46 protein-coding genes and 2 pseudogenes are annotated in these 51902 nt (G+C 56.5%); 29 read left to right on the forward strand and 19 right to left on the reverse strand.

Annotation, left to right across the window (positions count from 1 at the left end):
* Positions 1-148: 148 nt before the first annotated feature.
* Positions 149-2512 (reverse strand): glycoside hydrolase family 31 protein, encoded by a 2364-nt coding sequence (locus ABLU88_RS27665; protein WP_348838748.1) that lies wholly within the window; start codon positions 2510-2512, stop codon positions 149-151.
* 15 nt (positions 2513-2527) lie between these two features.
* Positions 2528-3829 carry an MFS transporter gene (locus ABLU88_RS27670; protein WP_004849139.1) on the reverse strand — a complete coding sequence of 434 codons (1302 nt, stop codon included), beginning with the start codon at positions 3827-3829 and terminating at the stop codon, positions 2528-2530.
* A gap of 298 nt (positions 3830-4127) precedes the next feature.
* Between ABLU88_RS27670 and ABLU88_RS27675 the strand changes: the two genes are divergently transcribed.
* Positions 4128-5201, forward strand: a complete 1074-nt coding sequence (locus ABLU88_RS27675; protein WP_046877856.1) for a LacI family DNA-binding transcriptional regulator — start codon at positions 4128-4130, stop codon at positions 5199-5201.
* Here ABLU88_RS27675 and ABLU88_RS27680 read toward each other — a convergent pair.
* The 6 genes from ABLU88_RS27680 to moeA form a co-directional block, all read right to left on the reverse strand.
* Positions 5198-6463: a DUF1479 domain-containing protein gene (locus ABLU88_RS27680; protein WP_048261119.1), complete on the reverse strand. Its 1266-nt coding sequence runs from the start codon at positions 6461-6463 to the stop codon at positions 5198-5200. The genes ABLU88_RS27675 and ABLU88_RS27680 overlap by 4 nt on opposite strands.
* A 137-nt stretch (positions 6464-6600) precedes the next feature.
* The gene (locus ABLU88_RS27685; protein ID WP_348838753.1) at positions 6601-7416 is read right to left on the reverse strand and encodes a Cof-type HAD-IIB family hydrolase; all 816 of its coding nucleotides are present in this window, start codon (positions 7414-7416) and stop codon (positions 6601-6603) included.
* Positions 7417-7625: 209 nt separating this feature from the next.
* Positions 7626-10058, reverse strand: a complete 2433-nt coding sequence (locus ABLU88_RS27690) for a formate C-acetyltransferase/glycerol dehydratase family glycyl radical enzyme (RefSeq protein ID WP_064379215.1) — start codon at positions 10056-10058, stop codon at positions 7626-7628.
* Positions 10059-10062: 4 nt separating this feature from the next.
* Complete coding sequence (locus ABLU88_RS27695) at positions 10063-10962, reverse strand: glycyl-radical enzyme activating protein (RefSeq protein WP_038424255.1); 900 nt, start codon at positions 10960-10962, stop codon at positions 10063-10065.
* 152 nt (positions 10963-11114) lie between these two features.
* Positions 11115-11870 (reverse strand): molybdopterin-synthase adenylyltransferase MoeB, encoded by a 756-nt coding sequence (gene moeB, locus ABLU88_RS27700; RefSeq protein WP_134896875.1) that lies wholly within the window; start codon positions 11868-11870, stop codon positions 11115-11117.
* The gene (gene moeA / locus ABLU88_RS27705; RefSeq protein WP_348838756.1) at positions 11870-13105 is read right to left on the reverse strand and encodes a molybdopterin molybdotransferase MoeA; all 1236 of its coding nucleotides are present in this window, start codon (positions 13103-13105) and stop codon (positions 11870-11872) included. The genes moeB and moeA overlap by 1 nt, the downstream gene beginning before the upstream one ends.
* A 177-nt stretch (positions 13106-13282) precedes the next feature.
* Between moeA and iaaA the strand changes: the two genes are divergently transcribed.
* From iaaA to gsiD, 5 genes are read left to right on the forward strand one after another with little or no spacing between them, the layout of a single operon-like run.
* Positions 13283-14224 (forward strand): beta-aspartyl-peptidase, encoded by a 942-nt coding sequence (iaaA, locus tag ABLU88_RS27710; RefSeq protein WP_048261110.1) that lies wholly within the window; start codon positions 13283-13285, stop codon positions 14222-14224.
* A 12-nt stretch (positions 14225-14236) separates the two neighbouring features.
* A complete protein-coding gene (gsiA, locus tag ABLU88_RS27715; RefSeq protein WP_048261108.1) occupies positions 14237-16090 on the forward strand; it encodes a glutathione ABC transporter ATP-binding protein GsiA in 1854 nt (617 codons plus the stop codon).
* Positions 16091-16127: 37 nt separating this feature from the next.
* Entirely contained in the window at positions 16128-17666 is a 1539-nt protein-coding gene (gsiB, locus tag ABLU88_RS27720; RefSeq protein WP_348838759.1) for a glutathione ABC transporter substrate-binding protein GsiB, read from the forward strand.
* A 52-nt stretch (positions 17667-17718) separates the two neighbouring features.
* Entirely contained in the window at positions 17719-18639 is a 921-nt protein-coding gene (gene gsiC / locus ABLU88_RS27725; protein ID WP_009653824.1) for a glutathione ABC transporter permease GsiC, read from the forward strand.
* A 1-nt stretch (position 18640) separates the two neighbouring features.
* Positions 18641-19552 (forward strand): glutathione ABC transporter permease GsiD, encoded by a 912-nt coding sequence (gene gsiD / locus ABLU88_RS27730; protein WP_009653837.1) that lies wholly within the window; start codon positions 18641-18643, stop codon positions 19550-19552.
* A 125-nt stretch (positions 19553-19677) separates the two neighbouring features.
* On the opposite strand, the gene rimO is transcribed toward gsiD, so the two are convergent.
* The gene (rimO, locus tag ABLU88_RS27735; protein ID WP_009653812.1) at positions 19678-21003 is read right to left on the reverse strand and encodes a 30S ribosomal protein S12 methylthiotransferase RimO; all 1326 of its coding nucleotides are present in this window, start codon (positions 21001-21003) and stop codon (positions 19678-19680) included.
* A 296-nt stretch (positions 21004-21299) separates the two neighbouring features.
* Here rimO and ABLU88_RS27740 point away from each other — a divergent pair, with 296 nt between their 5' ends.
* The gene (locus ABLU88_RS27740) at positions 21300-21779 is read left to right on the forward strand and encodes a hypothetical protein (protein ID WP_161506334.1); all 480 of its coding nucleotides are present in this window, start codon (positions 21300-21302) and stop codon (positions 21777-21779) included.
* A 33-nt stretch (positions 21780-21812) separates the two neighbouring features.
* Here ABLU88_RS27740 and ABLU88_RS27745 read toward each other — a convergent pair whose 3' ends face one another.
* Positions 21813-23054 carry an oligosaccharide MFS transporter gene (locus tag ABLU88_RS27745; protein ID WP_348838786.1) on the reverse strand — a complete coding sequence of 414 codons (1242 nt, stop codon included), beginning with the start codon at positions 23052-23054 and terminating at the stop codon, positions 21813-21815.
* A gap of 380 nt (positions 23055-23434) precedes the next feature.
* On the opposite strand from ABLU88_RS27745, the gene bssR reads away from it, so the two are divergent.
* Positions 23435-23818 carry a biofilm formation regulator BssR gene (gene bssR, locus ABLU88_RS27750; protein ID WP_004849210.1) on the forward strand — a complete coding sequence of 128 codons (384 nt, stop codon included), beginning with the start codon at positions 23435-23437 and terminating at the stop codon, positions 23816-23818.
* A gap of 103 nt (positions 23819-23921) precedes the next feature.
* On the forward strand, positions 23922-25037 hold the full coding sequence (locus ABLU88_RS27755; protein WP_025108076.1) for a PQQ-dependent sugar dehydrogenase: 1116 nt from the start codon (positions 23922-23924) through the stop codon (positions 25035-25037).
* 2 nt (positions 25038-25039) lie between these two features.
* Here ABLU88_RS27755 and ABLU88_RS27760 read toward each other — a convergent pair whose 3' ends face one another.
* A complete protein-coding gene (locus ABLU88_RS27760; RefSeq protein WP_025108075.1) occupies positions 25040-25666 on the reverse strand; it encodes a glutathione S-transferase family protein in 627 nt (208 codons plus the stop codon).
* 257 nt (positions 25667-25923) lie between these two features.
* Here ABLU88_RS27760 and dacC point away from each other — a divergent pair, with 257 nt between their 5' ends.
* Complete coding sequence (gene dacC, locus ABLU88_RS27765) at positions 25924-27126, forward strand: serine-type D-Ala-D-Ala carboxypeptidase (RefSeq protein ID WP_032721350.1); 1203 nt, start codon at positions 25924-25926, stop codon at positions 27124-27126.
* 28 nt (positions 27127-27154) lie between these two features.
* Here the strand turns inward: dacC and deoR are convergent, their stop codons facing one another.
* The gene (deoR, locus tag ABLU88_RS27770) at positions 27155-27913 is read right to left on the reverse strand and encodes a DNA-binding transcriptional repressor DeoR (protein WP_004849345.1); all 759 of its coding nucleotides are present in this window, start codon (positions 27911-27913) and stop codon (positions 27155-27157) included.
* Between the two features lie 125 nt (positions 27914-28038).
* Positions 28039-28632 carry an undecaprenyl-diphosphate phosphatase gene (ybjG, locus tag ABLU88_RS27775; RefSeq protein ID WP_103815376.1) on the reverse strand — a complete coding sequence of 198 codons (594 nt, stop codon included), beginning with the start codon at positions 28630-28632 and terminating at the stop codon, positions 28039-28041.
* Between the two features lie 318 nt (positions 28633-28950).
* On the opposite strand from ybjG, the gene ABLU88_RS27780 reads away from it, so the two are divergent.
* Complete coding sequence (locus ABLU88_RS27780; protein WP_032748874.1) at positions 28951-30186, forward strand: MFS transporter; 1236 nt, start codon at positions 28951-28953, stop codon at positions 30184-30186.
* Between the two features lie 47 nt (positions 30187-30233).
* Here the strand turns inward: ABLU88_RS27780 and ABLU88_RS27785 are convergent, their stop codons facing one another.
* Positions 30234-31049: a Cof-type HAD-IIB family hydrolase gene (locus ABLU88_RS27785; protein WP_348838765.1), complete on the reverse strand. Its 816-nt coding sequence runs from the start codon at positions 31047-31049 to the stop codon at positions 30234-30236.
* Complete coding sequence (locus ABLU88_RS27790) at positions 31049-32251, reverse strand: MFS transporter (RefSeq protein ID WP_014228591.1); 1203 nt, start codon at positions 32249-32251, stop codon at positions 31049-31051. The genes ABLU88_RS27785 and ABLU88_RS27790 overlap by 1 nt, the downstream gene beginning before the upstream one ends.
* A 182-nt stretch (positions 32252-32433) precedes the next feature.
* Between ABLU88_RS27790 and ABLU88_RS27795 the strand changes: the two genes are divergently transcribed.
* A complete protein-coding gene (locus ABLU88_RS27795; protein ID WP_014228592.1) occupies positions 32434-32976 on the forward strand; it encodes a TetR family transcriptional regulator in 543 nt (180 codons plus the stop codon).
* A gap of 144 nt (positions 32977-33120) precedes the next feature.
* On the opposite strand, the gene ABLU88_RS27800 is transcribed toward ABLU88_RS27795, so the two are convergent.
* Positions 33121-33396 carry a hypothetical protein gene (locus ABLU88_RS27800; protein ID WP_223226697.1) on the reverse strand — a complete coding sequence of 92 codons (276 nt, stop codon included), beginning with the start codon at positions 33394-33396 and terminating at the stop codon, positions 33121-33123.
* Positions 33397-33417: 21 nt separating this feature from the next.
* On the opposite strand from ABLU88_RS27800, the pseudogene ABLU88_RS27805 reads away from it, so the two are divergent.
* Positions 33418-33708: pseudogene (locus tag ABLU88_RS27805) on the forward strand (replication endonuclease); the annotation flags it as partial.
* Positions 33709-34149: 441 nt separating this feature from the next.
* Entirely contained in the window at positions 34150-35733 is a 1584-nt protein-coding gene (locus ABLU88_RS27810) for a DUF262 domain-containing protein (protein ID WP_014228595.1), read from the forward strand.
* A gap of 354 nt (positions 35734-36087) precedes the next feature.
* Here the strand turns inward: ABLU88_RS27810 and ABLU88_RS27815 are convergent, their stop codons facing one another.
* Complete coding sequence (locus ABLU88_RS27815) at positions 36088-36783, reverse strand: DUF6216 family protein (protein ID WP_348838771.1); 696 nt, start codon at positions 36781-36783, stop codon at positions 36088-36090.
* Between the two features lie 100 nt (positions 36784-36883).
* Here ABLU88_RS27815 and ABLU88_RS27820 point away from each other — a divergent pair.
* Positions 36884-37035: pseudogene (locus tag ABLU88_RS27820) on the forward strand (phage baseplate assembly protein V); the annotation flags it as partial.
* Positions 37036-37181: 146 nt separating this feature from the next.
* Entirely contained in the window at positions 37182-37400 is a 219-nt protein-coding gene (locus ABLU88_RS27825; protein WP_348838774.1) for an ogr/Delta-like zinc finger family protein, read from the forward strand.
* Between the two features lie 222 nt (positions 37401-37622).
* On the opposite strand, the gene ABLU88_RS27830 is transcribed toward ABLU88_RS27825, so the two are convergent.
* Entirely contained in the window at positions 37623-39308 is a 1686-nt protein-coding gene (locus ABLU88_RS27830) for an aspartate:alanine antiporter (RefSeq protein ID WP_004849356.1), read from the reverse strand.
* 267 nt (positions 39309-39575) lie between these two features.
* Between ABLU88_RS27830 and ybjM the strand changes: the two genes are divergently transcribed.
* Complete coding sequence (gene ybjM, locus ABLU88_RS27835) at positions 39576-39959, forward strand: inner membrane protein YbjM (protein ID WP_004849358.1); 384 nt, start codon at positions 39576-39578, stop codon at positions 39957-39959.
* Positions 39960-39965: 6 nt separating this feature from the next.
* Here ybjM and ABLU88_RS27840 read toward each other — a convergent pair whose 3' ends face one another.
* Positions 39966-40229, reverse strand: coding sequence for a GrxA family glutaredoxin (locus ABLU88_RS27840; protein WP_004100567.1), 264 nt, complete (start codon positions 40227-40229; stop codon positions 39966-39968).
* A 204-nt stretch (positions 40230-40433) separates the two neighbouring features.
* Between ABLU88_RS27840 and ABLU88_RS27845 the strand changes: the two genes are divergently transcribed.
* The 12 genes from ABLU88_RS27845 to ABLU88_RS27900 all read left to right on the forward strand — a co-directional run bounded on the left by ABLU88_RS27845 (position 40434) and on the right by ABLU88_RS27900 (position 51491).
* Positions 40434-40724, forward strand: coding sequence for a YbjC family protein (locus ABLU88_RS27845; protein WP_122117710.1), 291 nt, complete (start codon positions 40434-40436; stop codon positions 40722-40724).
* Entirely contained in the window at positions 40708-41430 is a 723-nt protein-coding gene (nfsA, locus tag ABLU88_RS27850) for a nitroreductase NfsA (RefSeq protein ID WP_348838779.1), read from the forward strand. The genes ABLU88_RS27845 and nfsA overlap by 17 nt, the downstream gene beginning before the upstream one ends.
* Before the next feature lie 103 nt (positions 41431-41533).
* A complete protein-coding gene (gene rimK, locus ABLU88_RS27855; RefSeq protein WP_009653278.1) occupies positions 41534-42436 on the forward strand; it encodes a 30S ribosomal protein S6--L-glutamate ligase in 903 nt (300 codons plus the stop codon).
* Positions 42437-42525: 89 nt separating this feature from the next.
* Positions 42526-43005: a YbjN domain-containing protein gene (locus ABLU88_RS27860; protein WP_004849367.1), complete on the forward strand. Its 480-nt coding sequence runs from the start codon at positions 42526-42528 to the stop codon at positions 43003-43005.
* Positions 43006-43353: 348 nt separating this feature from the next.
* Positions 43354-44466 carry a spermidine/putrescine ABC transporter substrate-binding protein PotF gene (gene potF / locus ABLU88_RS27865; protein WP_004849369.1) on the forward strand — a complete coding sequence of 371 codons (1113 nt, stop codon included), beginning with the start codon at positions 43354-43356 and terminating at the stop codon, positions 44464-44466.
* A gap of 102 nt (positions 44467-44568) precedes the next feature.
* Positions 44569-45702, forward strand: coding sequence for a putrescine ABC transporter ATP-binding subunit PotG (gene potG / locus ABLU88_RS27870; protein ID WP_004134592.1), 1134 nt, complete (start codon positions 44569-44571; stop codon positions 45700-45702).
* A gap of 10 nt (positions 45703-45712) precedes the next feature.
* The gene (gene potH / locus ABLU88_RS27875) at positions 45713-46666 is read left to right on the forward strand and encodes a putrescine ABC transporter permease PotH (RefSeq protein WP_014228601.1); all 954 of its coding nucleotides are present in this window, start codon (positions 45713-45715) and stop codon (positions 46664-46666) included.
* Positions 46663-47508, forward strand: coding sequence for a putrescine ABC transporter permease PotI (gene potI / locus ABLU88_RS27880; protein WP_004130847.1), 846 nt, complete (start codon positions 46663-46665; stop codon positions 47506-47508). Before potH ends, potI begins: the two co-directional genes overlap by 4 nt.
* Positions 47509-47565: 57 nt before the next feature.
* Positions 47566-48054 (forward strand): YbjO family protein, encoded by a 489-nt coding sequence (locus tag ABLU88_RS27885; RefSeq protein ID WP_004100588.1) that lies wholly within the window; start codon positions 47566-47568, stop codon positions 48052-48054.
* Between the two features lie 42 nt (positions 48055-48096).
* Positions 48097-49227 carry a 23S rRNA (uracil(747)-C(5))-methyltransferase RlmC gene (gene rlmC, locus ABLU88_RS27890; protein ID WP_201162624.1) on the forward strand — a complete coding sequence of 377 codons (1131 nt, stop codon included), beginning with the start codon at positions 48097-48099 and terminating at the stop codon, positions 49225-49227.
* A 78-nt stretch (positions 49228-49305) separates the two neighbouring features.
* Positions 49306-50022 (forward strand): response regulator transcription factor, encoded by a 717-nt coding sequence (locus ABLU88_RS27895; protein WP_004849381.1) that lies wholly within the window; start codon positions 49306-49308, stop codon positions 50020-50022.
* Positions 50019-51491, forward strand: a complete 1473-nt coding sequence (locus ABLU88_RS27900) for an ATP-binding protein (protein ID WP_049079567.1) — start codon at positions 50019-50021, stop codon at positions 51489-51491. The genes ABLU88_RS27895 and ABLU88_RS27900 overlap by 4 nt, the downstream gene beginning before the upstream one ends.
* The last annotated feature ends 411 nt before the right edge of the window (positions 51492-51902 follow it).

Genomic DNA, 51902 nt, shown 5'->3' on the forward strand with positions numbered 1-51902 from the left:
CCCGGAGGCGATGCTGCGCATCTGTCCGGGCTACCGGCCCGCAGACGGCGATGAACCTGTAGCCCGGGCAAGGCGCGTCAAGCGCCGCCCCCGGGAGCAGAGCGCAGCGTGGCTGAATTCCCCGGTGGCAGCGCGAAAAAGGTGAGGGCTACATCCGCCACTCGCTCCTTTCTTCACCGTTCACCAGCAGCCTGCGTTTTTCCCCCGCCGGCAACGACACCTTCAGCGCTTTCCACGCCGGACGATAATCGCCGCGCGCGTTCACCTTCAGGTTGATGCTGGCGCTATCGCAAACCATTTCCCATTCTACCCACAGCGCATGACCATTCTGGTAGCTCCAGCTTTCGCCATCATCTTCAAACAGCAGGCCGCGACGGGTCCCCACGCCCTTCAGCGGGAAGAGTTTCAGCTCGCGGCAATCGTCTTTTTGCGCATCGACGTGGCGGATACGCTCGCTCAGCGGCAGGCCTGCTCCGGCGCGAACCAGCAGCGGCAGTTTTTCCAGCGGCGCATCAAGGACGATCCACTGGCCTCCCGCGAACCACTGGTGGCTATCAAAGTCGTACCAGCCGTCCTGATTGGCCGGCAGCCAGACGCGGCGCTGACGCGCGCCGGGTTCGACGACGCTGGCGACCAGCAGATCGCGACCCAGCAGGAAGTCGTCGCATTCGGCAAACGTCTGCGGATCGTGTTCGTGATCGAGGAAGGTCGGACGCAGCATCGGTTCATCGTCGGCGTGAGCCTGCCACAGCAGCGTATAGAGATACGGCAGCAGACGATAGCGCAGCTCAATGGCTGAACGGATAGCCGGCGTGACTTCCGGGTACATCCAGGCTTCGTTGACCGTCTGGTCGTCATTCCACGAGTGAATGGTAAAGCGCGGATGCATAACGCCGTTTTGTACCCAGCGTACGAACAGCTCCGGGTCCGGTTTATCGCCAGAGAAGCCGCCAACATCGTGGCCGACATTGAACAGCCCGGAGAGGCTCATTCCCAGCCCCATGCGGGTGTTATAGCGCAGCGTATCCCAGTTGGTACGGTTATCGCCGCTCCAGGTCTGGACGTAGCGCTGCATCCCGGCGCAGCCGGAGCGAGAGATCAGGTACGGTCGTTTGTGCGGCGCAAAGCGCTGCTGAGCCTCCAGCGACGCGCGCATCATCAGCAGCGGCATGACCGGGCGAATATGTTTAATGGCAATTTCCTCGCCAAACCCGTAACAGCGGGCTTCGCCGTCCCAGACTTCATACTCGTTATTATCGTTCCACGTGGAGTCGATACCCATCTCCAGCAGCTGGGTTGTCACGCCTTCCTGCCACCAGGCGACGGTCTGCGGGTTGGTAAAGTCAAGGTGCGACCCTTCGTCATCCCAGAAGCTGGAGCGCTCGGGAGCATCCGCCTGCGAATCGCGGATAAAAAGCCCGCGCTCCGCGACCTCGTTATAGCGCGGATGGTCCTGCAGCAGGCAGGGCTTAATATTGGCGGCGAGCTTCAGTCCGGCATCGTGGAAGGCCTGGCTCATCACCTTCGGCTGCGGCACCTTATCGTTGTTCCAGTTAAAGACGTAGCGCTTGCCGTCAATCGAGGTATAGCCGGAAGAGAGCTGGAACGAATCGCACGGAATGGCGTGTTCATCACACAGGCGGATGAAGTTCATCAGCTGGTTTTGCGCATCCGGCGCGTCGGTGTAGTGCATCGTCGAACCGCTGTAGCCGAGACTCCATTTCGGTCCGAAGAGCGTTTTGCCGGTCAGGCGTACGAATGCTTTGGTGATATCCAGTACCCGTTTGCCGGAAAAAAGATAGTAATCGATGTCGCCGGCTTCCGCCTGCCAGCGGCGATAGGAGGTATGGTAATTATCGATTTCGTTGCCGAGATCCAGCCAGCAGCTGCTCAGGTTGTCGTAAAACAGACCGTAGCTGACATCGCTACGCTGCGCGATGGTAAACGGAATATGTTTGTACAGCGGGTCGGTGCTCGCCGCGTTATAGCCCATGGCGTCGAGGTTACGCATCTCATAGCGCTTCCCGTTACGCTGCAGATCGCCGGCTTTTTCGCCCAGACCGTAGAAGCGTTCGTCTTTGCGTCGGCTCAGGTAGTGGGCAACGCCGTCGCCGTGCGCATTCGCCAGGTAGGCGCTGGTGGGGCGGTCGTTAACCAGCGGCTGCCACTCGCCGGCCTCATCGCGATAGCTCCATTCCAGCCACAGCGGCTGGTGGACGGTGACGCGCAGCTGGTCGGTGGCGATGCTCAGGGTATCGCTATGCTCCGTGAGCTGCCAGGCGGGGAGGCTAAAGCCGCTCAAATCTTCGCGCGGGCGCCCTTCCCACGGCACGTCCTGCTGGGGAGCGATACTCCAGGTGCGATCCAGCGCCAGCTGGCCGTGCCGCTTTAGCAGCACGCGGAACATATTCTCTTCCAGCACGTACAGACACAGGGTGTGCTGGCCGTCTACGATCAGCTCAACGTGGTGGTCCAGCCGTTGGTGCAAAGTCCAGTTTTTCAAAGTCTTCATTTTTTACATCCACTCTCAGGCGCGTTTTGCGCGACGTTCAGCAATAAATGCCACCAGGAATACCGCGCCAATCAGGTCAAAGAATCCCATGGCGATAAATAGCGGGTTGAAGCCGATTTTGTCGGCGGTGACGCCAATCAACAGCGAGAACAGAAAGCTGGCGATCCAGGCGGCGGAGCCGCGCATCCCGTTCACGGTCGCCATCTGTCCTTTATCGAACGACTCCACCACCAGCGCGCTGAGCATGCAGGAGATGATCTGGTGGCCGAAGCCGCCTATCGAAATCAGCACGATGGTGATATAGGGATCGCGGGTGATCGCCACGGTGGCGAGCGAAATCATCAGGAAGGCGCCGGTGACGGAGCTGGCGACCACCGAGTTCACTCGCGAACAGCCGAACCAGCGGGTATACAGTTTGGTCAGATAGCCGCTGGCGACGCTGCCGAGGTCGGCCGCCAGAAACGGCAGCCAGGCAAACATGGCGATTTGTTTTAAATCCATGCCGTGCTCTTTCGCCAGGTAGAGCGGTACCCAGAAGCTCAGCACCGCCCAGGCGGGCTCAGCCATAAAGGCCGGAATGGCGATACCGTAGAAGCGCTTGTTTTTCGATACGGTTTTCAGCGCGGTAAAGAAGGGCAGTTTGACCGGTGGCGCTTCATTGTCCTGCTGGATCAGCGCCAGCTCAGCTTTACCGAGGTTAGGGTGTTTTTCCGGGTTATGATAGAACGCCCACCACAGCACGACCCACAGCAGCGCCAGCGCGCCGGTGAACATGAATGCCCCCTGCCAGCCGAACGAAGCGTGTGCGAAGTAGATAATCGGCGGCGCCAGCATGGCGCCCACGGAGAAGCCGACGCCCGCCCAGCCTGCCGCGATCGGCCGCTCGGATTTTGGAAACCACTCACCCAGCGTTTTGGCGTTGGCTGGCGTCGCCGCCGCCTCAGCGCCGCCCATGAAAAAGCGCAGAATCGCCAGGTGCAGCCAGCTCCCCGCCCCGGCATGGGCGATGCAGGCGATGGCCCACAGGGTGGCGCAGATCATAAAGCCGAGCTTGAGGCCAATAACGTCGATAAGCCAGCCGCAGAGCGGCTGGAAAATGGTGTACGCCAGCTGAAAAGCGCCGACTATCCATGAGTACTGTTCAGTGGTAATACCCAGGGAGGTTTTTAGTTCCGGGGCGATAATCCCCAACGAATTACGCGTGATGTAGTTAACGGTGACGCCGAGTAAAAACAGCACCAGCATCCACCAGCGCAGGTTCTTCACTATGCGGCGCGATTTACTGACCGCCATATCATTATTGAGGCCTTGGCTCATAGAACTCTCCACGAGACATGTAGTAGGGAAAATTGACCAACCCGCTTGCTGAGTTGTCGCTAAAATTTTCTATTTCGTTGTTTGTTAAGGTTGATGTCTCGACACTATTGGTTGACTAATCTCAAAGGTGTTGGACCAATTCAGGCTAAGGGAGAATGCGAGCGGGCAATAGCGACAATTCTGCAAATATTTTCATGGAACGATCCAGATCGCAGTATGACATCGCCAAATCGCTTAAAAATATTCACATTCTCAATATGAAAATTTTTTCATGAGCTAAGTAGAGCGCGATCACAAAATGGACAAAAAGCTGAAAGTGAGCGAAATCGCGGCGCGTACCGGGCTGTCGGTGAGCACGGTATCGCGGGTGCTGGCGGGGAAAGCGAATACCAGCGCCAGGGCTCGCCAGAGGGTACTGGATTGCGCCCGCGAGCTGGGCGTGATGGAGGGTATCGCCGCCGGGCGAATGCTGCTCAATAATCTGGTGGTCTTTGCCCCTCAGCGCGCTTTCGATGAACGCACGGATATTTACTACTATCGGGTGATTCAAAGCATCAATAGCGCCCTTATGCCGCATGAGGTACACCTGCGCTATTGCGCGCTGGAAGAGAACGACAGCGATGCCAATTTGTTTTTGCAGCGCATGCATGAAGCATCGACCCAGGCCGCGATTTTACTGGGTATCGACGATCCGCATATTCACGATCTGGCGGCCGATCTGGCGAAGCCCTGCGTGATGATTAACTGCCACGACGCGGGAATGCGTTTACCCTCCGTCGCGCCGGATCATCGGCTGATCGGCCAGTTCGCCGCCCGGTATCTATTTGAGATGGGGCATCAGGCGATCATGAACGTGATGTGCCTGCGCCGCTATACCATGGAGCTGCGTCTGCTGGGCATTAAGCAGGCGTGGCGGGCGCGGAATCTCCGTTTCGTTGACGGCAGGGATTTACTCGCTGTGGCCAACTTCAGCGCCAGGGATACCGAGGAAAAAGTCGGGGAGTGGCTGGATCAGCGCGGCGATGGCCCGCTGCCGACGGCATTTCTGGTGGGCGGTGATTTTATGGCGGCAGGCACGATCGCCGCATTACAAAAACGCGGTTTGCGCGTCCCGCAGGATGTTTCCGTCATGAGCATCGACGGCTTTAACCTGGCGGCGATCCAGGATGTACCGCTAACCGCCGTCCACGTCCCACGCGATGAATTAGGGGCCGAAGCGGTACATTTATTACAGCAGAGACTGATCCGTCCCGATGCGCCGCACGGCGCGTTACTCCTGCATGGGACGCTGGCAGTACGCGATTCGGTACGGCGGATACGCGCCGGTAACCGCCGTACCGCCGTTGAAGCGAAGGGGCTATATGATGATTAATTCGCCATCCCCAACGCGCGCTTACCGTGGATATTTAAGTCATCCAGCGTAAAGCGGCCTACCCAGTCGCTTTCATAATCCTCGCGGGGGAAATCTCCCGGCGAAGCGCCGCGCGCCAGCGCCGCTTTGACCTTCTGCGCGTAGGCGAGGTTTTTCTCGCACATTGGCGCGGCGGGAATATACATCACGTTGCCCCAGCCCTGCTGATTTTCCACCGGCGCGACCGAGTGGATCACGTCGCAGTGCCACCATACCGAATCGCCCGCATTCAGCGCCGGAATAGAGCTTAAGGCTTTGATCAGCAGCGGGTGCCATTTTTCCGAAATCGGCAGCACCTTGCCCGGCGCGACGCCGCACAGCTCATCTTCCGGGACATCATCGAGCAGCGGACGCAGCAGCACGTAAGCCATCGCTTCCGGGATCGGCACCACGTGCAGCAGGCCCTGATCGGGGATCATATCGGAGAGCGCGGTCCACCCCTGGAAGGTGCGGAACACCGAGCATTTGGTGGTGTTGTCGACCGTATACTCTTCGACTTCGGTGCGGTGCGCCGCGTCCCACGGGTCGTAAGCATCAATGTTGCCGTTAAACACGTCGGCAAACACTTTCTGATAGGCCGGCAGCAGCCAGCGCTCCAGGGCGCCGGAATCGGTATGCGCCCCCAGTCCTTTCGAGGTGGTTCCCGGCGGGCGGCGGCGAATGCGGTCCGGGTAAATGACGCTGACGTCCGGGTCGAACCACTGCTTGCCGTCGCGGTTAAAGGTCCACAGACGGTTGAGGAACGACTGCACGGCGGCCATTTCATCGCTCTGTCGCGCCTGCATCTGCGCCTGGGACCAGTAAATCGGATAGATTTCCGGGCGCGAAGCTTCCAGCGACCCGAAAAAGGTATCGCCGGGACCTTTATAAACGTCATCGAAATGGTTGCGGTCGAGATACTCGAGCATTGCGTTGTCCCACGCCAGCGCCTGTTCGCGAGAAAAATGGCCCTTGATAACGGCGCAGCCGCGACGCTTGATGAGCTCGCGCTGGGCTTCCGTGACCTGGCCCCGGGCAATATCGGCGAACGGGATCGTTGGCCAGACGTCCTGACCGCTGGCCTTAAGGGCGTCAATCTCTTCCAGACGCGCGGCGATACGCGCCGTCAGCCGATCGAACACCGCCTGCACGTCGCCAATTTGCGCCCGCAGCTCCTGTTTAATCCGGCGGATGGCCGCTTTGGGGTCGGCGGGTAAAGTTTCACAGGTATGGGTAACAGCCATAATGACCTCTCATCTTTCATTCGAAAGTAATATATCTTACATATGATAATTTAAGTTAAAATTAAGTTAATGCAAGTTTAAAATTATGCGGAGGTGCACAAAACGGGAAGCCGGGGCGGTAAACCCCGGGTGTGGCGTTACTCGTTGAACGGGGCGGTGTGGTCGAGGACGGCCTGAATGACGTTCAGCGCGCCGTCGTGGTTGTTATCATCGGTGGCAAAACGCGACACCGCCTTGATGCTTTCGGCGGCGTTGGCCATCGCGAAAGAGTATTTCACCAGCTTGAGCATTTCCGTATCGTTAGCGCTGTCGCCAATGGCTACGCAGGCCTGCGGCGAGATGTTCCAGCGCTTCAGCAGGCGGCTGATGCCGTTAGCTTTATGCAGGCCGGGGATAATCAAATCGACGAAGCCGAAGCCGCTGGTGACCGGCTTCATGATGCCGTCCAGCGAGACGTGCAGTTTGTCGATAAGCTGCGGGATTTCGCTATCCGGCAGGTTAAGGGAAAACTTAAACAGCGTGTCGTCGATGTCATGATAGCTGCTAATGCGCTGCAGGCGATGGTAGTGCTTTGACATCAGGGTGACGAACGCCTCGGGCGCGCGCTCGCTGACGTAAGCGCTCTCGAGGCCGCAGGCGACGAAGTTGAGCTGCGGGTCTTTCAGCAGTTCGCCGATGACGACCTGGGATTCATGACGGGTGAGTTCGCCGTGGAACAGCTGTTGACCGCGTTCGTAAACCAGCGCGCCGTTCTCGGCAACAAAGGAGATTTGGTCGCGGATTTCCGGGAAAAAAGAGATCAGCTGGTAGTACTGGTTGCCGCTGGCGACCACGAACTCAATACCCTGCTGCTGGAGTTGCGCGAACTGCGCAAGAAAACGCGAGCGGTCATACCGCTTGGCGTCATTGAGAAAAGTTCCGTCCATATCGGTGACGATAACTTTAACGGTCATAACACATGCTCCTGGCTTAACTTCGACCAGTAACATTCTAATTACAATGTGATGGGGAGCACAAATTTATTTCGAATGAAAGTTTGCGTTCACCTCTGTGCAGCAGAAAACCCCGGATTGCGGCGTAAACGCCTTACCCGGGCTACCGGCCCGCAAACGGCTTCGAACCTGTAGCCCGGCTAAGCGTAGCGCAAGCCGGGGGATGTGACTTACAGCGTATGCTCGGTACGGGCGATAATATCGTCCTGAGCATCCGGCGACAGGGCGGTAAAGAACGCCGAGTAACCGGCCACCCGGACCACTAAATCACGATACTGGTCTGGGTGTTTCTTCGCTTCCAGCAGCGTCTCGCGCGACACGATGTTGTACTGAATATGCCAGCCTTTGTGCACCTCGAAGAAGGTGCGCAGCAGCACCATCAGTTTCTGCTTATCCGACGCGTTCTCCAGCGTGGCCGGGTTCAGCTTCTGGTTAAGCAGTACGCCGCCGAGGATTGAGCCGGTCGGCAGTTTACCCACCGAGCTGATTACCGCTGTCGGCCCGAGATGGTCGGTACCGGAGGCCGGGCTGGCCCCTTCCGCCAGCGGCGAGTGCGCTTTACGGCCATCCGGCGTCGCCATGGTCTGCGCGCCAAACGGCACGTTGGCGGAAATGGACGAGGTGCCGGCGTAGTAGTTGCCGCCGATCGGGCCGCGACCGTAGCGCGGGTTATGATACAGCTTCAGCTCGTCGATATAGGTCTGGTAGGCGCGAGCCAGCAGCATATCCACGCTGTCTTCATCGTTACCGTATTTCGGCGCGCCGTTGATTAAGCGCTGGCGCAACTGCTCGTGGGTCAGGCCTTCGAAGTCTTCAGCCAGCGCCTTTGCCAGCTCCTGCTGACCAATAACGCCCTGATCGAACACCAGCTTCTTCACCGCCGCCAGGCTGTTGCCGAGGTTAGCGATGCCGACCTGCAGACCGGAAACCCAGTCATACTTCGCGCCGCCCTGCTTGATGCTCTTCGCGCGCTCGATGCAGTCATCGACCAGCGCCGAGCAGAGAATATCGTGCACGTTCTCTTCCAGCATGGTGTCGACCACGTACTCAATCTCGATAGATTTGCGCGTGTAGTAGCGGATCTGCGTATCCCAGTCGGCCAGAACCTGTTCAAAGTTGTCGAAGTTGCCTTTTGACAGCGCATGTTCCTGCGGCAGGAAAACCTGGCCGCTGGTGGCGTCGCGGCCGCCTTCCAGGGTTGCCAGCATGACGCGGGCGAAGTTGATAAAGCTCATCCCGGTGCAGCGATAGCCCCATTTACCGCCGACGGCGGTTTCGATGCAGCCGATAGCGGCATAGTCGTACGCGTCCTGCGGCTCAATCCCCAGCTTGATAAATTCCGGGATGACGATTTCATCGTTGTTGAACGCCGGCATGCCGAAGCCGCAGCGGATCACCTGCACGCAGGCGTCGAGGAAGTCGTTGCTCATGCCCGCGTGATAGCGCACGCTGAGGTTAGGCTGAGTCGAACGCAGCCGACCGCAGGATTCCAGGATGGCGTAGGAGAGCGGGTTCACCGCGTCCTGCGCGTTGCCGTCAACCAGATTCTGGCCGCCGATGGTGACGTTCTGGTACAGCGGGCTACCGGCGGAAGCCTTAGAGTGCGAGCCGGAGCGAATTTTGTTCACTTCCAGCAGCTTCAGCCAGCAGCAGTGCAGCAGCTCGATGGCGTGTTCGCGATCCAATGATTGCGCCAGCTCAACGTCGCGGCGATAGTAAGGGTAGAGATACTGGTCCATACGGCCGAAAGAGACCGAGTGACCGTTGGATTCGATCTGCAGAATCAGCTGGATGAAATAGCACAGCTGCAGCGCCTGCCAGAAGGTTTTCGGCGGCTCGTGGGCGATAATATCGCAGTTTTCGGCTATCGCCAGCAGCTCGTCGCGGCGGGATTCGCGGCTCTCCGTCGCGGCCATATTGCGCGCCAGCCCGGCATAGCGCTTACAGTGGTCGCTGACCGCTTCCAGCACGATATCAATGGCTTTAAGGAACTGCTCGCCGTGCAGATCTTCCAGCACTGTCAGGTTAATGCGCGAACGGCGCTCGGCGACTTTCGCCCGCATGCCGTCGAGGCCTTTTTCCAGCAGCAGCGGATAGTTAACCGCAAGGTGAGCGTCGCCGGAGGTCATATTGCCTTCGGCTTTGATAATGCCGGTCGCCAGCAGCGCTTTTTGCTCGTCGGTAAACATGCCGTAGCAGCGATCCTGTACGGTTTGACCGCGCCACCACGGGCACACTTCGTGGAGCACGCGTTTGTTCTCTTCGCTAACGGCAAACCCGGCGCCGGGGCGATCGGCGAGGTCGTCGATCTCTTTTTCGATCCAGCTAACGGTGTATTCCGGGAAGATAGGCGCCGCGCGAACTTCGCTGGCCTGGTTGCCGACGATCAGTTCATCGTGCTTAATCCAGATCGTGCGTTCCGCCAGGTGATGAGCCAGCGCCAGCGCGCGGCGTACCGGGATCGGCTTATCCAGGTGCTGCTGATAGGCTTCGGTATAGTGCAGGGCGCGCTCGGTACAAACCGGCGGCTTAACGATATGCACCAGCGCCATTTTATGCGCCTGAATGCGCGGGCTCAGAGTGTCCAGTTTCAACGTTGTCATAAGGTTATCCTCGTAGAGTCGCCGTTAAACCTTTGCTCTGAGCATAGCGCTGCGCGAAGGCGAGCAGCTCGGGTGCAGCAAGCGGTTTATCCGGAGCGGTATAGGGCTGACTGAGTAATTGGTATTTATTCATGCCTAAGGTGTGGTAAGGCAGGAAGTGGATCTCGCCAACCTGTAAACGGTCAGCGGCAAAATCGGTAATGGCGGCAATATCGCTTTCGTTGGCGTTAAAGCCCTGGATCAGCGGCACGCGAATGATGATTTTCTTTCCGGCCTGCGCGACGCGCTGCAGGTTATCCAGCACCCGGCGGGCGCTGCCGTCCGTCCACTGCTGAAAAATCGCTTCGTTGACGTGCTTGAGGTCGGCGAGAAACAGGTCGATAAACGGCAAAGCGGGTTCGACGTATTTCCACGGCACGTGCAGGCAGGTTTCGACCGCGGTGTGGATCCCCGCGTTGTGGCTGGCCTCAAACAGCTGTCGGGCCAGTTCGGGATTCATAAACGGCTCGCCGCCGGAAAGCGTGACGCCGCCGCCGCTGCGGTCGTAAAACGGTTTGTCGCGCAGCACCGTGGCCATAATCTCTTCGACGCTTTTCTCTTCGCCGCACACGGTTAATGCCGTGGTCGGGCAGCAGTCGCGCAATTTGCCGATATGCGCATCGGTGAGCTTTTCGCGGTGGATAATCAGACCGTCCAGCTTGCGGGTAATCACCTCCGGCGCAGCCTGCTGGCAGAGGTCGCAGCCGTCCAGGCAAAGGCGGGCGTCATACAGCAAATCCGCCGTGCGGGCGCGGCTTTCCGGATTCTGGCACCAGCGGCAGCCCAGCGAACACCCTTTGAGGAAGACAACAGTGCGGATCCCCGGGCCGTCATGGGTTGAATAACGCTGAATGTTGAAGATCATGATTCACCCTCTTATTTGCATATGAAGATTAAATTACTTTCGAATGAAAGTTGTATTGATATAAATCAACAAGCAGAAAGAGGAAGGAGAATGAAGGTTAAAATGCCGCTGCGGGTCACAAAACATCCGGCGACAGCGCCGCCGGAAAAGGATCAGGGCGTACCGCACACCTCGCAGTGAGGGTTACGCGGCAGCCTCATTTCGCGGAACTGGCAGCGCATGGCGTCGTACATGACGATTTTTCCCGTTGCCGGGCTGCCGTAGCGGGCCAGCAGCTTAATCGCTTCCATCGCCTGCAGCGAACCGATGGTGCCGACCAGCGGCGCCATGACGCCGGCTTCGACGCAGGTGAGGGCGTTTTCGCCAAACAGGCGGCTCAGGCAGCGGTAGCAGGGTTCATCTTCCTGATACGTAAAGACGCTGATTTGCCCTTCCATGCGAATCGCCGCGCCGGAGACCAGCGGCGTTTTATGGCGGAAACATCCGGCGTTGAGCTGGTTACGGATCGCGACGTTGTCGGTACAGTCGAGCACCAGATCGTGGGCGGCGATTTGCGCCGCCAGCGCCGCGTCTTCCAGCCGCGCGTTGAGCGCCGTGAGCTGAACGTGGGGATTAATCCGCGCCAGCGCGGCGCGGGCGGAGTCGACCTTCGGCTGGCCGATGGCGGCGTCGCTGTGCAGGGTCTGACGCTGAAGGTTGGAGAGCGAGACGGTGTCGAAATCGAGCAGGGTTAGCTGGCCGACGCCTGCCGCCGCCAGATACTGCGCGGCGGCGCAGCCCAGCCCGCCGAGGCCGACGACCAGCACGCGGGAGGCTTTCAACTGCTCCTGACCGTCAAAATCGAAATCGCGGAGAATAATCTGCCGGTTATAGCGCAGCATCTCCGCATCGCTCAGCTCCACGCCCATTACAGCCCTCCGAACAGATGATTAAACGGCTCGACTTCCACCCATTCGCCCGCTTCCACGTTGCCGCGCTCGCGTTCGAGAACGATAAAGCAGTTGCCGAGGCTGAATGAACTGAAGATATGCGAGCCCTGGTGACCGGTGCTGCTAACCACCAGCTCGCCGTCGGGACCGCGCTGCAGCACGCCGCGCTGAAAATCGAGGCGGCCCGGCGATTTCTTCAGGCCGGAGGAGGCGCGAACGCGCAGGCGCATCGGCTGAGCTTGCCCGACGTTGCCGGACAGCTTCGCCAGCAGCGGCTGAACCAATTGGTAGAAGGTCAGCGTTGCGGAAACCGGGTTGCCGGGCAGGCCGCAGAACCAGCTGTGGTTGAGCTTGCCGAAAGCGAAAGGTTTACCCGGCTTAATCGCCAGCTTCCAGAAGCCGATTTCCCCCAGCTCTTCGAGGATCGCTTTGGTGTAGTCCGCCTCGCCGACGGAAACGCCTCCGGAGCTAATCACCACGTCGGCCTGCTGGTCAGCCTGAATAAAGGCTTCGCGCAGTTTAGTCGGGTCGTCGGGAATAATGCCGAGGTTAATGACCTCGCAGCCCAGCTCCTGCAGCATCAGGTGCACCGCCAGGCGGTTGGTATCGTAAATTTGCCCGTCGGCCAGCGGCTGGCCCGGTAGCTGGAGCTCATCGCCGGTGGAGAAGACCGCCACCCGCACTTTACGCACCACCTCAACCTCGGCAATCCCCAGCGAGGCGATGACCGGCAGCTCGGCGGCGGTCAGGCGGGTACCTGCGGGGAAGACGACCGCGCCGTGGGCGATGTCTTCGCCAAGACGACGAATATTCTGCCCGTTTTTCACCGGGACGAGGAAGCGGATACCCTCATCGGCTTGTTCGGCCTGCTCCTGCATCACCACCGCGTCGCAGCCTTCCGGCACCGGCGCGCCGGTCATAATGCGGATACAGGTGCCCGCGGGCCAGACGCCGTCAAAGGGTTGACCGGCGAAGGCCTTGCCGGCCACCGGCAGCGCTGCGCCGTCGGTGAGATCCGCCAGGCGTACGGCGTAGCCGTCCATCGCCGAGTTATCAAAACCGGGAACGTTAAGCGGCGAAACGAGATCATGGGCGGTCACGCGCGAAAAGGCCTGCAACAGCGGTACGGTATCCGTCGCATTCAGCGGCGTAATACGAGTGAGCATCTGGGTCAGGGCTGTGTCGAGCGGCATCAGTCCGGCGGTAAAATCCATGGGTTTCTCCTGCGGGCAAACATCGAAAACGCCTATTATGGCAGAAAAGAGAGACGGGCTATAACCCATCTGGCGACAAGCTTTACATCACCGTCCGCTCTTTCTATATTCAAAAATTGTATAGGACAGTCAGCACGATAATGATATTTATACACTTTATCGTTAAGGAATGGCGCAATGGGTAAGGCGGTTATAGCAATTCACGGCGGGGCCGGGGCGATTAGCCGCGCGCAGATGACGCCGGCGCGCGAGCGGGAGTACGTGGCGGCGCTGTCGGCGATTGTCGATAGTGGACAAAAAATGCTGGCTGCCGGGGCCAGCGCGCTGGATACGGTCACCGAAGCGGTCCGGCTGCTGGAGGAGTGCCCGTTATTTAACGCCGGTATTGGCTCGGTATTTACCCGCGATACCCGCCATGAGCTCGATGCCTGCGTGATGGATGGTTACAGCTTACAGGCGGGGGCCGTGGCCGGGGTTCAGCATTTACGCAATCCGGTGCTGGCGGCGCGTCTGGTGCTGGAGCAAAGCCCGCACGTGCTGTTGATTGGCGAGGGGGCGGAAGCGTTTGCCGCTTCCCGCGGTATGGCGCGGGTCGATAACAGCCTGTTTTCGACTCCCGAGCGTTTGCTGCAGCTGCGTCAGGCGCAGGAGGGCGACGATATCGTGCTCGATCATCACGCCGCGCCGCTGGATGAACGGCACAAAATGGGCACCGTCGGCGCGGTCGCGATGGATCTGGCGGGCAACCTCGCGGCGGCGACCTCCACCGGCGGCATGACCAATAAGCTACCGGGACGCGTCGGCGACAGCCCGCTGCCCGGTGCGGGCTGCTATGCCAATAACGCCAGCGTCGCCGTTTCCTGTACCGGTACCGGCGAAGTGTTTATACGTACGCTCGCGGCCTACGATATTTCGGCGCTGATGGAGTATAGCCAGCTCAGCCTGCAGGAGGCCTGCGAAAGGGTGGTGATGGAGAAACTTCCGGCGCTGGGCGGCAGCGGCGGCCTGATCGCCATCGACAGAGAAGGCAACGTGGCGCTGCCGTTTAATAGCGAAGGCATGTACCGGGCCTGGTGTTATGCGGGCGATACGCCCACGATTGGTATTTATCGCGAATAAGAGGAAAGGGCGTTGCCGCATAGTCAAGAAATCGATGCCGATGATGTTCTGCAGGTGCGCGGCCTGAACGTCGTGTTCAATCAGCAGCAGCAGGCTTTTTCCGCCGTCCGCGACCTGTCGTTTACCCTGCGGCGCGGCGAGACGCTGGCGATTGTCGGCGAGTCCGGCTCCGGGAAGTCGGTGACGTCCCTGGCGCTGATGCGCCTGCTCGACCAGGCGGTCAGCGAAGTGCGCAGCGATGCGCTGCTGCTGCGTCGTCGCAGCCGGCAGGTGATTGAGCTGAGCGAACAGTCTGAAACCGAGATGCGCGGCGTGCGCGGCGCGGATATGGCGATGATCTTCCAGGAGCCGATGACGTCGCTGAATCCGGTCTTCACCATCGGTGAACAGATTGCCGAATCTATCCGCTTACACCAGGGCCTGAAGCATGATGAGGCCCTGCGCGAAGCGAAGAAAATGCTCGATCAGGTGCGCATTCCGGAAGCGGAAGCCATGCTCTCGCGCTATCCGCATCAGCTTTCCGGCGGGATGCGTCAGCGGGTGATGATCGCCATGGCGCTCTCCTGCCGACCGGCTGTGCTGATTGCCGATGAACCGACCACCGCGCTGGACGTGACTATTCAGGCGCAGATTTTACAGCTGATTGCCGTCCTGCAAAAAGAGATGGCGATGGGCGTTATCTTTATTACCCACGATATGGGGGTGGTCGCCGATATCGCCGACCGCGTGCTGGTGATGTATCGCGGCGAAGCGGTGGAAACCGGCAGCGTGGAAGAGATTTTCCGCGCGCCGAAGCACCCGTATACTCAGGCGCTGCTGGCCGCGGTGCCGCGGCTGGGGGCAATGCGCGGCACTTCGCTGCCGCGCCTCTTCCCGCTGTTAAACCAGAGCCCGTCGCCGGAGGGGCAGAACACCGTTGTGCCCGGGGAACCGATCCTGAAAGTTCGCGATCTGGTGGCGCGCTTCCCGCTGCGTAGCGGCATTCTCAACCGCATTACCCGCGAGGTGCATGCGGTCGAAAAGGTCAGCTTTGATTTATGGCCCGGCGAAACCCTGAGCCTGGTGGGGGAGTCCGGCTGCGGTAAATCAACGACCGGCCGGGCGCTGCTGCGGCTGGTGGAAACTCAGGGCGGCAGCATCACCTTCAACGGCCAGCGGATTGATACGCTGACGGGCAGTAAGCTTCAGGCGCTGCGCCGCGATATCCAGTTTATCTTTCAGGACCCCTACGCTTCCCTCGACCCACGGCAAACGGTGGGCTATTCGATTATGGAACCGCTGCGCGTGCATCGGCTGCTGGAGGGCGATGCCGCTCGTGAGCGGGTCAGCTGGCTGCTGGAACGCGTCGGGCTGGAGCCGGAGCATGCGTGGCGCTATCCGCACGAGTTTTCCGGCGGCCAGCGGCAGCGCATCTGTATTGCCCGCGCGCTGGCGCTCAATCCGAAAGTGGTGATTGCCGATGAGTCGGTATCGGCGCTTGATGTGTCGATTCGCGCGCAAATTATCAATCTGATGCTCGATCTACAGCGTGAGATGGGTATCGCATTTCTGTTTATCTCCCATGACATGGCGGTGGTTGAGCGCATCAGCCACCGCGTGGCGGTGATGTATCGCGGGCGTATTGTCGAGATCGGCCCGCGCCGCGCCGTGTTTGAAAACCCGCAGCACCCCTATACCCGTAAACTGATGGCCGCCGTTCCGGTGGCCGATCCTGCGCATCGTCGTCCGCAGCGCGTGCTGCTCTCAGACGAGCTGCCGGGCAACATCTTCAAGCGGGGCGAAGAGGGGATCGGTACGCCATTACAGCAGGTGGGACCGGGGCACTTTGTCGCCAGAGAGCCCGCCGCCGACGTGCTGGCGCGCTAACAACGACACCAATAATGCAGCATTTCAGGAGAACAACATGACTCAACGCGTATCAGGCAAATGGCTGTTGGCGCTGGGCGTCGCCTCGGCGCTGACAGCGGCTCCGGCTCTGGCCGCAAAAGATGTGGTGGTGGCGGTCGGCTCTAACTTTACGACCCTCGACCCGTATGATGCTAACGACACGCTGTCGCAGGCCGTCGCGAAGTCGCTCTATCAGGGGCTGTTCGGCCTTGATAAAGAGATGAAATTGCAAAACGTGCTGGCGGAAAGCTATACCGTTTCCCCGGACGGCCTGGTGTATACCATTAAGCTGCATCCGGGGGTGAAGTTCCAGGACGGAACCGAGTTCAATGCCGAAGCGGTTAAAGCGAACCTCGATCGCGCCAGCAATCCGGAAAATCATCTCAAGCGCTATAACCTGTATAAAAATATCGCCAGCACCGAGGCGGTTGACCCGACAACGGTGAAAATTACTCTCAAACAGCCTTTCTCGGCGTTTATCAATATCCTGGCCCACCCGGCGACGGCGATGATTTCTCCGGCGGCGCTGAAGAAATATGGTAAAGAGATTGGTTTCCATCCGGTTGGCACCGGCCCGTACCAGCTCGACACCTGGAATCAGACCGACTTCGTTAAAGTGAAGAAGTTCGCCGGTTACTGGCAGCCGGGGCTGCCGAAGCTGGACTCCATCACCTGGCGTCCGGTCGTGGATAACAATACCCGCGCGGCGATGCTGCAGACCGGCGAAGCGCAGTTTGCGTTCCCGATCCCTTACGAGCAGGCGCCGCTGCTGGCGAAAAACAGCAAGCTGGAGCTGGTGGCCAGCCCGTCGATCATGCAGCGCTATATCAGCATGAACGTGACGCAGAAGCCGTTTGATAACCCCAAAGTGCGCGAGGCGATTAACTACGCCATTAACCGTCAGGCGCTGGTAAAAGTCGCCTTTGCGGGCTATGCCACCCCGGCGACCGGCGTGGTACCGCCGTCAATTGCCTACGCTGAAAGCTACAGCGCCTGGCCGTACGATCCGGCGAAGGCCCGCGAGCTGCTGAAAGAGGCGGGCTATCCGAATGGATTTAGCACCACGCTGTGGTCGTCGCACAACCACAGCACGGCGCAGAAAGTGCTGCAATTTACCCAGCAGCAGCTGGCGCAGGTGGGCATTAAGGCGCAGCTGACGGCGATGGATGCGGGCCAGCGCGCGGCGGAAGTGGAAGGTAAGGGGCAGAAAGAGAGCGGCGTACGCATGTTCTATACCGGCTGGTCGGCGTCGACCGGAGAAGCGGACTGGGCGCTGTCGCCGCTGTTCGCGTCGCAGAACTGGCCGCCGACCCTGTTCAATACGGCTTTCTATAGCAATCCCCAGGTGGATAAAGACCTCAACGACGCGCTGAAAACCACCGATGCGCAGGAAAAAACGCGGCTGTATAAAGACGCGCAGGATACTATCTGGAAAGAGTCGCCGTGGGTGCCGCTGGTGGTAGAGAAACTGGTCTCGGCGCACAGTAAAAATCTGACCGGATTCTATATCCAGCCGGATACCGGATTTAGCTTTGAACAGGCGGATCTTAAGTAGATAGCTGCGGGTCCCCGGGCGCAGGCTGCGGGGACTTCGCGCAAGGAGAAGCATGCTCAATTATGTGATTAAACGCCTGCTGGGACTGATCCCCACGCTGCTGATTGTGGCGGTGCTGGTGTTTCTGTTCGTGCATATGCTGCCCGGGGACCCGGCGCGGCTGATTGCCGGACCGGAAGCCGATGCTCAGGTGGTGGGAATGGTGCGCCAGCAGCTGGGGCTCGATCGGCCGCTGCACGTGCAGTTCTGGCACTATATCAGCAATATTGTGCAGGGGGATTTCGGTACCTCGATGGCCTCGCGTCGCCCGGTAAGCAGCGAAATCGCCAGCCGTTTCATGCCCACGTTCTGGTTAACGCTCGCCAGCATGAGCTGGGCGGTGATCTTCGGTATGGCGGCGGGGATCGTGGCGGCAGTCTGGCGCAACCGCTGGCCGGATCGCCTGGGAATGGCGCTGGCGGTAACCGGCATCTCGTTCCCGGCGTTCGCGCTCGGCATGCTGCTGATGCAGGTCTTTTCCGTTGAGCTGGGCTGGCTGCCGACGGTGGGTGCCGACAGCTGGCGCCACTATATTCTGCCTTCGCTGACCCTGGGCGCGGCGGTGGCGGCGGTGATGGCGCGCTTTACCCGCGCCTCGTTCGTCGATGTCCTGCATGAAGATTACATGCGTACCGCGCGGGCAAAAGGCGTCAGCGAAACGCTGGTGGTGCTCAAGCACGGCCTGCGCAACGCGATGATCCCGGTGGTGACCATGATGGGGCTGCAGTTCGGCTTTTTGCTCGGCGGTTCAATCGTGGTGGAGAAGGTCTTTAACTGGCCAGGCCTCGGGCGTCTGCTGGTGGACTCGGTGGAGATGCGCGACTATCCGGTGATTCAGGCGGAAGTTCTCCTGTTTTCGCTGGAGTTTATTCTTATTAATTTAGTGGTGGACGTGCTGTATGCCGCCATTAATCCGGCTATCAGGTACAAGTAAGGTGCGATTGCTCAACTGGAGAAGACAAGCGGCTATCAACGCGATGCCGGGGATTAAACCCGGGCAGATACGTACCCCGTGGCACGAGTTCTGGCGGCGGTTTCGCGGTCAGCCGGTGGCGATGGGAGCGGGGGTATTTGTTCTGCTGCTGATTGCGGTGGCGATTGTGGCGCCGTGGATTGCGCCGTTCGACGCGGAAAACTATTTTGATTACGACCGGCTCAACGACGGACCGTCAATGATGCACTGGTTCGGCGTTGATTCGCTGGGGCGGGATATCTTTAGTCGGGTGCTGGTCGGCGCGCAGATCTCGCTGGCCGCCGGGGTACTGGCGGTATTCATCGGCGCGGCCATCGGCACCGTACTTGGGCTACTGGCCGGGTATTACGAAGGCTGGTGGGATCGCATCATTATGCGTATCTGCGACGTGCTGTTCGCTTTCCCGGGGATTTTGCTGGCAATTGCGGTCGTGGCGGTAATGGGGAGCGGGATGTCGAACGTCATCATCGCGGTGGCGATCTTTTCGATCCCGGCCTTTGCGCGTCTGGTGCGCGGCAATACCCTGGTGCTTAAGCAGCAGACCTTTATTGAGTCGGCGCGCAGCATCGGCGCCAGCGATGCTACCATCCTGTTTAATCATATATTGCCCGGAACGGTATCATCGATTGTGGTCTACTTTACGATGCGTATCGGGGTGTCGATTATCTCCGCTGCCAGCCTGTCATTTCTGGGGCTTGGCGCGCAGCCGCCGACGCCGGAGTGGGGGGCGATGCTGAACGAGGCGCGGGCGGATATGGTGATGGCGCCGCACGTGGCGCTGTTCCCGGCAATCGCGATTTTTCTGACGGTGCTGGCGTTTAACCTGCTGGGTGACGGCCTGCGCGATGCGCTGGATCCGAGGATAAAAGGGTAGCGTTCGAGGATTGTGCAGCCCGGACAGGTGTCCGGGAAAGCACACCGCACGTTAATCCTGTGCGGTTTTGTCGCCCGGATAAGGCGCGCGAGCGCCGTCATCCGGGATAGGTTAAGCGGGCGGAATTAAACCCGGCTGCCCCACAGATCGTATTCGTCGGCGTGCTCGACTTTCACCCGCACAACGTCGCCCGGTTTGACTTTACTCTCACCGTTCAGGTAGACCGCGCCGTCGATTTCCGGCGCATCGGCCATGCTGCGGCCAATTGCCCCTTCTTCATCCACTTCGTCGATCAGCACCATAATTTCACGACCGACTTTCTCCTGCAGGCGCTCGGCGGAGATCTGCTGCTGCAGCTGCATAAAGCGGTTCCAGCGCTCTTCTTTCACCTCTTCCGGCACCTGATCCGCCAGTTCGTTGGCGGTCGCGCCTTCCACCGGGCTGTATTTGAAGCAGCCGACGCGGTCGAGGCGGGCTTCTTTCAGGAAGTCGAGCAGCATCTGGAAATCGTCTTCCGTTTCACCCGGGAAGCCGACGATAAAGGTCGAGCGCAGGGTGAGTTCCGGGCAGACTTCGCGCCACTGCTTGATGCGCGCCAGCTGACGGTCGGCGGAGCCCGGACGCTTCATCATCTTGAGGATACGCGGGCTGGCGTGCTGCAGCGGAATATCGAGGTAGGGCAGAATTTTGCCTTCCGCCATCAGCGGGATCACATCATCGACGTGCGGGTATGGATAGACGTAGTGCAGGCGCACCCAGATACCGAGCTTCGCCAGCTCTTCGCACAGGCTAACCATACTGGTTTTGACCGGCATACCGTTGTGGAAACCGCTGCGATGTTTGACATCAACGCCGTAGGCGGAGGTGTCCTGAGAGATCACCAGCAGCTCTTTGACGCCGGCGTCGGCCAGGCGTTTGGCTTCCGCCAGCACTTCGCCAATCGGACGGCTGACCAGATCGCCGCGCATTGACGGGATGATGCAGAAGGTGCAGCGATGGTTGCAGCCTTCGGAAATTTTTAAGTAAGCGTAATGACGCGGCGTCAGCTTCACGCCCTGTTCCGGCACCAGGCTGAGGAACGGGTTGTGTTTAGGCTTCGGCGCGTAGTGGTGGACGTGTTCCAGCACCTGTTCATAGCTGTGCGGGCCGGTAATTTCCAGCACCTTCGGATGCACTTCGCGGATCTGATCTTCTTTTGCGCCCAGGCAGCCGGTGACGATCACTTTGCCGTTTTCTTTCAACGCTTCGCCAATCGCTTCCAGCGACTCCTGCACGGCGCTATCGATAAAGCCGCAGGTGTTAACGATAACCATATCAGCGTTATCGTAGGAGGGAACCACGTCATATCCTTCGGTACGCAGTTCAGTCAGGATACGTTCTGAGTCCACGAGGTTTTTCGGGCAGCCCAGAGAGACAAAGCCGATCTTCGGCTGAGGGGTGACATTGCTCATAGCTTAAAAAGTGTTCAATTATTGGGATGGTCAGGGCAGGGATTCTACAGAGATCGGCGGAAAGTTTATACTCCTTTTCTTGTTAGCCTGGCGATGTCCGTGTTTCTTTTTATCGGGATGATTATCCAGATTGTTAATCAAAATAAGGGAGTTATTCACCTTTTATCTTGCAACCCGGGGAAGTCGGTTTAGATCTGGTTTAACCTGAAGCGGTAAAATAGCCGCTGCTTTCAGTCTTTATTTTTATCAGGTTTCCCATGTTTAAAAAGTTGGGTGGTTTCGTCTGCGCGCTGGCCATGATTGGCGCGACGCCCGTTTATGCCAACGAGATGGCGTTATATTCGGTCAATACCGGTTCCTTTGTTTATCACATGACCGGCAATCACGGTCAATATAACGAAAAATTCAATAACCAATTTTTTTCCGTTGAGCGCAAGCTGTCAGCGGATTCAAAGTACAGCCTGTTGGCCGGCACCATGAAGAATAGCTTTGCCGACCGCTGCCTCTCTTTAGGAGCGAGGAGAGACTGGTACGCGGGGGCAAGCGGCTGGACGTTCAAGGGCGTCTATGCCTATACCGGCGAGTTTTTCTTTAAAGCCTTTCGCGATTGCGGGGATTCAGGCACCTATCGAACGGCGAAGAAAATCACCGGCGTCGGTTTCTCTCCCTATATTTATCATGGCCTGCAGTACAATTTTACCGATTATTTCGGCGTGGAAACGGGCATTATCGTCCCGGCCATATTTGTGATGAGCGTGCAGTGGAGCTTCCGCTAATTTGCCCGAAAAAGGCTTCCGGGCGAATTTTAATTAATGGCTTTGCGCAACGCCAGCGCCTGGCGCAGCCCCCGGCGCGGTCGGTTCTCTATTGTCGCGCAGCGTAAATACCGAGATCAGCGTAAACAGCCCGGCAATGCCGCCCAGAATATAATAGGTATGCGCGAAGCCGATGGTGTCGTACAAATACCCGGCCAGCGGCGAGTAAATCGCGGTGGCGATGGAGGCGACGAACAGCACCAGCAGGTAGACCGTCGAGGAGAGCTTGTTGTCGAAGTTGGCGGCGATAAATTTAAACACCGACACCAGAATCAGCGGTTTTTCCAGCGCATGCATCATTTTGACCGCGCCGATCCACACCGGGCCCAGCGGAATCGCGGAGCCGACGATACGCACCGACATGATCAGTCCGGCGATGATCAGCGCCCATTTCGCGCCGGTGCGGTTTACGAACCACGGCATCAGGCATAAAAACAGCGTCTCGCCGCATACCTGAATGGAGGCCAAAATGCCGTACCAGCGATTGCCTTCTTCCGGCGTCGGGAACTGCAGAGAAAAGTACTGGGCAAACTGCTGATCGTAGGTGTCGTAGATTTGCGTGACGAACAGGGTAAAGACCAGCAGCATCCAGAACTGGCCGTTCTTCGCCAGCTCCAGGGCATGCGAAACTTTCAGCGCGCTGGTTTTCTGCATTTCCGCTTCGGTCAGCTCGATTTTGGTCAGCATAAAACAGAGCGCGGCAATCACAATGGCGATACTCGCCAGCCAGAAGGCGAGGTTCGGATTGCTGTCGATATACTTGCCGACGATCCACGCGGCGGCGGCCCAGCCTAACGATCCCCACATTCTTACCCGGCCATATTCGAACTGGTAGCGCCGCGAAATTTTATCAATATACGAATCAATCACCCCGCAGCCGGAGTTAAAAATTATTCCCAGGTATACTCCGCCAAGCAGCGCACCCAGCCAGAAGCTGTGCACCAGCAGCGGCGTGTACAAATAAATAAAGAACGGGCCTACCGGTAGCAGCATGGCGACCAGGATCCAGATCAGCCGCTTTTTCAGGCCGAACTTATCGGAAATAAAGCCGAAGAAGGGCTGCATCAGCAGGGCAATAAAGGCGTTGATCGAGTAGAGCAGGCCGGTTTTCGTTGCGCTAATCCCGAGGTGCTGAGTCGTCCAGATCACAAAGAACGCCATGGTCGAGGACCAGGCGAAGAGATAGAGGAAATCGAAAAGACTCAACAAGATATAGTTTCTTTTGCCGGGCGTCATCATTTCAGTTCCTTCAAGCGATAGAGATAAAGGTTACAAACAGGATCGATATGCCTGCCGTTCTTATTGGATGTTATACGTAATACATTTTATTTGATGATATGACACCCGGCGGCATTTTCTGGCAACGTGAATTGCGCTAATTTGTGATCATTACTGCAATAAATGATTTTATATCCCAGGGTTGGAATTTTTACTTTTATGAGAACGTATAACATTTTGTGGCTTTCAGGAGATGATGTCGCAGGTGGGGATTTTAAGCTTCGTTGTAACATTGTAAAGGATGTTAATGACCTGAGAATTATTGATCTGCCTCATCGTTTTGTACAAAAAATGACCATATTATGATTGTGGTAAAGGACGACAGAGGAGGAACCGCGATGAGCGTTGACAGACTATATCGTAACCTGATGAATAAGCTGATTAATGCCAACATTGATCTCGATGCTTATTTACAGCTGCGTAAAGCAAAAGGCTATATGTCAGTCAGCGAAAACGACCATCTACGGGATAACTTGTTTGAACTGTGCCATGAAATGCGTCAACACGCGCCGCGCCTGCAGCACGTCGTTGCGCCGGAGGAAAAGGATGCCCTGCGGCTGGCGGGCGAAGCCGTCGCTTCCGCGGCGGTGTGCCTGCTGAGCGGACATCATGATTGCCCGTCCTACATCGCTGTCGACGTAGATAAGCTGGAAAGCTGCCTGGCGGTATTGCGGCTAAATATTCATAAATTGAATGATTCCAAGCCCATTACTCATGCCTGAGATCGGGGGGAGCCTGCTCCCCCCGATTAATGTTATGTAAAAATCCCTTCCCGTTTTTCCACGCTGGCTACCCTTATCGCATTGCTGACAAAAGGAGTATGCCATGCGCCAGACCATTACCCTGATGATAGCCCTTACCGCACTGTTGCTGCCTGCGGCTGCCCTTGCCGCCCGGGAGCGCGTAGAGGTGCTGCAGAACCAGCTTGAACACCCGTGGGCGCTGGCCTTTCTTCCGGACGATCGGGGCATTCTGATGACCCTGCGCGGCGGCGAGCTCCGGCTGTGGCAGCGGGAAAAAGGCCTCGCGCCTGCGATCTCGGGCGTACCGCAGGTCTGGGCCAACGGGCAGGGGGGGCTGCTTGACGTGGCGCTGGCCCCGGATTTCGCCCAGTCGCGCCGGGTCTGGCTAAGCTACGCCGAAGGCGGGAGTGACGACAAGGCCGGGACCGCCGTAGGCTACGGCCGACTGAGCGAGGATCTCCAGCGCCTGGAAAACTTCCAGGTGGTTTTCCGCCAGCAGCCGAAGCTCTCAACCGGCAACCATTTTGGCGGGCGGCTGGTGTTCGACGGCCGCGGTTATTTGTTTATCGGTCTCGGGGAGAATAACCAGCGTTCGACCGCTCAGGATCTCGATAAGCTGCAGGGAAAAGTGGTGCGGCTAACGGCTGATGGCAAGGTCCCGGACGATAATCCTTTTGTCGGCCAGGCTGGCGTCAGGCCGGAAATCTGGTCTTACGGTATTCGCAACCCCCAGGGGATGGCGATGAACCCGTGGAGCGATACGCTGTGGTTAAATGAACACGGCCCGCGCGGCGGGGATGAGATCAACCTGGTGCAAAAAGGGAAAAACTACGGCTGGCCGCTGGCGACGCACGGCATTAACTATAGCGGCCTGCCGATCCCGGAGGCCAAAGGCAAAACGCTGGAGGGAACCGAAGCGCCGCTGTTTGTCTGGGCGAAGTCGCCAGCGGTGAGCGGTATGGCGTTTTACAACGCGCCGACCTTCCCGCAGTGGCAGCACAGGCTATTTATCGGCGCGCTGAAGGATACGTCGCTGATTGTCCTCAAGGTTGACGGCAATAAGGTGACGGAACAGGAGCGGATTCTGGGCGATCGCGGTAAACGTATCCGTGATGTGCGCGTTGGACCCGATGGCTATCTGTATGTCTTAACCGACGAATCCAACGGCGAGCTGCTGAGGGTGAGCCCGGCGGGCTAATATCAGGTGACCGGGATCATCACCACGTTGCGCCAGACCTGGCGCTGGTTAATCTGCTGATACCAGCGCTGCAGGTGCGGGCGCGGTTGCCAGGTTTTCACGGTCTCCAGCAGGTTATAAATGAACGGCGCGACGGCGATATCGCCGAGGCCGAAGGCGTCGCCTGATAGCCACTGACGGCGCGACAGTTCGTCATCGAGAATGGCGAACAGGGTCTCGCAGGTGGCAATACCGGCTTCAATCGCGGCGGGGTCGCGTTTTTCCGGCGGGGTTCTCACCAGCCCCATTAAAATCGGCCGATGGGCCGGCGAGAGCGAACCGTTGGCCCAGTCCATCCATTTCTCTCCCTGAGCGCGTTCGGCGGGCGACTCCACCCACAGGCGATCCTGACCATACTGCGCGGCCAGATAGCGGATAATGGTGTTTGATTCCCAGAGCACGATATCGGTCGTCTCATCTTTCAATAGCGGTACCAGCCCATTGGGATTCATGACCAGATAGGCCGGATCGTGATTCAGACCGAACTCCAGGCCTGCCAGAATTTGCTGATACGGGAGGTCGAGTTCTTCCAGCACCCAGCGCACTTTCTTCACATTGGTCGAGTTATTTCTGCCCCACAGCGTAATCATATCCGCTCCTGCTTTTTATTTCGCCGCCGTTGCGGCGTAGTGAGCATTCATGTTGGAATAAAGTTAATATTTAGGCAACCGCGATCAAAAAAATTGCGCTGTTTGCAGCACCGGGCGAGGTTATTGCGTAAACTTTAAAAACTTTACCAACTCGCTGTTTCTTTAAGGTCATTTGTACGCTTTACTCACCGGCTGCTGCGGCGCGGAACGAGTGTGGCGGCATATTTTTGTTTGGAAAGGATACTTGGGTGGCTCTTATGACGCATGATGCTTTTTCCCTTCGCGGCCTCGCGGCAGGCTGCGCGCTTTTACTTCTCGTTGCGCCTGCGGTGCAGGCTGCGGAACAACTCCCCGATGCGCCATCCATTGACGCGCGAGCCTGGATCCTGATGGACTATGCCAGCGGCAAAGTGCTCAGCGAAGGCAATGCCGACGAAAAACTCGACCCGGCGAGCCTGACCAAAATCATGACCAGCTACGTTGTCGGCCAGGCGTTAAAGGCGGGTAAGATTAAGTCTACTGATATGGTGACCATCGGACGCGATGCGTGGGCCACCGGTAACCCGGCGCTGCGCGGCTCTTCGGTGATGTTCCTCAAGCCGGGGATGCAGGTGTCGGTAGAAGATCTTAACAAGGGCGTCATCATTCAGTCCGGCAACGACGCCAGCATCGCGATAGCCGACTACGTGGCGGGCAGCCAGGACGCGTTTGTCAGCCTGATGAACGGCTATGCGCAGAAAATGGGCCTGACCAACACCACCTTTATGACCGTGCACGGTCTGGACGCGCCGGGTCAGTTCAGTACCGCCCGCGATATGGCGCTGCTCACCAAAGCGATGATCCATGACGTGCCGGAAGAGTATGCGATCCATAAAGAAAAAGAGTTCACCTTCAACAAAATCCGCCAGCCGAACCGCAACCGCCTGCTGTGGAGCACGAACCTCAACGCTGATGGGGTGAAAACCGGGACCACCGCCGGGGCGGGCTACAATCTGGTTTCTTCCGCGACGCAAAACGATATGCGCCTGATTGCCGTCGTGCTCGGCACCAAAACTGACCGTATCCGTTTTAACGAATCAGAAAAACTGCTGACCTGGGGATTCCGCTTCTATGAAACCGTGACGCCGATTAAACCCGATGCCACCTTCATTACCCAGCGCGTCTGGTTTGGCGATAGCAGTGAAGCGAAGCTGGGGGCGGGCGAGGCGGGTTCCATCACGCTGCCGAAAGGCCAGCTGAAAAACCTCAAGGCCAGCTACACCCTGAACGATACGCAGCTGACCGCGCCGCTGACCAAAGGGCAGGTGGTCGGCACCATCGACTTTAAACTGAATGATAAAACCATTGAGCAGCGGCCGCTGATTGTGATGGAAGCGGTAAACGAAGGCGGTTTCTTTAGCCGGATGATCGATTTCGTGCTGATGAAACTGCACGGCTGGTTCGGCGGTTGGTTCTCTTAAAATGCAGGCCGCGCCCTGCGGGGCGCGGTTAGTAAAGCAGTGAAATTTGTTTTTCCTTCGCCAGCGCGAGCAGATCGTCATCCGGACAGACGTCGCTGGCTATTACGTCAAACTGCGATAAATCCCCCATCCGCGCCGGCCGGACTTTGCCGAATTTACTGTGATCGACAACCAGCACGTGGTAGCGAGCGCTTTTCATCGCCCAGTGTTTGACCGGCAGCTCTTCCAGGTTAAAACAGGTCGCGCCCTGCTCGCAATCGACGCCCGCGGCGGAATAAAACGCGATGTCCGGGCACAGGTGGCTCAGCGTATCCTGCAGGCTTAGCGGTTTAAAAATGGCGTTGCTGGCGTGGAACTCGCCGCCGCACAAAATTGCGCGGCACTGGGGCTTTTCCTGTAAGGAAAGAAAGGTATTGAGCGAATAGCAGACGCCGGTAAAGGGCAGGGCGCTATCGATGGCGTCGATGATCCACGGCGTGGTGGTCCCGCAGTCAAAAAAGGCCATCTGGTGGGGCTCAAGCAGCTTTGCCGCATGGCGGGCTGCGCGGCGTTTTTCATCCACAAGGCGCGTTTTCTGATCGCTCAGCAGATAGTGCGTTGCGCTGCGCGGCTCCAGAACGATATAGCCGCCCAGCAACACGACCGGGCCGCTGTGGCCGTTGAGGTCGCGACGAATGGTCATCTCTGACACGCCAAGCAGGGTGGCCGCTTCTTTTAGATGGAGTTTATCACTGCGCTTGAGTGCCTGAATAAGCTGGCTGATGCGTTCGTCACGACGAGTTTCCATATTCCCTCTAAGCTGAAAGCGCCCTGCATTGACAGGGCGTCAGCGGCGATTTTACCTGCCGGAAGAGGCTTAGTCACGCGCAGGAATCGGGCGCTGCCGCAACTTTACCGGCTGGTCAGGAACGTCTATTCGCGCACCCAGCCTTTGCGAATCGGCAGCGAAAAGAACAGGCGGTACAGCCGCTGCAGATGCTGATAGAGGGTTTTTCCGCCGCTTTGCCACAGCAGTTGGGCGCTAAGGCAGGCGAGCATCGCGGTGAGAAGCCCGCCCAGCATGTCCATCGGCCAGTGAACGCCGAGATAGACCCGGGCCCAGGCAATCGCGCAGGCAACGGCGATAAGCAGCGCGCCCGACCACAGGCGGTGCCAGAACATAAAGGCCAGCGCAAAGGTAAAGCAGATAGTACCGTGATTGCTTGGGAAGGAGTTATTGGGTGAATGATGCAGGAAGTTATAGCCCACACCGGCGGCAAACGGACGTTCATGCGGAAAAAACACGCCGAATATCCATGAAAGCGTGAGGCTAATCGCGAGCGCCATCATCACCTTAAATACTAGCTGACGCTGGTTTGGCCCCCAAAGCCATAAGGCGAATACCAATAATGGCACAATAATAATCAGGTCTTTGGCGATAAACGTCGCGATTTCAATTGCCCACCACGGCGACGCGGGGGTGGCATTGAGGAATGCAAACAGCGAGTAGTTAATATTTTCCAGCATACATCCAGGCTCTTGGGTCCGTTAGCAACAAGCCGCCCACCTTAAAAAACGGTGGCGATAAGGTAAAGCAGTATTGTCTTAATTATCAGTTTGTTATGAATGAAAGTGCGTATGTGGCTTCGTTAACAGACTGAGTAAAGGAGTATATAGCCTGTAATCTAATTGAAACATAAACGAAATATATACAGTGGGATTTTCATTCGGTGATGGCGACGCGGTCTCTGCGTGGCGATATTTCTCTTCATCGCTCACAATTCACTATCTCCCCGGCACGACTTTCATTAAACTTTGCGCGGTTTTATTTAAATAAGAGATTTCATGCACAATTCTTCGCTTTCAGGCAAACGCCTCGGACGTCAGGCGCTGCTCTTTCCGCTGTGCCTGGTGTTATACGAATTCGCCACCTATATCGGCAATGACATGATCCAGCCGGGTATGCTCTCGGTGGTGGAAGAGTTTGGCGTGGGCAATGAGTGGGTTCCGACCTCAATGACCGCCTATCTGGCAGGCGGTATGTTTTTGCAGTGGCTGCTGGGGCCGCTTTCGGATCGCATCGGCCGCCGTCCGGTCATGCTGACCGGGGTGGTATGGTTTATCGTGACCTGCCTGGCGACGCTGCTGGCGCAGACGATTGAGCAGTTCACGCTGCTGCGCTTTTTGCAGGGCATCAGCCTGTGCTTTATCGGCGCGGTTGGCTATGCGGCGATACAGGAGTCTTTTGAAGAGGCGGTGTGCATCAAGATCACGGCGCTGATGGCCAACGTCGCGCTGATTGCGCCGCTGCTTGGGCCGCTGGTGGGCGCGGCCTGGGTTCATCTCCTGCCGTGGGAGATGATGTTTGTCCTGTTTGCCGTGCTGGCCGCTATCGCCTTTTTTGGGCTACAGAAGGCGATGCCGGAAACCGCCACCCGCATGGGCGAGAAGCTATCGGTTAAAGAGCTGGGGCGTGATTATCGTGAGGTGCTGAAAAACCTGCGTTTTGTCGCCGGCGCGCTGGCCACCGGTTTTGTCAGCCTGCCGCTGCTGGCGTGGATTGCCCAATCGCCGGTGATCATCATCAGCGGCGAGCAGGCGACCAGCTACGAGTATGGTCTGCTGCAGGTGCCGATATTTGGCGCGCTGATTGCCGGTAACCTGGTGCTGGCGCGCCAGACTTCCCGCAAGACGGTGCGTTCGCTGATTATTCTCGGCGGCTGGCCAATTATGATCGGCCTGCTGATCTCCGCCGTCGCGACGGTGGCGTCAACCCACGCGTATCTGTGGATGACCGCCGGGCTGAGCGTTTACGCCTTCGGGATTGGGCTCGCTAACGCCGGGCTGGTACGCCTGACGCTGTTTGCCAGCGAGATGAGCAAGGGAACGGTGTCGGCGGCGATGGGGATGCTGCAAATGCTAATCTTTACCGTGGGTATCGAAGTGAGCAAGCACGCCTATGAGGCTGGCGGCAGCGGACTCTTCAGCTTGCTCAACCTGCTGAGTGGGGTGCTCTGGCTGGCGATGACGGTCTACTTCCTGAAGGATAAACGCGTAGGCAGCTCCCTCGAACCGCAGTAATCTTCAGATGCCCTGCTGCGACGTTACGCGCCGCAGCAGGCGCGGCCTCAGGCGAACGGCGCTTCGCGATTAAGCACTTTATCAATAATATGCAGCACGCCTTCTTCGTTATTGTGCGGCGCGCGGTAGCTGGCGACGGCCTTCACCGGCGCGGCGGCGTTGGCCATGGCGAAACCGAAGCCGGCATGCTGCAGCATTTCGATATCGTTGCCGCTATCGCCAAACGCCACCACTTCATTGTTCTCGATCCCCCAGCGTTCCTGCAGGATGCGCAGTCCGTTGGCTTTATGCACGCCGGGAATAATCAGGTCAATGCTGCCGTAGCCGGTAGCGACCGCGGTCACCATATCGCCAAGCGCAGCGTGCAGCTTCGGCTGTATCTGCGGGATCAGCTGGTCCGGGACGTTGAGACCGAACTTCAGAATCTCATCATCAGCAATATGATTAAAATCGTCGACCAGTTCGAGGCGATGATAATACTTCGCCGCGACCGCTTTCAGCTCATCATTATACTGGTTGAGGGTATAAGCGCTGCGCTTACCGCAGGCGATGATTTCAATGTTGGTCAGCGTCTGGAGATGGTCGATAACAGTATTGAAATGCTCCTGCGGCATCCGGCAGTTAAACACGTCCTCGCCGGCGCTGACCACCCAGCCGCCGTTTTCGGCGACAAAGGCGATCTCATGGGCAACCTCGGGGAAGAAGGAGATAAGCTGGTAATACTGGTTGCCGCTGGCAACGACGAAGCGGATGCCCTGCTCGCGCATCCGTTGATACTGGGCGAGGAAGCGCTGACGGTTATAGGTTTTGGCATCGCTCAGAAAGGTGCCGTCCATGTCTACCGCAATCATTTTGATGCTCATTAACTGTTCTCCATCACGGGTTCAGATTGTGGCTTCGCTACCGCGCGGGCGACGATGGCCGCGACCAGCACGAGTGCCAGCACCACCATCATGGCGCTGCGCAGGCCGAAGTGTTCGCCGAGAAAGCCCAGCAGCGGCGGCCCGACGAGGAAGGCGAGGTAGCCGGTAATCGCCACCACGCTGACGCGCTTCGGCGCATCAGGGCCGGTGTCGCTGGCGGCAGAAATGGTCAGCGGGAAGCCCAGCGACGCGCCGAGGCCCCATAATAGTACGGAGAGACCGGCGACCCACGGGTTATCGACGAAAATAATCAGGCCAATGCCCAGGGCGCCCATTACCGCGCTGGCGCGAACCACCGTCACCCGGCTGTAGCGGTCAATAAACCAGCCGCCGGTAAAGCGGCCAAGGGTCATGCCGAGGGTGAAGCCTGCGTAAATCAGCGAGCCGGAGGTTGGGCTGAAGCCGTGGCCGTCAACCATCAGCAGCGGCAGCCAGTCGTTGGCGGAGCCTTCAGCAAAGGCCATGGCCAGGACGATCGCGCCAATCAGCAGCAGCTGGGCATCGCGCCATATCGGCAGGCCTTTGCCTTCATGGCGCGCCGCTTCCGCCGCATTTTTGCCGGTGCCTTCAGGGATCGCGCGAATGGCGATAGCAATGGGGGCGACGGCCACCAGCGCCGCCAGCAGGATGTGCGGCGCGGCGGGCAGGCCGAAGCCGGTTACCGCCATACCAATCCCGGCGCCGACGAGCGTACCGAAGCTGTAGAAACCATGCATCATCGGCAGGACGGTTTTATTCATCTCACGTTCAACGGCGGCGCCTTCGACGTTAATGGCCACTTCCGCGGAGCCAAAGCTGGCGCCGAAGATGGCTAAGCCGATAGCAAACAGCACCGCCGAGGTAAACCATAGCGCGGCGCTGAGCACCAGCATGCCGACCACCGCGCAGGACATGGTGGCGCGAATCACTTTACGGGTGCCGAATCGATTGACCAGCCACGCTGAGCAGAGGATGCCGCTCATCGAACCTATTGATAGTCCAAATAATACAATCCCCATTTCCGCCGTCGATAGCGCGAGCAGATCGCGAATCGCCGGCGTGCGGGTCGCCCATGAGGCCATGAGTAATCCGGGGATAAAAAAGAACATGAAGAGCGCCCACAGCCTTAGCTGAAGGGCTCTGCGGGAGGTTTGCGCTGTCATCCGTAAATGCCCGAGAGTGAAGAGATGCAGACAACAGTAGCAAGGTTGTGTACATTTGTACATCCAGGCAGGCTGCCGCGGAATGCTTTTTTATTGACCTCTATGATTCGATTCAGCCTGAGGCATATTTGACGCGTACGCCGTGGGATTCAGCATCTGTTTAAATGAAAGAGGAAAAGGGGATGGCCCGTCGACCAAACGACCCGCAGCGGCGGGAGCGGATTTTGCAGGCGACGCTGGACACGATCGCGATACACGGTATCCACGCGGTCACGCACCGGAAAATCGCCACCTGCGCGGGTGTGCCGCTGGGCTCGCTGACCTACTATTTCAGCGGCATTGAGGCGCTGGTCGAAGAGGCGTTCAGCCTGTTTACCGGCCAGATGTCGGCGCAGTATCAGCAGTTTTTTGCCGATGTGCATAGCCGCGAAGAGGCCTGTGACGCCATTGCGGAGCTGATTTTTAGCGCCCAGGTGACCACCGCGCGCAATATGGAGCTGATGTATCAGCTATATGCTTTTTGCAGCAGCCAGCCGAATTTAAAAGCGGTCATGCAGAACTGGATGCTGCGCAGCCAGCGGACCCTTGAGCAGTGGTTTGAACCGGCAACGGCCCGCGGGCTTGACGCCTTTATCGAGGGGATGACGCTGCACTTCGTGACCGACAGAGCGCCGCTATCGAGAGAAGCGATTCGACTGATGGTAGACCGGCTGGCGGGAGCGTGAGCGGGGCGCAGAAAACAAAAAAAATTTATGTAAATTGGTCAATGAAAACAATTAGTTGCATGATGGTCAATAAGTTAGGTGAGTGGTAAGGAGTGGCGATCACGGGGCAATGCCAACCGCTGCTGCCACTTGGCTCATCGTGACTTATTTTAAACGCCAGGGACCTTTCTCCTCGACTTGCTCCACAGCTCCTTCTGACTCAAGTTCGCGAAGGAGGGCTACAGCCCAATATTGTTGCTGTGTACTGGGGGCTTTAGGATAATCCCCCCAATCGAGACCGCAGAGACGAAATACTTCTGCTTGCTTCACTCCTTTACCATTTATGCTTCCATCCGGGTGCTTTGCCAAAGCAGCAAGAGCCAGTTCTTTTGCTTTAGCGCGAAGTTCTAGCCCCTGTATCTGTAACTCATTCATAATCATATTATTCCTGATAATCAAGACCGTCTTAATAATACTCCGTTGCAGGCTCATCTCCATAGCATGAGCAAAAAAATGATTAGGAAAATGAGCGCTGGGCTTCGTTTGGTTAAACCGACGCGCCGGAAAGGATACGGGTAGTAGATTAAAGATTAGCTGAGACCGCAGCTTGAATATGAGTTGAAGTCCAAAGGTTTTGACGGCAACGAGCAGGATATTGATTTACTGCTGCGTGGCGGAAGTATTCTATTATTGACAGGTTTACGCCTTTTCTACCGAAACCAGGCTTTGCATGAAGACGATAAATGTCGGTAGTGGTTAGAACTTATGGCCCAGCTAGTTGCCAGCTCGGATTGTGCGATAACGATAAGGAGACTGCCATTCCGTGGTTGTCAGAACTGACGAGCGATCTAGTTACTAGGTTGAGTAAGTACGGGTAGGCAAGGATGAAAGCAAGCATTAGCCGTTTTGCGTCATTTGTAACGTTCTCCAAAAGGACGCACCAGCGTTTGAGAAGGAGTGCATGTCTATGGTGCAGGATTTGCATGATCTAAAAAGGATCGTAATGGTCCAAAATCGCCTGGGTTGTCGGGTTTTCAGGCCCATCATGTATCTGCATGAAAACAACTTCACAAAGCTGGCAGACGTGGCGGAGATTTGAGCGCGCGCAACGTAAGTTAATGGGAAACGTTGCGATTGAAGGTGCTTTGATTTTGTGCAAATCTAGTATCTCTTCATACTCGGTGAGACTCAGCAATGGAAAGTAATGCAAACTCTAAGAAAAAAATCGATTCTGGGAACCAAAGATTAGCATCCTTATTAGATGACGTTACCCGTGGAAACATCAAGATCCCGGCTTTCCAGCGAGATTTTGTTTGGACAGATGAACAAATATTAGGGCTTATCGACTCTATTTATAGTGGGTATCCGGTTGGTTCATTATTATTATGGTCGACTAAAACTCCATTGAAATTTGAAAGGAATGTAGGTGGGTTTCATCTCCCTGAGGTCAAAGAGGATTATCCTGTAAATTATGTGTTAGATGGACAGCAGCGTTTAACAACTTTGTTTGGTGTGTTCAATGCGGATAGGAAAACAGAAAACAATGAATTAGCATCACGATTTAATATACATTTTGTTCCTTCCAATGACGAATTCTGTAATTACAAAGATCTGCCGAATGGTGTTAGTAGTGTTCCACTAAGTAGTATTCTTGATACTGCGAAACTTCTGCCGGAGTTGAGGCGATTCCCAGTTGATGAACAAGATAAAATTGCTAACCTTGTAGATAAATTTAAAGATTATGAGTTTCCTATAGTTACGATTAAAGAAAGAAGCAACCAAGAAGTTTGTAGAATATTTCAGAGGATTAACTCATCTGGAACAAGTTTAAGTACCATTGAGTTGCTGACTGCATGGACATGGTCAGAAAAATTCGATTTACGCACAGAGATGGATTCATTAAAAGATTATCTTGCATCTGTGGGGTATGAACAAGTCGATGAAGTCCTTTTAATGCGTTGTTTGACCGCAATAATCAATAAAAAAATAGATTCGGATACTTTGATTGATGTTGATCCAACAATTCTTTTATCCTCAATGGAGGATTTAAAAAGAGGTGTGCGAAGTTCTGTTGATTTTTTAGCAAACGATTTAAAAATTAAGAATTCTATATTCTTACCTTTCCCTATTATGTTAGTTCCGATAACCTATTTCTTCGCTAAAACCGCTCGACCTACAGGACATCAATATAGTTCTATTAAGCGATGGTTTTGGTGTTGTGCATTTTCACAAAGGTATAAAGCTGGGACAAATACTTATGTTATGGAAGATATTATCTCTATGGAGGGTATAATAAATTCACCTGATAGCTATATTCAACCAATACCAAAAATTGAAGCGGATTTCTTTAAAAAAACATGGCGAATAAACTCCTCTGCTGCAAAGGCCTCCATTTGTTTATTAGCTCAACTATCTCCTCGAAGTTTCATTACTGGTAAAGTGGTAGATCTTGATTCTGCATTGTCAGCATATAACGCAAGGCAATTTCATCATATTTATCCTAAGGCATACCTTGCTAAGCAAGGTTTTGCATTTCATGAGTCAAATATAATTGCAAATATAGCGTTTTTAACGGCTGAAGATAATAATAAAATTTCAGATTCAAATCCCGATACTTATTTTAAAGCAGTACATGAGGCAGAGAAAGATTTGATTTTTGATGCGGCGGTAATTGATGAAAAATTACGAGATGGTAAAAGTTCTTATGGGGAGTTTATCAATCAGCGTGAAATGGATTTAAATGATCTTGCTTCAAAAGCAATGACAGGGAAAATATAGTAAGCAGTAAAATATGTTTGCTATATTTAAAATATTGGATGTCTTTCTTTGAAAGGAAACTTACTGGAAAGGATGACATCCTTGTTTGTTCAATTATTCTTTCCCATCAACCTTCGTTGAATTGGCTCTAATTCATTTTCCACAAATACTATACTTGCCTTCTTCACAGCCCCAACTCCAATATTGATCGGTATAATCTCCTTCAGCTTAGATGGCATGCGGTGTGCTGCCATAATGTCATTGCGGCTAACATTTTTAATATTCAGGAATACATCCTATGCCTTCTGGCTATAAATGATGAGGTGGAAACTGTCACCTGTGACATCCTGCCGCAATGGCTAATTGTATTATAAATTATGTTAAATATTCATAACTTTTCTTGATTTCTAATTTATTAAGCTTTGTGATTTTTCTGTTTATATATAAATCAATAAACATAGCTACTCCTAACATAGTGAAACATAGTAATGATAGATAAATAATTGGCGTTATGACTATAAGTGCAAGGGAGTTTTTATTAGTCTCTTTTGATAACTCATCTTTTTTTTGTGGATCTAACATATAACTACAAATAAATAGTTTTGTTTCTGGTTTAATTAACGTGATTTTATCCAATTTGTTTTTATCGATGCAAGTTTCTGGCGTTATATCCCACGCAGGAGTATTCGGTGGGCTTGTTGCCGCTCCTGGTTTTATCCAAAATGAGTCATTTGTTTCTTTGTGTGTATGGGAAATCCAGTATATTGGCTCAACGGTAATGATTTTAGTGAACTGATAAAAACCAATTAAGGGAATTGCTATAACAATGATGCCAAGAGTAGTGAGGGTGATTTTTTCTCGTTTACCGTGTGGTTTAGTACTAACTTTGTACTTGCAAAGGCTAAGCCTAATTATCGGTTTTGCTAATCCGATGGTGGATACTAAAAAATCCTCTTCAGGATGGATTTTATTTAGCCATGACCAAAAGGAAGAGACTCCTCCTGCGAGCCATTTAAATATCAATCCTCCAATTGCCGTAGCAAGAAAAGCATTTATTTTATCGAAATCCATATATCTTTCCTTCTCAATTAGGTATTCGAGATTATATATATCAGAGACCAAACAATGAAGTGAAGTTCATTAAAAATTCAATCGCGGGCATTCTGACACTATGAATGCTCAATTAGCCGAAATCATAGGCCTTATCATCAATCTGATTCGCAATTGCATTGTGACTGAAGTGGACCGGGACGACTGGCTTTGCTGGGTGGAAACTGGGGCCTTGAAACCAGCGGGATTAACTGGCTGACTTACCGCGCCAGTTAATCCCGCACCTACGTGTAAATGCCAGTTAAGGTCATCGACTTTAATCAACCCATCGATAATGTGAACTAGGCTATCACAGCGTTAACGCATACGGTCAAATCCGGACTACGAGTTTAGGACCAGCATAGATGTGGATGTGTAAAATGATGATTTGCCCAGTATGTGGAAGTGCAGCCCATACTCGCAGCAGTTTCCAGGTTTCTTCAATGACCAAAGAACGTTACAACCAGTGCCAGAATATCAACTGCAGCCATACGTTCGTAACGCATGAGACTTTTGTTCGCTCAATTTCTACACCTAAAGAGGCCCATCCTGTGCAGCCTCACCCCACAAATTCAGGCCAGGCTGCGCTGGCTCTTTGAGGCTGTCGCCACTTTGTCGCCATGACTTAAAAAGAGGGTTTGTAACTCAATGATTTTAAAGGCCGTAAAATTCAGGCAACAAAAAACCCATCAACCTTGAACCTAAGTGGCGGGGTTGATGGGCTCCACAAAATGGGGACATCAAAGAAAAGCAGTGGCACTACTTATGACTGATGCCAGCAAAAAAAGTTCTGCGTATGCGCGTTTTTTTTCTTAAAAAATTCACTGTAGCCCCGGCCAGATGATGACAATCAGCGTACCTGCCAGGGTTAACAACACGTTAGCGATGGCGTAGGTCCCCGCGTATCCCAGCGCAGGAATATTGCTGCGCGCGGTATCGCTGATGATTTCCATCGCCGGCGCGCAGGTACGAGCCCCCATCATGGCGCCGAAGAGCATCGCCCGGTTCATGCGCAGCACGTACGCGCCGAACAGGAAGCAGATAACCACCGGCACCAGGCTGACGATAAGGCCCGCCGCCAGCATCTGACCGCCGACGGCGCCGAGGCCGTTATTTATGCCGGCGCCCGCGCTGAGCCCCACGCCTGCCATAAACACCATCAGGCCGAACTCCTTCACCATATTCAGCGCCCCCTGCGGAATGTAGCCAAACGTCGGATGGTTGGCGCGCAGGAAACCGAGCATAATGCCGGCAAACAGCAGACCGGCGGCGTTACCGATGCCGAAGCTGAACGAGCTGAACTGGAAGGTGATCATGCCGATCATCAGGCCAACGATAAAGAAGGCGCAGAAGGCGAGCAGGTCGGTCACCTGGCTGTGGATGGAGATAAAGCCGATACGATCCGCGACGGTTTTAACGCGACGCGCGTCGCCGCTGACCTGCAGCACATCGCCCTTGTTGAGCACCACGTTATCGTCGATAGGCATTTCGATCTGGCTGCGGATAACGCGGTTTAAGAAGCAACCGTGATCGGTCAGCTTCAGCTGCGCCAGGCGACGGCCGACGGCATTGTGGTTTTTGACCACGATCTCTTCGGTGACGATGCGCATATCGAGCAGATCGCGGTCGAAGACCTCTTTGCCGTTACGGAAGCTTGGGTCGAGGCGGGCATGGGCATCCGGGTAACCCACCAGGGCGATATCATCGCCCATCTGCAGCACCGCATCGCCGTCCGGGTTTGCGAGAATGCCGTTGCGGCGGATGCGCTCAATGTAGCAGCCGGTCTGGCGGTAAATGCCCAGCTCGCGCAGGTTTTTACCATCAGCCCACGCCACCAGCTCCGGGCCGACGCGGTAGGCGCGGATCACCGGCAGATAGACCTTGCGCCGGGAGTCGGTATCGAGGCCGCGCTCGCGGGCGATTTGCTGGGCGCTGGTTTGCAAATCCTGATGCTGCAGCTTCGGCATATAGCGGGCGCCGACGATCAGGCTGACCAGGCCAATCAGGTAGGTCAGCGCATAGCCGAGGCTCAGATGATCGAGCGAGAGGGCGAGCTGATCGCTGGGCATGCCGAAGTGCCGTAGCGTATCCCCGGCGCCCACCAGCACGGGCGTGGAGGTCATGGCGCCGGCGAGCATCCCGGCCGTCAGGCCGATATCCCAGCCGAAGAGCTTACCCAGCCCCATGGCGATCAGCATCGCGCTGCCGACCATCACCAGCGCGAGCATCAGGTAATTTTTGCCGTCGCGAAAAAAAATAGAAAAAAAGTTGGGCCCCGCTTCCACGCCGACGCAGAAAATAAACAGCATAAAGCCGAGATTGAGGGCATCAGTGTTAATACTGAAATGCTGTTGCCCTAATAATAGGGAAACCACTAAAACGCCAATGGAATTACCAAGTTGTACCGACCCGAGACGCAGTTTCCCGAGGCAGAGTCCTAATGCAAGCACAACGAACAATAACAGGATGTAATTCCCGTTTAACAAATCTGCGACGTTTATATTCACGAAAGCCAACTTCTCATTTACTAGTAAGTTGTTGAAGGAAATGGTTATTTGGTCTAAGGTTGGTCCAGTGTTCGCGTTGTCCCGAACGCTATTCTGGCATCCCGTTATAACCAGCAAAATATAGTCGATAGTTTAATCTTTCCTGGAGGCTGCGGCTAGTAACAATCGTGTTTACATTGACGGGATCTTTTATTGGCATGGATTGCCAGAATCTTTATCTGACTGGGCGAAGTGGAAGTTGGTTAGAGGCAAAATCAGGAGGATGTCGTGAAATCTGAGCGTGCTTGGGCCGGTATTATCTGTGGGTTCTTTCTATTTATCGTGGTTTGTTTATCACTACTGTTACATATGAAAGGCGCCTTTCGGGCTACCGGTCACCCTGAGCTCGGGCTGCTGTTCTTTTTGCTCCCCGGTGCGGCGGCAAGCTGCCTCTCTCCCGGGCAGCGGGTACTGCGTCCGCTTATTGGCGCGATGCTGGCTGCACCTGTCTGTCTGGTGGTTATGCGGCTTTTCTTTGTGACCGAGCGTTCTTTCTGGCAGGAACTGGCGTGGCTGTTTAGCGCGGTGTTCTGGTGCGCGCTGGGCGCGCTGTGCTTTTTGTTTATTTGCGCCTGGCTTGATACCAGACGCAGGCACTCGTCAGAGGAGTGAGCCGTCTCAGGCGAACAGGCCGAGATTCTCTTTCGCCCAGGCTTCAAAGTCAGTGCAGCCGCCAATGTGCTTCTGATCGACAAAAATCTGCGGTACGGTTTCAACCGGTTTACCCACGGTTTTTTCCAGGTCGGCTTTGCTGATGCCTTCTGCGTGAATATCAATATAGCGATAGTTAAAATCATCACGCTCGTTGCTCAGTTTTTCCGCCAGCTCTTTGGCGCGAACGCAATAGGGGCAGCCTGGACGGCCAAAAATTACCGTAAACATAGTCCTTCTCCTTAAACCTCAGCCGGATGGCGAATGCCGCGTATCATGCCGCGTTATGTCGAGGAGGGAAAGAAGGTTCTGCCTTTTGCTTCGATGGCTTAAGGCTATGTTTGGTAAATATTCTGCTGATGAAACCGCTATACTCCCCTGATACGCGACCGGTTTTTGCCCGGGAGCGTGCATGATTTTGACCGAAGGAGCGTTATGCGATCGCCCGCTGCATTACCAAAAAGCATTCTGGTAGTCGAGATTATCGGCATGGTGCTGTTGACCCTGGCCTGGCTCTCGCTCAACCAGTACGTCAGCCTGCCCGAGCCGTTTTCCAGCCCAACGGCGGCGCTGCTGATGATCTTCGCGGGGATCCTGCTGATGCTTCCGGCCGCCGTGGCGTTAATGTGGCGAGTGGCGAAAGTGATTGCCCCGCAGTTGACGCAAACGAAAACCCCACCTTCTTCATTGCCTGACAGAGAAAAACGAGATGACGCCGACCATTGAGCTGCTGCGTAGCCACCGTTCTATTCGCCATTTTACCGACGCGCCGATAAGCGACGAACAGCGCGCCGCGATTATTGCCAGCGCGCAGGGCGCTTCCAGCTCCAGTTTTTTACAATGCTCCTCAATTATTCGCGTTACCGACCCGGAAATACGCCAACAGCTGGTCCCGCTGAGCGGCGGCCAGCAGCACGTAGCGCAGGCCGCTGAATTTTGGGTATTCTGCGCTGATTTCAATCGCAATCTGCAAATCTGCCCGGACGCTCAGCTGGGCCTCGCCGAACAGCTGCTGCTGGGCTGCGTCGATACCGCGATTCTGGCGCAGAATGCGCTGGTGGCGGCGGAATCCCTTGGCCTCGGCGGCGTCTATATTGGCGGCCTGCGCAACAATATCGATGCGGTGACCGAGCTGATGAAGCTCCCGCAGCACGTACTGCCGCTGTTTGGCCTGTGCCTTGGCTGGCCGGACGATAACCCGGAGGTGAAACCGCGCATGCCGTCGGCGATGCTGGTGCATGAAAATCACTATCAGCCGGTGGACGACGCGGTGCTTGCGGAATATGACGAGCAGATAGCGCAGTATTATCTCTCTCGCGGCAGCAATACGCGTCGCGATACCTGGAGCGACCATATCCGTCGGACTATTGTTAAAGAGAGCCGTCCGTTTATTCTGCAATATCTGCATAAGCAGGGATGGGCTACGCGCTGATTGCGTGTAAACTGCCCTCGGTCTGACGCAAGGAAATTCCGCAGGTCAGCGCTAATTGACTACCAGAGGCCCGCCAGAGCGGGTCTTTTCGCAGAGGTGCAGGGTGAAAATTGCCATATTATCCCGGGATGGAACGCTTTATTCATGTCGACGCCTGCGCGAAGCCGCGCAAAAACGCGGACACCAGGTGGAAATCCTCGATCCGCTTTCCTGTTATATGAACGTCAGCCCGGTGGCCTCGTCGATTCACTATAAAGGTCGCCAGCTCCCGCATTTCGACGCCGTGATCCCGCGCATTGGCACGGCGATCACCTACTATGGTACCGCGGCGCTGCGTCAGTTTGAGCTGCTGGGCAGCTATCCGCTGAATGAATCGGTGGCGATTACCCGCGCCCGCGACAAGCTGCGCTCGCTCCAGCTGCTGGCCCGTCAGGGGATCGATCTGCCGCTCACCGGTATTGCCCATTCGCCAGACGATACCAGCGACCTGATTGCCATGGTTGGCGGCGCGCCGCTGGTGGTAAAGCTGGTGGAGGGTACCCAGGGCATCGGCGTCGTGCTGGCCGAAACGCGCCAGGCGGCAGAGAGCGTCATCGACGCTTTTCGCGGCCTGAATGCGCATATTCTGGTGCAGGAGTATATCGCCGAGGCGAAGGGGCGGGACGTGCGCTGCCTCGTGGTGGGTAATGAAGTGGTGGCGGCAATTGAACGGCGGGCGAAGGAGGGGGATTTTCGCTCTAACCTGCATCGCGGCGGCGTGGCGTCGGTGGCGTATATCAGCGAGCAGGAGCGTGAAATGGCCATCAAGGCCGCGCAAACGCTCGGGCTGGACGTGGCCGGCGTTGATATCCTGCGCGCCGCGCGCGGTCCTCTGGTGATGGAGGTCAATGCTTCTCCTGGGCTGGAAGGAATTGAAACCACCACCGGCGTCGATATTGCCGGCAAAATGATCGCCTGGATCGAACGACAAGCCACGCCCGGATTTTGTCTGAAAATGGGCGGATAATTCCCTTTCACGACACCGTCATGGTACAGGACGCTTTTTTTGCGTAAGCTATGGCGTCGCATTTTTCACAGTAAGAGGTCACAGGTCATATGGATTCACTGGTCGTTCCGGGTCTTGATACGTTACGTCAATGGCTCGACGAATTGGGCATCAGCTTTTTTGAGTGTGATTCCTGCCAGGCACTGCACCTGCCGCATATGCAAAATTTCGAAGGCATTTTTGATGCCAAACTTGACCTGGTGGATAACGTGGTGCTTTTCTCCGCGCTGGCAGAGGTGAAACCCTCCGCGCTGCTGCCGCTCTCCGCCGATCTTTCTGCGATTAACGCCAGTTCGTTGACGGTGAAAGCTTTCCTCGATATTCAGGATGATAATCTGCCGAAGCTGGTGGTGTGCCAGGCCTTGACCGTAGGCGTCGGCGTGACGATCGATCAGTTCGCGTGGTTTTTCCGCCAGAGCGAAGAACAGATATCGATGGTCATCCTCGAAGCCAGCGCCAATCAGGTGCTGTATAAGTCTGAGGAAGAAGAGCCGGTGGCTGAGAATATTCAGTACCATTTTCTTCACTAAGCCTGTCGAAAAATAGCGCAGCCACTGCCATAGCGGCTGCGTATTACATGCTTTTATTCTGCTATTAACCTTTCGGAAAAGAATTTTTCACCGCCATTCCGCCGCTTTCGGCTTATCACATAGACCCTTATTGCATAAAAAATTGATAAAAGCCGTTTTTTTACCTGGGCTATAGCCTCTTATTCTGGCTACAGTTATTCTGACGCTGCTTCCAGTTGCGGGCAACCATTCCGGGAGAGGTCCTCTCTCCTTTTCTTAGGCAATGAAAAAATATGCATGATTATTGCATGCGAACAAGTGCGTATATTCAGCCCGCTTGTTAACGGGCATTGAGAAGGAATAAGAGATATGACCGCCTTTGGTAAAAAATGGTTAACAGGTCTGGTTACGGGTGCGCTGATGGCCGTTTCTGCCGGTTCGCTCGCAGCCGAACAAAAAACCCTACATGTTTATAACTGGTCTGATTATATTGCGCCGGATACGGTGGCGAATTTTGAAAAAGAGACCGGTATTAAAGTGGTGTATGACGTCTTTGACTCCAACGAAGTGCTGGAGGGTAAGCTCATGGCGGGCAGCACCGGTTTTGACCTGGTGGTGCCGTCGGCGAGCTTCCTTGAGCGCCAGCTGGCGGCCGGGGTATTCCAGCCGCTGGATAAAAGTAAGCTTCCCAACTGGAAAAATCTCGACCCGGAAGTATTGAAGCTGGTCGCGAAGCACGACCCCGACAATAAATACGCGATCCCGTACCTGTGGGCGACAACCGGCATAGGCTATAACATCGATAAAGTGAAAGCCGTGCTGGGCAAAGATGCGCCGCTGGACAGCTGGGATCTGGTGATGAAGCCGGAAAACCTGGAAAAGCTGAAAAGCTGCGGCGTCTCCTTCCTGGATGCCCCGGAAGAGATTTTCGCCACCGTGCTGAACTATCTCGGCAAAGATCCTAACAGTACTAAAGCCGATGATTACACCGGCCCGGCGACCGATCTGCTGCTGAAGCTGCGTCCGAATATTCGCTATTTCCACTCCTCTCAGTACATCAACGACCTGGCGAACGGTGATATCTGCGTCGCTATCGGCTGGGCGGGGGACGTATGGCAGGCGGCTAACCGGGCGAAAGAAGCGAAAAACGGGGTGAATGTTTCCTACTATATTCCGAAAGAGGGCGCGCTGGCGTTCTTCGACGTCTTCGCCATGCCGGCGGATGCGAAAAACAAAGATGAGGCTTATCAGTTCCTGAACTATCTGATGCGTCCGGATGTTATCGCCCACATCAGCGATCATGTCTATTACGCTAACGGCAACAAAGCCTCTGTTCCGCTGGTCAGCGAAGCGATCCGCAATAATCCGGCCATTTACCCGCCGGCTGACGTCTTCGCCAAGCTGTTCACCTTGAAAGTCCAGGATCCGAAAATCGACCGCGTGCGTACTCGCGCGTGGACGAAGGTGAAAAGCGGTAAGTAATTCTCCGTGAGTTGTAGGCCGGATAAGCGTCGCGCTGCCGGCAACAGGCGCACCGCGATGGTGCGCCTGCACCATGATTTGATTTCTGCCGGAGAACACCCCGTGAATGATGTGATTCCTCGCCCGCAGGCGAAAACCCCCAAAGCGCTGACCCCGCTGCTGGAAATCCGTAATTTAACCAAGTCCTTCGATGGCCAGCACGCCGTCGATGACGTCAATCTCACCATTTATAAAGGCGAAATTTTTGCCCTGCTGGGCGCATCCGGCTGCGGCAAGTCAACCCTGCTGCGCATGCTGGCGGGATTTGAACAGCCTACCGCCGGACAGATTGTCCTGGATGGCGTCGATCTGGCGCGGGTGCCGCCGTATCAGCGGCCGATTAATATGATGTTCCAGTCCTACGCGCTGTTTCCCCATATGACGGTGGAGCAGAATATCGCCTTTGGCCTCAAGCAGGACAAATTGCCCAAGGCCGAAATCACCAGCCGGGTGCAGGAGATGCTGGCGCTGGTGCATATGCAGGAGTTCGCAAAGCGTAAACCGCATCAGCTCTCTGGCGGCCAGCGTCAGCGCGTGGCCCTGGCCCGCAGCCTGGCGAAAAGACCGAAACTGCTGCTGCTTGATGAGCCAATGGGGGCGCTGGATAAGAAGCTGCGCGACAGGATGCAGCTGGAAGTGGTCGATATCCTTGAGCGCGTCGGCGTTACCTGCGTGATGGTGACCCACGATCAGGAAGAGGCGATGACCATGGCGGGGCGTATCGCCATTATGAACCGCGGCAAGTTCGTGCAAATCGGCGAGCCGGAGGAAATCTACGAGCACCCGACCACCCGCTACAGCGCGGAGTTTATCGGCTCGGTCAACGTCTTTGAAGGGTTGGTGAAAGAGCGGCAGGAAGATGGCCTGGTGCTGGACTCTCCGGGCCTGACCCATCCGCTGAAGGTCGATCCCGATGCCTCTGTCGTCGATAACGTGCCGGTGTGGGTGGCCCTGCGCCCGGAAAAAATCATGCTCTGCGAAGACCCGCCCGCGGATGGCTATAACTTCGCGGTGGGCGAGGTTATCTATATTGCCTATCTCGGCGACCTGTCTATCTACCATGTGCGCCTGAAAAGCGGGCAGATGCTGAGCGCTCAGCTGCAAAACGAACACCGTTACCGTAAAGGGGCGCCCACCTGGGGTGATGAGGTGCGTTTGTGCTGGGATGCCGATAGCTGCGTCGTGTTGACGGTGTAAGGAGAGGGCGATGAGTACATTAGAACCCCCGTCAGGCGTAAAAAAACCTGGCGGTTTTGCGCTGTGGCTGGCGCGGCTGCAGATGGCCCACGGGCGCAAGCTGGTTATTGCGCTGCCCTACGTGTGGCTGATCCTGCTGTTTCTGCTGCCGTTCCTGATCGTCTTTAAAATCAGCCTGGCGGAGATGGCGCGGGCGATCCCACCCTATACCGATCTGCTGGAGTGGGCCGACGGTCAGCTTACGTTAACGCTGAATCTCGGGAATTTCCTGCAGCTCACCGACGATCCGCTCTATTTTGAAGCGTATCTGCAATCGCTTCAGGTGGCGGCGATCTCGACGTTCTGCTGCCTGCTGTTGGGGTATCCGCTGGCGTGGGCGGTGGCGCACAGTAAGCCATCGACGCGAAATATTCTGCTGCTGCTGGTGATCCTGCCGTCATGGACCTCCTTCCTGATCCGCGTCTATGCCTGGATGGGGCTGCTGAAAAGCAACGGCGTGCTGAACAACTTCCTGCTGTGGCTGGGGGTCATCGACCAGCCGCTGGAGATCCTGCACACCAACCTGGCGGTCTATATCGGTATTGTTTACGCCTATCTGCCGTTTATGGTGCTGCCGATCTATACCGCCCTCACGCGTATCGATTACTCGCTGGTGGAGGCGTCGCTGGATCTGGGGGCCCGGCCGCTGAAGACCTTCTTCCAGGTGATCGTTCCCCTCACCAAAGGCGGGATTATTGCCGGGTCGATGCTGGTGTTTATTCCGGCAGTCGGGGAGTTCGTTATCCCGGAACTGCTGGGCGGGCCAGACAGCATTATGATTGGCCGCGTGCTGTGGCAGGAGTTTTTCAATAACCGCGACTGGCCGGTGGCGTCTGCGGTGGCGATCGTGATGCTGTTGCTGCTGATCGTACCGATCATGTGGTTCCACAAGCATCAGCAAAAACAGGTGGGGGAACACGGATGAATAATTTACCGGTAGTCCGTTCGCCGTGGCGAATTTTGATTCTGCTGCTCGGCTTTACCTTTCTGTATGCCCCGATGCTGATGCTGGTGATTTACTCGTTCAACAGCTCAAAGCTGGTGACGGTATGGGCGGGGTGGTCGACGCGCTGGTATCGCGAGCTGTTTCATGACGATGCGATGATGAGCGCGGTAGGCTTAAGTCTGACCATCGCCGCCTGCGCCGCGACGGCGGCGGTGATCCTCGGTACCATTGCCGCAGTGGTGATGGTGCGTTTTGGCCGCTTCCGCGGTTCAAACGGCTTTGCTTTTATGATCACCGCGCCGCTGGTGATGCCCGATGTGATTACCGGCCTGTCGCTGCTGCTGCTGTTTGTCGCGCTGGGGCATTCAATTGGCTGGCCGTCGGATCGCGGCATGCTGACCATCTGGCTGGCGCACGTGACCTTCTGTACCGCGTACGTCGCGGTGGTCATTTCATCGCGCCTGCGTGAGCTGGACCACTCTATTGAAGAGGCGGCGATGGATCTGGGCGCCGCGCCGCTGAAGGTCTTTTTCGTCATTACGCTGCCGATGATTATGCCGGCGGTGGTCTCCGGTTGGCTGCTGGCCTTTACGTTGTCGCTAGACGACCTGGTTATTGCCAGCTTTGTTTCCGGGCCGGGGGCGACGACGCTGCCGATGCTGGTCTTCTCCAGCGTGCGCATGGGGGTCAACCCGGAGATTAACGCCCTGGCGACGTTAATCCTCGGCGTGGTCGGGATTGTTGGTTTTATCGCCTGGTATTTGATGGCCCGCGCGGAAAAGCAGCGGGTGCGCGATATCCAGCGTGCAAGAAGCGGCTGAACCACCTAAAATCTGCAATAGAGTTAACATCGGCGCCGCATTTGTGGCGCCGTTTTCATGGAAGACTTTACGTTGGGATTGTTTACTAAAACGCGTTCGTCTCATGCTCGTCTTAACGTTCCTGCGCTGGTGCAGGTGGCGGCCTTCGCCATTATTTTAATCCGCGGCCTGGATTTGCTGATGATCCTCAACCAGCTTGGCGTTCAGGGAATCGCGGATTTTGTCCATCGCAGCGTGCAGACCTGGGCGCTTACCCTGGTGTTTCTCTCAAGTCTGGTGCTGGTATTTATTGAAATCTGGTGTGCGTTTTCGCTGGTAAAAGGGCGCAACTGGGCGCGTTGGCTGTTCCTGTTGACGCAGATTATCGTGATTGGCTACCTGTGGGCCGCTTCATTGGGCTACGGTTATCCCGAGCTGTTTAGTATTGCCGGGGAATCGAAGCGCGAAATCTTTCGCTCCCTGGTGCTGCAAAAACTACCGGATCTGCTGGTGCTGGCGATGCTGTTTGTGCCGGCCCCGTGCCGACGCTTTTTCCGTTTACAGTAACGGTGATACAATCCCCGCCCCTGTTTTTTTGAAGGTCTTGTTATGCAATGCGCACTTTATGACGCGGGCCGCTGCCGCTCCTGCCAGTGGCTGGAACTGCCGGTATCCCAACAGCTCGCCGATAAAATGTCCGATCTGCGCGCGCTTCTCGCCGATGCGCCCGTCGCTGAATGGTGCGCACCGGTTTGCGGGCCGGAAAGCGGGTTTCGCAACAAAGCGAAAATGGTGGTCAGCGGTAGCGTGGAGCGCCCGCTGCTCGGGATGCTGCACCGTGATGGCGCCCCGGAAGACCTGACCGACTGCCCACTTTATCCGCAAAGCTTCGCGCCCGTCTTCGCTGCGCTCAAGCCGTTTATCGCCCGCGCCGGGCTCACGCCCTATAACGTTGCCCGCAGGCGCGGAGAGCTGAAGTACATTCTGCTGACCGAAAGCCGGCTCGACGGCGGTATGATGCTGCGCTTTGTCCTGCGCTCGGAGACCAAGCTTGCCCAGCTGCGCGCCGCGCTGCCGGAGCTTCAGGCGCTGCTGCCGCAGCTGCAGGTGATTACCGCCAATATTCAGCCGGTGCATATGGCCATCATGGAAGGAGAGCGGGAAATTTTCCTCACCGACCAGCAGGCGCTGGCGGAAAATTTCAACGGCGTGCCGCTGTGGATCCGCCCGCAAAGCTTCTTTCAGACCAACCCTGTGGTAGCCAGCCGCCTGTATGCCACCGCTCGCGACTGGGTGCGCCAGCTGCCGGTCAACCATATGTGGGATCTCTTCTGCGGGGTGGGCGGCTTTGGTCTGCACAGCGCAACGCCTGAGATGCGCCTGACCGGGATTGAAATTGCCCCGGAGGCGATCGCCTGCGCGAAGCAGTCGGCGGCGCAGCTCGGGCTGAATAATCTGCATTTTCAGGCGCTCGATTCCACGCAGTTTGCGACCGGCGAAGGCGACATTCCCGATCTGGTGCTGGTGAATCCGCCGCGTCGCGGTATCGGCGACGGCCTGTGCGACTATTTAAACCGTATGGCGCCAGGCTTTATTATCTACTCCAGCTGCAACGCCCGGACGATGGCGAAAGATATCGCTCGCCTGGCCGGTTATCGCATTGAGCGCGTCCAGCTGTTCGATATGTTCCCCCATACCGCCCACTATGAGGTGCTGACCCTGCTGGTTCGCGAAGTATAAACAAAATGTGAACTCTTCAGGCGGTGAAGATCGGGTAAGCTTGGCTAATCAGAACGTAAGAATAGCGGAGTGCTGCCGGTGGCAAAAAAAATCCTGTTGGTTGAAGATGATGAAGATATCGCCGCGTTGCTGCGCCTGAATCTGCTGGATGAGGGTTATCAGATTGTCCACGTGGCGGACGGAGCCCAGGCCCTGCGCCTGCTGGAAAAAGAGCTTTGGGATGCGGTGATCCTCGACCTGATGCTGCCGGGTGTAGACGGTCTGGAAATTTGTCGGCGCATTCGTCAGCAAACCCGCTATCTGCCGGTGATTATTATCAGCGCTCGCGCCAGCGAAACCCAGCGGGTACAGGGGCTGGAGATGGGAGCGGATGATTATCTGGCCAAACCGTTTTCGATTCTCGAACTGACCGCCCGGGTCAAAGCGGTGTTCCGTCGTCAGGAGGCGATGGGGCAGAATCTGCTGATGGATGCCGGTCGTATCGCCAGCCATGGTTTAAGCATTGACCCCTTGTCGCGCGACGTTAAGCTGCGCGGCGAGACGGTGGATCTGACGCCGCGCGAGTTCGACCTGCTCTACTACTTTGCCCGCCATCCGGGAGAGGTCTTTTCCCGCCTTGAGCTGCTTGATCGGGTGTGGGGCTATCAGCACGACGGCTATGAGCATACGGTCAATACCCATATCAACCGCCTGCGCACCAAAATTGAGCGCGACCCGGCGGAGCCGGACATCATTCTGACCGTCTGGGGAAAAGGCTATAAATTTGCCGTGGAGCGCAAAGAGGCGCAGCCATGATCCGCCGTCTCAGCCTCAGCCAGCGCCTGGCGCTGGTGTTTACCTCACTGCTGCTGCTCTGTGCCATAGCCGTTTGTCTGATCCAGCTGTACAGCAGCGCGCAGTACGGCAATGTCATGGTCCAGCGTCTCTCCGCCGGGCTGGCGCAGCAGATCGCCGCCCGCGAGCCGCTGCTGGACGCTCAGGGGCAGGTTGATCGCCGGATGCTGAAGCCGCTTTTTGATCGGCTGATGACCTTCAATCCTAGCGTGGAGCTGTATCTGCTTTCGCCCGACGGCGAGCTGCTGGCCGACGCCGCGCCGCCGGGGCATATTAAGCGCCAGCGCATCGATCTGGCGCCGGTGCAAACGTTTCTTTCCGGCGGCGCCTGGCCGGTGTACGGCGACGATCCGCGCAGCCTTGATAAGCAAAAGGTGTTTAGCGTGGCGCCGCTGCGCCAGGACGGCCAGCTGCGCGGCTATCTCTACATTATCCTGCAGGGTGAAACCTTTAATGAACTGGCGGCGAGCGCCTGGCAGAAAACCTTGTGGAGCCTGCTGCTGTGGACTCTGCTGCTGGTGGCCGGTCTCGGCGGGCTGGCTGGCTGGCTTGCCTGGTTCTGGGTAACGCGCCCGGTGCGTCAGCTCACCGCGCTGGTGGCAACCGACAGCCAGGACAGTATTCATGCGATCAAGGCGCTGGCGGCGCAAACTCCGGAGGCGAACCCGGGGAATGAAGTGGCCGTGCTGCATAATCGCTTTATTGAACTGGCCCGCCAGATTGCCGGGCAGTGGGACCGTCTGGCCGACAGCGATCGCCAGCGGCGAGAATTTGTCGCCAATATCTCCCACGATTTACGCACGCCGCTCACCTCTTTGCTGGGATATCTGGAAACGTTAAGCCTGAAGGCCGATCGCTTGACGATGGAGGAGAACAAGCAGTATCTGAATATCGCCCTGCGCCAGGGGAACAAGGTCCGCCATCTTTCTCAGCAGCTGTTTGAGCTGGCTCGCCTGGAGCACGGAGGGATTAAGCCGCAGCCGGAAACCTTCGTGCTGGCTGAGCTGGTGCAGGATGTCGCGCAAAAATTCGACCTGGCAATCGCGACGCGCAATATCGGTTTACAGCTGGATCTGGCCACCGGGCTACCGCCGATAACGGCGGATCTCTCGATGATTGAACGGGTGCTGACTAATCTGCTCGATAACGCCATTCGCCATACGCCGGAAGGTGGGCTTATCCGCCTGACGGCGCGTCGCTCAGGGCCGGAATTTATCGTCGAGGTGGCCGATAGCGGACCGGGCGTTGCCGGTGAGCTGCGGGCAACCTTGTTCGAACGGCCTTCGGTGCTTGAACCTGGCGCGCAAAGCGCATCACGAGGGGGACTGGGTTTGATGATTGTGCGACGGATGCTGCAGCTGCACGGCGGCGATATTCGCCTGCTTGAAGCGCCGGCAGGGGCCTGTTTCCAGTTTACCCTGCCGGTTTAAGGTGGCGGATTGGCCGATCGCGATACCGGTCTATCGCTGTCTGCGGGCCGGTAGCCCGGGTAAGGCGTTTACGCCGCAACCCGGGGAATGCGCCGGGATTGAGGCTTTAGTGCGGCTTCGTCCCGGGCCGCGCTGCGCTTGCCCGGGCTACGGGGCCACGGCTGTCTGCGGGCCGGAAGGCGTTTACGCCGCAACCCGGGGAGTGCGCCGGGGTTGAGGCTTTGGTGCGGCTTCGTCCCGGGCCACGCTGCGCTTGCCCGGGCTACGGGGCTACGACTGTCTGCGGGCCGGTAGCCCGGGTAAGGCGTTTACGCCGCAACCCGGGGAGTGCGCCGGGATTGAGGCTTTAGTGCGGCTTCGTCCCGGGCCGCGCTGCGCTTGCCCGGGCTACGGGGCCACGGCTGTCTGCGG

The sequence above is a fragment of the Klebsiella sp. GW_Kp182 genome (assembly GCF_040062275.1).
Taxonomy (GTDB): domain Bacteria; phylum Pseudomonadota; class Gammaproteobacteria; order Enterobacterales; family Enterobacteriaceae; genus Klebsiella; species Klebsiella michiganensis.

Bases quoted from the DNA above. Each gene is read 5' to 3' on its own strand.
- ABLU88_RS27845 (WP_122117710.1), top strand. From the start codon at position 40,434: ATGCGATCGCCCGCTGCATTACCAAAAAGCATTCTGGTAGTCGAGATT.
- ABLU88_RS27685 (WP_348838753.1), bottom strand. From the start codon at position 7,416: ATGACCGTTAAAGTTATCGTCACCGATATGGACGGAACTTTTCTCAAT.
- ABLU88_RS27670 (WP_004849139.1), bottom strand. From the start codon at position 3,829: ATGAGCCAAGGCCTCAATAATGATATGGCGGTCAGTAAATCGCGCCGC.
- ABLU88_RS27780 (WP_032748874.1), top strand. From the start codon at position 28,951: ATGCACAATTCTTCGCTTTCAGGCAAACGCCTCGGACGTCAGGCGCTG.
- ABLU88_RS27885 (WP_004100588.1), top strand. From the start codon at position 47,566: ATGGAAGACTTTACGTTGGGATTGTTTACTAAAACGCGTTCGTCTCAT.
- ABLU88_RS27675 (WP_046877856.1), top strand. From the start codon at position 4,128: ATGGACAAAAAGCTGAAAGTGAGCGAAATCGCGGCGCGTACCGGGCTG.
- potF (WP_004849369.1), top strand. From the start codon at position 43,354: ATGACCGCCTTTGGTAAAAAATGGTTAACAGGTCTGGTTACGGGTGCG.
- ABLU88_RS27745 (WP_348838786.1), bottom strand. From the start codon at position 23,054: ATGACGCCCGGCAAAAGAAACTATATCTTGTTGAGTCTTTTCGATTTC.
- iaaA (WP_048261110.1), top strand. From the start codon at position 13,283: ATGGGTAAGGCGGTTATAGCAATTCACGGCGGGGCCGGGGCGATTAGC.
- ABLU88_RS27755 (WP_025108076.1), top strand. From the start codon at position 23,922: ATGCGCCAGACCATTACCCTGATGATAGCCCTTACCGCACTGTTGCTG.
- moeA (WP_348838756.1), bottom strand. From the start codon at position 13,105: ATGGATTTTACCGCCGGACTGATGCCGCTCGACACAGCCCTGACCCAG.
- potI (WP_004130847.1), top strand. From the start codon at position 46,663: ATGAATAATTTACCGGTAGTCCGTTCGCCGTGGCGAATTTTGATTCTG.
- ABLU88_RS27800 (WP_223226697.1), bottom strand. From the start codon at position 33,396: ATGATTATGAATGAGTTACAGATACAGGGGCTAGAACTTCGCGCTAAA.
- bssR (WP_004849210.1), top strand. From the start codon at position 23,435: ATGAGCGTTGACAGACTATATCGTAACCTGATGAATAAGCTGATTAAT.
- ABLU88_RS27815 (WP_348838771.1), bottom strand. From the start codon at position 36,783: ATGGATTTCGATAAAATAAATGCTTTTCTTGCTACGGCAATTGGAGGA.
- potH (WP_014228601.1), top strand. From the start codon at position 45,713: ATGAGTACATTAGAACCCCCGTCAGGCGTAAAAAAACCTGGCGGTTTT.
- nfsA (WP_348838779.1), top strand. From the start codon at position 40,708: ATGACGCCGACCATTGAGCTGCTGCGTAGCCACCGTTCTATTCGCCAT.
- ABLU88_RS27680 (WP_048261119.1), bottom strand. From the start codon at position 6,463: ATGGCTGTTACCCATACCTGTGAAACTTTACCCGCCGACCCCAAAGCG.
- ABLU88_RS27665 (WP_348838748.1), bottom strand. From the start codon at position 2,512: ATGAAGACTTTGAAAAACTGGACTTTGCACCAACGGCTGGACCACCAC.
- ABLU88_RS27740 (WP_161506334.1), top strand. From the start codon at position 21,300: ATGATTGGCGCGACGCCCGTTTATGCCAACGAGATGGCGTTATATTCG.
- ABLU88_RS27900 (WP_049079567.1), top strand. From the start codon at position 50,019: ATGATCCGCCGTCTCAGCCTCAGCCAGCGCCTGGCGCTGGTGTTTACC.
- ABLU88_RS27790 (WP_014228591.1), bottom strand. From the start codon at position 32,251: ATGACAGCGCAAACCTCCCGCAGAGCCCTTCAGCTAAGGCTGTGGGCG.
- rlmC (WP_201162624.1), top strand. From the start codon at position 48,097: ATGCAATGCGCACTTTATGACGCGGGCCGCTGCCGCTCCTGCCAGTGG.
- gsiB (WP_348838759.1), top strand. From the start codon at position 16,128: ATGACTCAACGCGTATCAGGCAAATGGCTGTTGGCGCTGGGCGTCGCC.
- ABLU88_RS27795 (WP_014228592.1), top strand. From the start codon at position 32,434: ATGGCCCGTCGACCAAACGACCCGCAGCGGCGGGAGCGGATTTTGCAG.
- ABLU88_RS27760 (WP_025108075.1), bottom strand. From the start codon at position 25,666: ATGATTACGCTGTGGGGCAGAAATAACTCGACCAATGTGAAGAAAGTG.
- rimO (WP_009653812.1), bottom strand. From the start codon at position 21,003: ATGAGCAATGTCACCCCTCAGCCGAAGATCGGCTTTGTCTCTCTGGGC.
- deoR (WP_004849345.1), bottom strand. From the start codon at position 27,913: ATGGAAACTCGTCGTGACGAACGCATCAGCCAGCTTATTCAGGCACTC.
- ABLU88_RS27825 (WP_348838774.1), top strand. From the start codon at position 37,182: ATGATGATTTGCCCAGTATGTGGAAGTGCAGCCCATACTCGCAGCAGT.
- ABLU88_RS27860 (WP_004849367.1), top strand. From the start codon at position 42,526: ATGGATTCACTGGTCGTTCCGGGTCTTGATACGTTACGTCAATGGCTC.
- ABLU88_RS27690 (WP_064379215.1), bottom strand. From the start codon at position 10,058: ATGACAACGTTGAAACTGGACACTCTGAGCCCGCGCATTCAGGCGCAT.
- ABLU88_RS27810 (WP_014228595.1), top strand. From the start codon at position 34,150: ATGGAAAGTAATGCAAACTCTAAGAAAAAAATCGATTCTGGGAACCAA.
- ABLU88_RS27695 (WP_038424255.1), bottom strand. From the start codon at position 10,962: ATGATCTTCAACATTCAGCGTTATTCAACCCATGACGGCCCGGGGATC.
- ABLU88_RS27785 (WP_348838765.1), bottom strand. From the start codon at position 31,049: ATGAGCATCAAAATGATTGCGGTAGACATGGACGGCACCTTTCTGAGC.
- gsiC (WP_009653824.1), top strand. From the start codon at position 17,719: ATGCTCAATTATGTGATTAAACGCCTGCTGGGACTGATCCCCACGCTG.
- dacC (WP_032721350.1), top strand. From the start codon at position 25,924: ATGACGCATGATGCTTTTTCCCTTCGCGGCCTCGCGGCAGGCTGCGCG.
- ybjG (WP_103815376.1), bottom strand. From the start codon at position 28,632: ATGCTGGAAAATATTAACTACTCGCTGTTTGCATTCCTCAATGCCACC.
- moeB (WP_134896875.1), bottom strand. From the start codon at position 11,870: ATGGGCGTGGAGCTGAGCGATGCGGAGATGCTGCGCTATAACCGGCAG.
- ABLU88_RS27840 (WP_004100567.1), bottom strand. From the start codon at position 40,229: ATGTTTACGGTAATTTTTGGCCGTCCAGGCTGCCCCTATTGCGTTCGC.